This window comes from Billgrantia saliphila (genome assembly GCF_002930105.1).
GTDB lineage: Bacteria > Pseudomonadota > Gammaproteobacteria > Pseudomonadales > Halomonadaceae > Halomonas > Halomonas saliphila.
Map to the genome: position 1 here is coordinate 168,510 of NZ_PJRN01000005.1, position 56,623 is coordinate 225,132.

Consider the following 56,623-nt stretch of genomic DNA (forward strand, 5'->3'; position numbering starts at 1 on the left):
AAGAGGCGGAATGGCCCATCTCGGCGGTGCCGGCAGCCACCGCGTCGAACACCTCGAGTGGCGGCACCAGTTCGCCGGCACCATGAACGCGAACGCGCATGCGGCCGTTGGAAAGCTGTTCGATACGCTGAGCGAACTCGTTGGCGCCCGTACCCAGGGCCGGAAAATTGGTCGGCCAGGAAGTGACCATGTTCCAGGTGATTGTCTCCTGCGCCTTGGCGGTAGAGACGAAGGGCGCGGCGGCGATGCCAGCGGCCCCCAGGCCGGCGGTCTTGAGGGTGTTCTTGAGAAAGTGTCGGCGTTGCATGGCGAGCATGACTCCGGTGTGAATTGTTCTGAGCCGCGTCGTGTCACGCGGTGTGTCGCTCGTGAGTATGCGGCAAGGACGATTTAACCGGCAAGCCGACCAATTGACGTAGAGGTCAACGTGCCCAGGGCCGCATATCGAATAATGTGCCGCAGCGCGTTCGAACGAAGCTCACAGCGGGGTGAGCTTGGCAAAGCCCAGCACCAGCCACTTGTCGCCCTCGCCTTCGAAGCTGACCTGAACCCGGGCGCGTTCCCCTTCTCCCTCGGCATTGAGAATCACGCCTTCGCCGAAAACCGGGTGATGCACGCGCTGGCCAAGGTTCAGGCTGGGCAGGTCGCCCCCGGGATCGACGCTGGTCTGGCGTGACAGCCCCACCGCCGGCCGGGCGGTCGTCACCGGGCGCGAGATCTGGCCGCGCAGGCGCACCTCCTCCAGGTACTCGGCCGGAATCTCGCGCAGAAAACGCGACGCCCGCTGAAAGGTCTCCTTGCCGTGCAGCCGGCGTATCTCGGCGTAGGTGAGGTAGAGCTTGCGCATGGCCCGGGTCAGGCCCACATAGCAGAGACGACGCTCCTCCTCGAGGCGGCCGGGTTCCTCCAGCGACATCTTGTGCGGGAACAGCCCCTCCTCGACACCGGCGATGAACACCACCGGGAACTCCAGCCCCTTGGCCGAGTGCAGCGTCATCAGCTGTACGCTGTCCTCGAACTCGTCGGCCTCATGCTCGCCGGCGTTGAGCGCCGCCTCGGCCAGGAAGCCCTCCAGCGCTACCGCCCCCTCGCCCGCCTCGGGCGGATCGAAGGACTCGCCCTGGGTGAAGGCGCGTGCGGCGTTGATCAGCTCTTCCAGGTTCTCGACCCGCGCCTGGCCCTTCTCGCCCTTCTCGCTCTGGTGATGTTCGACGAGACCTGAAGCCTCGTTCACATGGGCGATGATCTCGTGGAGCGACAAGCCGGCGGTATCGTTGTCGAGACGTTCGATCAGGTCGGCGAAGGCCTGCAGCGCCGCTCCGGCACGCCCCTTCAGCGCACCGTCGCTGAGGCCGTCGTGGAGCGCCTGCCATAGCGACACGCCGGCTAGTCGGGCGCGCTCGCGCAGCTGCTCCACCGTGCGCGTGCCGATTCCGCGGGGCGGCACGTTGACGATGCGCTCCAGCGAGGCGTCGTCGTCGCGGTTGAGCAACAGGCGCAGATAAGCCAGGGCGTTCTTGATCTCGAGACGCTCGTAGAAGCGTTGGCCGCCATAAATGCGGTAGGGCATGCCCTGGCGAATCAATGTTTCCTCGAGCACCCGCGACTGGGCATTGGAGCGGTAGAGGATGGCCACGTCGCGGCGGCGATGGCCCTCGTCGACCTTCTCCTTGATGGAGTCGACGATAAAGCGCGCCTCGTCCAGGTCATTGAAGCCGGCATAGACCGAGATCGGCTCGCCGCGCGCCCCGGCCGTCCACAGCTCCTTGCCCATGCGCTCGGCGTTGTGGCTGATCAGGGCGTTGGCGGCGTCGAGGATCGCGCTGGTGGAACGGTAGTTCTGTTCCAGCCGCACGGTGCGCGTCTTGGCGAATTCTTGCTCGAAGCGGCGAATGTTCTCGATGCGCGCCCCACGCCAGCCGTAGATCGATTGGTCGTCGTCCCCGACCACGGTCATCGGCGTTCTCATCCCGGTGAGCAGCTTGAGCCAGGCGTACTGCAGGGTGTTGGTATCCTGAAACTCGTCGACCAGCACGTGGGCGAAGCGCTCCTGATAATGGGCCAGCAGTGCCGGTGTGTCGCGCAAGAGTTCCAGACTCCGAAGCAGCAGCTCGCCGAAGTCGACCAGCCCGCCGCGCTCGCAGGTGAGCTGGTAGCGCTCGTAGAGTTCGACCATCTGGGCCAGATAGGCATCACCGTCGGTGTCGACCTGATGCGGCCGCAGCCCCTCCTCCTTGCAGCCGGAGATGAAGTACTGCACCTGCCGCGGCGGAAAGCGTTCGTCGTCGACCTGGTACTCCTTGAGCAGCCGCTTGATCAGCCGAAGCTGATCGTCGCTGTCGATGATCTGGAAGTGCTGCGGCAGCCGCGCATCCTGCCAGTGGGTGCGCAGCAGGCGATGGGCAATGGAGTGGAAGGTACCGACCCAGACATTGCGCAGCGACAGCCCCAGCAGCGCCTCGAGGCGAGTGCGCATTTCGCGCGCCGCCTTGTTGGTAAAGGTCACCGCCAGCACCGCGTAGGGCGACAGCCCTTCGGCCTGCATCAGCCAGGCGATGCGGTGCACCAGCACTCGGGTCTTGCCCGAGCCGGCTCCGGCCAGCACCAGCATGTTGCCCTGGGGCGCGCTTACCGCTTCGCGCTGAGCCGGATTCAACTGATCGAGAATCGCCGTGACGTCATCCATGGGAAGGGTACTGCCGCTGGAAGATTGATCGCCCAGCTTAGCATATTGTGCTCAGCTGATCCGGGCTGCGAGCAGCGTTACACGACGGCGGTTATAGTTCGCGGTTGTTCTGTCGGCGCCCCTTCGATCTATAAACAATTGATTTATCTAAAAAAGAGCTGATTTATGTCGCGAGCGATGAGAGGCTGGTCGCCGCCGGAGCGCAGCTCCCGGAGTGTAGCCTGCTACATGAGGAGAGCGAGCACCGCCGGCGGCCAGGATATCGAGCGCAGCAATAAATCAGCCTTTCCTCAAGGCTTGCCTTCCTGTTCCGGAAACCGCAACGGCGTCAGGCTCTTCTTTACCGCCTTTAGCTGCTCGGCGAGCTTCGGCCCGCGGGTCTTGGCCACACCCACGGCGAGCACGTCGACCAGTACCAGATGGGCGATGCGCGAGCTCATAGGCGTGTAGATCTCGGTGTCCTCGTGCACGTCGATGTACAGCGGCAGCGTCACTTCCTCGGACAGCGGCGACCCACTGGGACACAGGCCGATCACCGTGGCGCCGGCCTCGCGCGCCAGTCGCACGCTGGCGACCAGTGCTCGGGTACGCCCGGTCTGGGAAATCGCCACGACCACGTCACCCTCCTTGAGCGTCACTGCCGACATGTTCTGCATGTGCGGGTCGGCATAGGCCGCGGTGGAGATCTGCAGGCGGAAGAACTTGTGCTGGGCGTCGAAGGCCACCGCGCCGGAAGCGCCGAAGCCGTAGAACTCTACCCGATTGGCCATGGCCAGCGCCTGGATCGCCCGACTCAAGGCATCGTTGTCGAGCCGATCGCGCACCGACAGCAGGGTCCCCACCGTGGAATCGAAGATGCTCTGGGAGAATTCCGCGACTGAGTCGTCGTCGTTCATCGAGAACTGGGCGAACTGACTGCCCGACGCCAGCATCTGCGCCAGCTTGAGCTTGAAATCCTGGAAGCCGTTGCAACCCAGCGCCCGGCAGAAGCGCACCACAGTCGGTTCGCTGACCTTGGCTTCGGTGGCCAGGTCGACGATACGCATGTGGATCACTTCATCGGGATTACGCAGCACGAAGCGCGCCACCTTCTGCTCGGAGCGTCGAAAGTGCTCCATACGGCGTCTCATTTCATCGAACAGGGCGCGACTCACGCTGAACTCCTTGGTTAACGAAGCTGAAACTCAGTATGCCTCATACCGCCTCGCATGGGGAATTTCACCCGTAAAGCGTGGAAAGACCGCTTCGTCACGATTTTGTCAAGTGAGGTATAGTAAAGATGCTGTGAATGCATCTTGCTGTGTAAGAAGAACAGGCACAGAAGAAGGAGTCGATCATGCGTAAGGTCGAACGGGTCACTTCCGTCAAGAACGAACTTCTCGATATCTTCATGAGCATCAACGTTGCCGAGCACGAAAAACGCTCCCGCAGCGCCGCCCAGCGCAACCTTCGCGCCCGCCGCGGCATCGAGCTGCACAACGAGTTCAAACAGCTGGAACGGAATATTGCCGATCTGACCGAGGACGAAAGGCACTGAACGGCCGCCCGCAGGCGGCCGTTAGCGACAAGCGCAGGCCCCGGTAGCCGGGGCCTGGCGGGTGCCCTACCCCAGCAATGAGTGCAGGAATACCGCGACCACGCCCAGCGGTGCCACGTAGCGCGCCACCACGAGCCACAGCGACTCGCCGCCGCCGGAGAGGTTGAGTTCGGCGGCTACGCTCTGGCGATCCAGGCACCAGGCGACGAACAGAATCGCACCGAGGCCCGTCAGGGGCAGCAGAATCTTGCTGGTGAAGGTGTCCAGCAGGTCGAACACGTTGAGTCCGAAAATCAGGACATCTCCCAGCACGTTGAACGAGAGCAGGGCGAGAATGCCCAGTGCCCACACCGCGACCCCGCTAATCAACGTCGCCACGACGCGCGAAAGCGGCGTGCGCTCCTCGACGAATTCCACCACCGGTTCCAGCAGTGAAATGGCCGAGGTCAGGGCGGCAAACGTCAGCAGCAGGAAGAACATCAGGCCGAGCAGGGTACCGCCGGCCATGTTGCCAAAGGCCAGCGGCAGCGTGACGAAGATCAGCCCGGGGCCGGAAGCGAGGTCGAGGCCGTTGGCGAACACGATGGGAAAAATCGCCAGACCTGCCAGCAGCGCGATGCCGGTATCGAGAAGGATGACCGTCCGCGCGGTACTGAGCAGGTTGACCTCCTCGCCCAGGTAGGAGCCGTAAGCCATCATGATGCCCATGCCCAGCGAGAGGGTGAAAAAGGCCTGTCCCATGGCCGCCAGCACCACCTCACCGTTGATCGCGCCCCAATCGGGACGGAACATGAAGGAGAGCGCCTCGCCGAAGTGACCGGTGGTCATGCCGTAGCCCACCAGGATCAGCATCAGGATCACCAGTGCCGGCATCATGGTGCGTACCGCCCCTTCGAGCCCCTTGGTCACGCCGCGCGCCACGATACCGATCACCAGCACCATAAAGAGGGTGTGCCACAGCAGCAGTACCCCGGGGCTGGCCAGCATGCCGGTGAAGACGCCACCGACGCCCTCGGCATCCTGACCACTGAACGTCCCGGTGATCGAGCCCAACGTATAGGAGAGCGACCAGCCGCCGATCACGCTATAGAAGGAAAGGATAAGGAAGGCGCCGACCACGCCACTGACACCCACCAGTATCCAGACCGGCAGGTGACCGCCACGTCGAGCGAGATCGGACATGGCATTGATCGGATTCTCTTGCCCGCGCCGGCCGATCAGCCATTCCGCCACCAGGATAGGCAAGCCGATAACCGCGATGCAGAGCAGGTAGACCAGGACGAAGGCTGCCCCCCCGCTCTCACCCACCATGTAGGGAAACTTCCAGATATTGCCCAGCCCTACCGCCGAGCCAGCGGCCGCGAGCACGAAGGTCATCTTCGATGACCATTGTGCATGTACGAGTTTCGACATGAAATCACCTATTGTTGTGTAACTGGTCGTTGATCTCTCTCAAGGTGGAAAACACAGCAGATCGCGTGGTTTTCCACCCGAATGTCGGCAAATCTATCCGATCAAACGCTAGAAGACCAGCGATGCGGCTCAGAAGAGCGGGGCCTGGCGCTCGCCGGCGAAATCATCGAGTGGTGGCAAGCCAACTTCCTGGGACAGTGCCTCGTACAGGCATCTGGCCAGCTCCGGCGCCTTTCGGTTATTCGCGGTATGCACAAATAAAAAAGGGGTTTTCCCCTGAGTTATCCACAGTTTTAGCCGTGCTATCCAAGGCTGAAAGTAGTGCCGATTGATCGATTCATCGAGGTGGCCGATGAAACGAACCAGCGGCTGATCTGCCGTGGAAATCACGTGTAATGGGCATCTCGGTTTTTCTTGCTGGGCTTGAGCCAGGTCCGGCAGGCCAATGGCGGGGGTCGAGAAAAGCGGCCTGACGTCGAGCATCGCGCGATTGACACCGTGAGTTATCAACAGCCGGTTCAGTGCCGTCTCGGCCACCCCTTTGTGGAAAAATTCGGGGTGACGCACTTCGACCGCACAGGGCAAGCCAGAGGGCCAACGTTCTAGCAACGCCTCGAGCCGGGGCAGCCCGTCGGGGCCGAAATCCCGCGGCAACTGTACGAGCATAGGGCCCAGTCGATCGTGGAGTGGTGCCAGCGCCTCGAGAAAGGCATCCAGGGGAGCTTGGATCTCGCGCAAACGCCGAACATGAGTGAGTTCGGCAGGCAGTTTGAAACAGAAGCGGAAGTTCGGCGGCGCCTGACGTGACCAGGCGGTTACGGTCTGCGGCTTGGGCGCACCGCTATAGAAAGTGGTATTTCCCTCCACGGCCGAGAATACGCGGGCATAGTCGGCCAACCAGCCCTCCTGGCCGGCATAGGGCGGGTAGAGCGAGCCGCACCACTCGGGGTTGGCCCACATGGGCAGGCCCAGAAACAATCGAGACATGATTGTCACGTCGCTGTCGAAAAGTTGCCAAAGCGCCGCCTGGCTGGCGCTGCCGTTCCATTATCGCCTAGCGCACCCCCTGCAGCGGCAGTTCGCGTCCGCCCGATGCGCCAGGCCTACCTTCCGCTCAGAACAGGGACAGTAGCCAATCGGCCGGTTCGCCGTTCAGCAGGAGTGCACCGCTCTGCCATTTTGCATGCATGCTGTAGTGATCGTCCCCTTCACGACGAACGATGCCATGCTCCAGCATCTCCTGCAGTTGACCGGTCACCATCTCCTTGGCCAGCGTGTCGAGTTCGCTTCCTGTGACCTGGCCACTGTATTGCTGGCGAATCGACTCGCGCGCCACCTTGTGCAGCAACGAGGCGGAAACGTTTGCGCTCAGTTCCAACCGATTCTCCGGCAGAAGCAGCGCCCGCTTACCCAACTCGGCGAACGCATGAGGCGCGAGTTCGGCGTCCAGCTCCAGGTCGGCACCGGCCTCGCCCATGCTGAACGACACCGGCCTGAGGCTGAGAGCGGAGCGATCCCCCATCAGCATTCCTCCGGTCTGCTCCATGCGCCCGAAGATTGCCAGCAGCGCTTCCGGATCGTCGACTCCGGCGTTCTCTATCGCCTCGTAGACCAGATCCCAGAGCGTGTCATAGCCGGCGCGGCGCAACTGCCCGTAGCTGGTCTCGACGTGAAAGCTCAGCCCCTCCTCCATGCCATGAACGAGGAGATCGTTCGATGCCGTCAGCGTCACCATCTTGAAGGTCTCTTCACTCTCCGGCTGCACTCCCACTTGGAAGTGCATCGTCTGAGCCGATATCCTCGGTCCTCTCCCCTGTCGCATCGCCAGGCCGTCGATATCAAAGCCCAATTCGCCATACCAGGTATTGCCATGCTGACGAGTGGCGGCAAGGTCGAATCCCATAGCATCCGTCGTCATATGGAAATCGGGCTCCGTCGCTTCGAAACCCTCCATCCCCACATGAGAAGCGAGACGTTCGAAACGCCCCTCGGGATCGAAGTGAAGGGCGATATCAACGGTTTGCCCTTCGACACGCGACTCGCCCGTTGGCTCCGGTTCGCGACTCTCCGACACCATGGCGCTTTCCTGCGAGTGAAACTTGAGCTCACGCAGCACGCCATCGGGGAAACGGGCGGTGAAATTCCCGGTCGAGCCCGTAAAGGTATGCACGGCGGTGGGCTCCACCAACCGGGACGGTCCCATGCGGGTGCTGCTGCGGTACTCGCCCGTGCCGGGGTCGTAACGGAAATCGCCGCCTCGGTAATCGGCGACGTAGCGCAAATCGATGCCGGCATCGCTGAGCATAGGCCCGGCACTCAGCGTCATTTCGAAAGGCCGCCATTCGCCTCGAATCACCCGATCGAAACCGATGCTGGCGTCGTAATGAGAGGACGGCCGCTCTTCTTCGAGGATCATCAGTTGTTCGAACGTCCAACCCGAAGTTTCGAGACGTCCCTCCACGTTGGCCAGGCTGCCCGTAAAAGGACCATGCGAGATGCGATCAGTCACGCCGATTCGCAGCGGCTCTCCCGCGATCTCTTGCGTCATGAGGGAGCCGAGCATCTGCGCATACGCACGTTCAAGCTCTTGGTCCATGACCAGCTCGTAGCTAGCCCGTGCCGATAGCCAGCCGCGCTCGTACGCGACATTCTCTACCCGAAGATAGCCAAACGCCTCGAGTTGCCTCAGGTAGTCGGCATATCGCTTCTCGACCTGTTGCCCAACCCAGTAGGGCGTTCCCAGCGCTATCGCAACGACCAGCGCCACCAGAACGGGAATCACCGATTTCCATCGGCCCCGTTTCAATTCCTTCCCTTTCCCCACGTCGAAGCCCTTTTTTTGGTATCTGTCCAAACGAAATCGGCAGCAGCATGCCGTGCACGCTGCTGCCGAAAAATCGAGCCGGGCAAATGCGGAATTGCCTCAGCTCAGCCTTACACCGCTTATAATCGGCCGAAATGGCTCATTGAGCGCTCACAAGTTTCGTCTTTTACCCGATTTCCGTCCTGCCTGGCTATCGTCCGGCACTCTTTTCAGAAATCACCTACAGACAGTATCGACGAAGTCTTCACTCCACCGTCACCGACTTGGCCAGATTGCGCGGCTGATCCACGTCGGTGCCCTTGAGCACCGCCACATGGTAGCTCAGCAGTTGCAGGGGCACTGTATACAGGATCGGCGCCAGGGCGTCGTGCACATGGGGCAGAAACAGGACGTGAACCCCCTCTTGCGCCTCGATACCCACCCGCTCGTCGGCGAATACAAACAGCTCTCCGCCGCGGGCTCGCACTTCCTGCAGGTTGGATTTCAGTTTGTCCAGCAGCTCGTCGTTGGGCGCTACCGAGATCACCGGCATCTCGCTGTCGACCAGCGCCAGCGGACCGTGCTTGAGTTCGCCGGCGGGGTACGCCTCGGCATGGATGTAGGAGATTTCCTTGAGCTTGAGTGCTCCCTCCAATGCGATGGGGAAGTGCGCACCGCGACCGAGGAACAGTGCATGGTGCTTTTCGGCGAAAGCCGTCGACAGCGCCTCGATCTCGCCGTCCAGACCAAGTACCTGGGAAACCCGCTTCGGCAGCTCGCGCAGGGCGGCGACCAGCTCTGCCTGGGTTCCGCTATCGAGTCCCTTGACCCGCCCCAATGCCAGCGTCAGCAGCATCAGCGCGGTGAGCTGCGTGGTGAAGGCCTTGGTCGAGGCGACGCCGATTTCCGGCCCGGCCTGAGTCATCAAGGTCAGGTCGGATTCACGCACCAACGAGCTGCCCGGCACGTTGCAGATCGCCACGCTGCCGAGATAGCCCTGTTCGCGCGCGAAGCGAAGCGCCGCCAGGGTATCGGCCGTCTCGCCCGACTGCGACAGGGTCACGAACAGGGTATCTTCGGGAACCACTACCGTGCGGTAGCGATACTCGGAGGCGACTTCCACCTGTACCGGTACGCCGGCGTAGCGCTCGAGCCAGTAGCGCGCCACCAGCCCGGCGTGAAAGCTCGTGCCGCAGGCGACGATATGGATCTGCTTCGCTCGCTCGAACAGCGCCTCGGCGTCGGGTCCGAAAGTCTCCGCCGGCACCGAACGCTCGCCCAGTCGCCCCTCGAGCGTGGCAGCGATCACCTCGGGCTGCTCGAAGATTTCCTTAAGCATGAAGTGGCGATAGTCGCCCTTGCTGGCCGCCCCGTCGCCGTGCTCGAAAGTCTGTACCGGACGATTCATCGTCTCGCCGCGAGCGTCGAAGACATCGATGCGTCCACCGCCTGAGAGACGCACCACGTCACCCTCCTGCAGGTAGACGAAACGATCGGTGACCTGCAGCAGCGCCAGCGGGTCCGAGCCGAGGAAAGCCTCATCGATGCCGACCCCCACCACCAGCGGGCTGCCCTTGCGCGCGCCGACGATGGTGTCGGGTTCGTCGGCATGCAGCACCGCCAGGGCATAGGCACCCTCGAGTCGCGCCAGCACGCGCTGCACCGCGGCCAATAGGCCGCCGCCACGGCGAAACTCCTGATCGATCAGGTGCGCCACGACCTCGGTATCGGTCTCTGAAGCGAAGCCGTAGCCCGCCGTCTGCAGCTCGCGACGCAGCGACTCATGATTTTCGATGATGCCGTTGTGCACCAGGGCCAGCCGGTCGCCTGACTGGTGCGGATGCGCATTTTCCTCGCTGGGCCGGCCATGGGTGGCCCAACGGGTGTGGGCGATGCCGCATCGACCCGGCAAGGGTTCGCTCTCAAGCCGAGTCTCCAGCGCGGCCACCTTGCCCATCGCCCGGCTGCGCTGCAGCGCTCCCTGAGGTGACAGAACCGCCATGCCGGCCGAATCGTAGCCGCGGTATTCGAGCCGCCGCAGTCCCTCGAGCAGGATACCTTCCACATTGCGCCCAGTGACGGCGCCGACGATTCCACACATGACGATTCCTCGCGCTGCTTGGGTTCAGTGATCCCGGGTCTTGGTCGGACGCGGCCAGTCGGGCTTGCTGACCTGACGTCCACGAGAGACGGCCAGGGCATTGTCGGCCACGTCCTTGCTGATGGTCGAACCGGCACCGACGGTGGCGCCACGACCGACACTGACCGGCGCCACCAGGGCGGTGTTGGAGCCGATGAAGGCTCCATCGCCGATGTCGGTACGGTGCTTGTTGGCACCGTCGTAGTTGCAAGTGATGGTACCGGCGCCGACGTTGACGTCGCGCCCCAGCCGCGCATCGCCCACATAGCTGAGGTGATTGATCTTGCTCCCCTCGCCGACCTCCGCGTTCTTGGTCTCGACGAAGTTGCCCACCCGGGCGCTCGGCGCCAACCGCGTCCCTGGGCGCAGCCGGGCGAAGGGGCCGATGCGGTTGAGGCCGGCCGCCACGGTCCCCTCGATCACGCTGTGGGCCTCTATCACGGTTTCCGCGCCGATTCGGCTGTCGCGAATCACGCAGTGGGGACCGATGCGCACCCCCTCGCCGAGCTCCACCTCGCCTTCGAACACGCAGCCCACGTCGATCTCGACGTCGTGGCCGCAAGTCAGACGCCCGCGCACGTCTAGGCGTGCCGGATCGAGCAACGCCACCCCTTCTCTCATCAGCGCCTCGGCGATGCGCGCCTGGTACGCACGTTCGAGCCGGGCCATCTGCTGTCGGTTGTTGATCCCCTCCACCTCGAGCGGATCGGCCGGCTGTGCCGTGGCGATTGCCACCCCATCGGCGGCAGCCATGGCGATCACGTCGGTGAGGTAATACTCACCCTGGGCATTGTCGGCGGAGAGCCGCGGCAGCCAACGGCGCAGCTGCTTCGCCGTCATGGCCATGATACCGGTATTGCACTCGTGAATCGCCAGCTCTTCCGCGCCGGCGTCCTTCTGCTCGACGATCGCCACCGCTTCTCCCGCTGCGTCGCGCACGATGCGTCCGTAGCCGGTGGGGTCGTCGAGCATCACGGTGAGCAGTCCCATACGCGACTCGTCGACTTGGGCGAGCAGCGTCGCCAAGGTGTCGCGCCGGATCAACGGGACGTCGCCATACAGCACCAGCACCTTGCCGTCGCCCAGCCCTTCCAGAGCCTGGGCCACCGCATGGCCGGTACCCTTCTGTTCGGCCTGCAGAGCGAAGCGTACCGGAGTGTCGTCGAGCGCCTCTCGCACCCGCTCGGCGCCGTGGCCGACCACCACGTGCAACCGATCCGCCTCGAGCTGCCGGGCAGTGTCGAGCACGTGACGAACCATCGGCTTGCCGGCCAGACGATGCAGTACCTTGGGCAGTGTCGAGCGCATTCGCGTGCCCTGCCCGGCCGCCAGAATCACCACATCGAGGGTCATCGAAGCCTCCTTGTCCATTCGCTTGGGTCCAACACAGGGAGCGCGACGGCTCGCCCGTTTCGTCATGATGGTGTCGCACGCGGCGTTTCGACGCGACGCTCAGCGCACCTCCAGCTCCATCTCCTCGGCGAGCGACTCACCGAAATACTCGACGAAGGCGGGGCTCGCCATACTGTTCCAGCCATTATCTTCGCGCACCAGCATCAACACTCGAAGATCCTGCCCTCGCGCCAGCGCCAACCCCTCTTCTTCTCCCAACACCATCATCGCCGTGGCCCAGGCGTCGGCCCAGGCGTTGGAGGGGTGTGCCACGGTCACCGAAGCCACGCGATGCTCGATCGGGCGACCCGTGCGCGGATCGATGGTATGCGAGTAACGCTTGCCGTCTTCCTCGAAATAGTTGCGGTAATCGCCCGAGGTAGCCACCGAAATGTCGTGCAGCGGCACGATATGGGTCGCCTCCTGGCGGTCGTCGAGCGGCGCCTCGATGCCGATGCGCCAAGACTGCCGTTCGCCGTCGCGAAAGCCGCGGACGATCAGATCGCCCCCCAGGTTGACCAGGTAGTGCTCGATTGCCTGGGCGTCGAGATAGGCAGCCACGCGATCGGTGGCATGGCCCTTGGCCACGCCGCCGAGATTGACGAAGACATCGCGAACCCGTCGCGCCTGCAGCTCGTCGACATCGATCTCGATGCTGTCGGGGCCGACCTGGGCCAGTCGTTGACGCAATGTCTCGTCGTCGGGAATCTCCCGCGGACGCGCCTCGGAGCCAAAACTCCACAGGTTGACCAGACCGCCCACGGTGACGTCGAAGGCCCCACCGCTGGCCTCGGCCACCGCCTGACTGATCGCCAACACTTCGATCAGCTCATTGGAGAGAGGCTGCCATTCGCCAATCGGTGCCTGGTTGAAGGCCATCAGTTCCGAGTCATCGCGGTAGACCGACATGGCGACATCCACCTGCTCCAGCACCTCGAGCAGCCCCGCTTCCAACTCTTGGGCTCGCCCTTGTGTCAAAGGGTCGGCAATGGTGACCTGATAGAAGGAACCGAAAATGTCGCCCTCGAGGCGTACCGGCGAATCCAGCGGGCGCTCGCTCTCGGAACAGCCAGCGAACAGCCCCAGGCACAGCATGGCGATGACGGCGAGACGCAGGACGAAACTCATGGTAGCAGGCTCCAGACTCCGTGTGGCATGACTAGGCGAAGATCCACAGCAGCCACAGCCCGAGAACGACACGGTAGAAGACGAAGGGTTGCATGCCGATCCGCTTGATGAAGGCAATGAAGTAGTGAATGCAGAGATAGGCGCTGACTCCCGACAGCAGCACCCCGACGCCCATCGCCGGCCAGTCGATAGCCTGCGGGACCTGCATCAGCCCGACGATCTCAAGCCCGGCCGCCAGCGCGGTGACCGGGATCGAGAGCAGAAACGAGAAGCGCGCCGCCCCCTCGCGGCTCATGCCCAGCAGCAGCGCTGCGGTGATGGTGATGCCGGAGCGTGACGTGCCCGGAATCAGCGCCAGTGCCTGGGCAAGGCCGATGATCATGGCATCGCGCAGCATGAGCTGGTATTCATCGCGCCCCGCTCGCTTGCGCCAGTCGGCGTAGCCTAGCAGCAGGCCGAAGCCGATCAGGCTGACGCCGATCAGCACCGGTGAACGCATGCCGAATTCGATCACATCGTGAAAGGCGAGGCCGGCCACGCATACCGGAATAGTTGCCAGCAATACCCACCAAGCGAGGCGGGCATCGGGATCTTTTACCTGGAGACGCAGCGCTCCTCCCAGCGAACCGGCCCAACTGACCGCCATGCGCTGCAGGTCGTCACGGAAGTAGATCACCACGGCCATCAGGCTGCCCAGGTGCATGGCGACATCGAAGATCAGTCCCTGGTCGGTCCAGTCAGTGAGAACCGGTACCAGAATCAGGTGGGCGGAGCTGGAAATCGGCAGGAACTCGGTCAACCCCTGGATCACGGACAGCACGACGACCTGAAGCCAATCCATATGGCATTTCTCCTGACGGCAAGCATCTCGCGCCGCGCCAAAGCGGCGCGCACGGAAAGGAACGCAGAGAGGATACACGGACCATCGCCGCTTGTCCGCCGTCTCACGATGACGACAGTGGCTCGTTCAACGGCTTCGCGGCCTGTCGCCGTTCGACGTCAACGTGCGGTCCCATGCCGGTCGAGCGGCACTCACCGCAGAGCTGGACGCGAGCTTCAGCAGGCGCAAGCGTGACGCGAGGACTATGCCCCGGTCAGCACCGCCGTGGCGATGGTGAAATAGATCAGCACGCCACTGGCATCGATGAGGGTCGTTACCAATGGAGCCGACGCCGTGGCCGGGTCCCAGCCGACGCGGTTGAGAACGAACGGCAGGCACATGCCCAGCAGGCTACCGAACAGCACGATGACGACCATGCTGGCGGCGACCACCATGGCCACCGCCTCGCCGCCGCGCATCACGCCGATGGGCGCCACCGCCAGCGCCATGGTCAGGCCCAGCGAGCCCGCCACCAACAGCTCGCGACCGAGCAGCTTGCCCCAGTCCTTGACGCCCACGTCGCCGGTGGCCATGCCGCGCACCATCAGCGTCGCCGCCTGGGCGCCGGCATTGCCGCCGCTGCCGATCAGCAGCGGCAGGAAGAACACCAGCGCCACCTGGGCGGCGATGGTGTCCTCGAAGTAGGCGATGCCGGCGCCGGAAAAGAGATTGGCGAACACCAGCAGCACCAGCCAGGTCACGCGCTTGCGGTAGAGGCTCCAGAGCGGCACCCGGCTGACGCCGTCCTCGAGCTGGCCGATGGACATGCCCTTGTGGAAATCCTCGGTAGCTTCGGATTCGACCACGTCCATGGCATCGTCATGGGTGACGATCCCCACCAGCCTTTCGTCAGGATCGATCACCGGCATGGCCAGCAGGTCGTAGCGCGCCACCAGGCGGGCCACCTCCTCCTGCGCCTCGTCGACCGGAATGCTGATCACGTCCTTGATCATCAAGTCGTCGACCCTGGCCCCGGGGCGCGCCACCATCAGCTGGCGCAGCGACATGGTGCCGGCCAGTTTGCCCTCGGCGTCGATCACGTAGAGTTGGTAAACCGTCTCGGCGTCCGGTGCCGTCTGCCGCACCCGCATCATGGCCTGGGAGACGGTCATCCCGCTGGGAATGGCCACGTAATCCGAGGTCATGATCGCCCCTGCGGTTCCCTCCTCGTAGCTCGCCAGCCGCTTGAGGTCCTCGCGCTCCTGGCGCGCCATGCGACGCAGCAATACCTCCTGGCGATCCTCGTCGAGCAGGTTGAACAGGTCGGCGCGTTCGTCCGAGCCCATCTCCTCCAGCACCGAGAGCAGCAGTTCGTCGGACATCGACTGGGCGACTTCGAGCTGCACCTCACCGGGTAGATAGCCGAGCACGTTGGCCCGCCGCTCCAGCGGCAGGCAGTCGAGCAGGCGCAGCACACTGGCCAGGTCATCATCTTCCTCGACCAGCTCCTCGAGGATTTCGGAGAGATCCGCGGCGCGCAGCTCAGGGAGCAGTTCGTCAAGACGCTCGCGCTGTTCCTGCTCGAGGGCGGTCAGCAGCGTTTCCTTGTGCTCCTGCAGCGGTTCGCTCAGCGACATGGGCTCTCTCCTGGCTCTCCCTCACCGCTAGCCGCTCCTGGCACGACGAGGTGGCGTGTATGGCTCGGGCACTCCGAGGCCGATGGCTGCATGATAACAGAGACGAAAACGCCCCCCGAAGTGGCTTCGGGGGGCGCTGTCGCAGCAGGCGACGGTGGGATCAGCCCCTGCCGCCCTTCTTGCGCAATTGCTGGATCGTCCGCAGCTGAGCCACGGCTTCCGCGAGATCGGCGGCGGCGCGGGTATAGTCCATTTCCGCCGATTTCTCGTTGAAGGCTCGCAGCGCATGCTGGCGGGCCTCCTCGGCAGCGGCCTCGTCGAGATCGCTCGCCCGCGCTGCCGAATCGGCCAGCACGGTCACCACGTCCGGCTGCACTTCGAGGAAGCCGCCTGACACGTAGTAGTTCTCTTCCTGCCCGCCATCGTGAATCACGCGAACGGGGCCCGGCTGCAGCTCGGTCAGCAGCGGAGCGTGCCCGGGCAGGATGCCCAGGTCGCCCATGATGCCCGAAGCCACGATCTGCTCGACTTCACCGGAGAAGATCGAGGCCTCGGCGCTGACGATATTGCATGTGAAGCTTTTCGCCATAGCGAAGTCCCCCAGTGGACGGGATTACTTCATCTGGTTGGCTTTCTCGACGGCTTCGTCGATGCTGCCCACCATGTAGAAGGCCTGCTCGGGCAGGTTGTCGTACTCGCCGTCTAGGATGCCCTGGAAACCGCGGATGGTCTCCTTCAGCGGCACGTACTTGCCCGGAGAGCCGGTGAAGACTTCGGCGACGAAGAACGGCTGCGACAGGAAGCGCTGGATCTTACGCGCCCGTGACACGGCGAGCTTGTCCTCGTCGGACAGTTCGTCCATGCCCAGGATCGCGATGATGTCCTTGAGCTCCTTGTAGCGCTGCAGCACGTTCTGTACACCGCGTGCGGTGTTGTAGTGCTCCTCGCCGACGACCAGCGGGTCGAGCTGACGCGAGGTGGAGTCCAGCGGATCGATGGCCGGATAGATACCCAGCTCGGCGATGGAGCGCGCCAGTACCACGGTGGCATCCAGGTGCGAGAAGGTAGTGGCCGGCGACGGGTCGGTCAGGTCGTCCGCGGGAACGTAGACCGCCTGCACTGAAGTGATCGAGCCGGTCTTGGTGGAAGTGATGCGCTCCTGCAGGACGCCCATCTCCTCGGCCAGGGTCGGCTGGTAGCCCACCGCGGAGGGCATGCGGCCCAGCAGTGCGGATACCTCGGTACCGGCCAGGGTATAACGGTAGATGTTGTCGACGAACAGCAGCACGTCGCGGCCCTCATCGCGGAACTTCTCGGCGATGGTCAGGCCGGTCAGAGCGACGCGCAGACGGTTGCCCGGCGGCTCGTTCATCTGGCCGTAGACCAGCGACACCTTGTCGATGACGTTGGACTCGGTCATCTCGTGATAGAAGTCGTTACCTTCACGCGTCCGCTCACCCACACCGGCGAACACGGAGTAACCGCTGTGCTCGGTGGCGATGTTGCGGATCAGCTCCATCATGTTGACCGTTTTGCCCACGCCGGCGCCGCCGAACAGGCCGACCTTGCCGCCCTTGGCGAACGGGCAGACCAGATCGATCACCTTGATGCCGGTCTCGAGCAGCTCGTTGGAAGCCGCCTGCTCGGCATAGGTCGGGGGCTTGCGGTGGATCGGCATACGCTCCTGCTCACCGATGTCGCCAGCCTCGTCGATCGGCTCACCGAGCACGTTCATGATGCGACCCAGGGTCTCCTTGCCAACGGGCACGGAAATGGCGGCACCGGTATTGGCGACCTGCATGCCACGCTTGAGCCCCTCGGTAGAGCCCATGGCGATGGTGCGCACCACGCCGTCACCCAACTGCTGCTGGGTTTCAAGCACGGTCTCGACTTCCGAGACTTTCAGCGCGTCGTAGACCTTGGGAACATCGTCCCGCGGAAACTCTACGTCAATCACCGCGCCGATGATTTGTACGATACGTCCGCTCATCTTGGTTCCTCTCAAAAACCTGCAAATGAAACCTGTGTGCCGGGAGCGCTCGCGGCGCTCCCGAGGCGCTATACGGCAGCGGCGCCGCCAACGATCTCGGAAATCTCCTGGGTGATGGCGGCCTGACGGGCCTTGTTGTACACCATCTCCAGATCGTCGATCAGTCCGCCGGCGTTGTCGGTGGCGTTCTTCATGGCGATCATCCGGGCCGCCTGTTCGCAGGCCCCGTTCTCGACCACCGCCTGATACACCTGGGATTCGATGAAACGAACCAGCAGGCTATCCAACAGCGCCTTGGCATCCGGCTCATACAGGTAGTCCCAGCTACCGGGACGCTTGTTGTCCTCGTCATCCGCATCGGCTCCCATGTCGGGATCCAGCGGCAGCAACTGTCGAACCACCGGCCTTTGCGTCATGGTGTTGACGAACTCGTTGTACACCACGAAGAGGCGATCCAACTCCCCCTCGTCGTAGGCATCGAGCATCACCTTGACGCTACCGATCAGGTCCTCCATTTCAGGCGCTTCGCCCAGGCCGCTCTTGGCCGCGACCAGGTTACCGCCGTAGTTGCGGAAGAAGCCGCCGGCCTTGCTGCCCAGGGCACAGAAGTCGAGCTCCGCGCCCGCCTTGCGCCACTCCACAGCACTCCTGACTACGGCCTTGAACAGGTTGACGTTCAGGCCGCCGCACAGGCCGCGGTCGGTGGAAACCACGATGTAACCGACCCGCTTCACCTCGTCGCGCTCGACCAGATAGTCGTGTTTGTACTCGGGATTGGCGTCGGCAAGGTGGCTGGCCACGTTGCGGATCTGCCGGGCATAAGGCTGGCTGGCCTTCATCAGATCTTGCGCTTTACGCATCTTCGACGCAGCGACCATTTCCATGGCGCTGGTGATCTTCTGCGTATTCTTGATGCTCCCGATCTGGGTGCGTATCTCTTTTGCAGCTGCCATAGCGATCTACCTCGTTCGTGGCCCTCAGAAGATGTCCATGGCCCGCCCTGGCGGGCGGGCCGGCGGCATTTACCAGCTCTGAGTGGCCTTGAACTGCTCGAGACCCTGCTTCAGCCCTTGCTGGATCTCGTCGTTGTAGTCGCCGGTCTGGTTGATCTTGTCGAGCAGCTCGACATGCTCGGACTTCATGTAGTCGTGCAGGGCACGTTCGAAGTCCAGCACCTTGCTTACCTCGACGTCATCCAGGAACCCTTCGTTGGCCGCGTAGAGCGAGAGGCTCATTTCGGCCACGGAGAGCGGCGAGTATTGCTTCTGCTTCATCAGCTCGGTGACGCGCTGACCGTGCTCGAGCTGCTTGCGGGTGGCTTCGTCCAGGTCGGAGGCGAACTGGGAGAAGGCCGCCAGCTCGCGGTACTGGGCAAGTGCCAGGCGCACGCCGCCGCCAAGCTTCTTGATGATCTTGGTCTGGGCCGAACCGCCCACGCGCGATACCGACAGACCGGCGTTGATGGCCGGACGGATACCCGCGTTGAACTGGTCGGTCTCGAGGAAGATCTGGCCGTCGGTGATCGAGATCACGTTGGTCGGAACGAATGCCGATACGTCGCCGCCCTGGGTCTCGATCAGCGGCAATGCCGTCAGCGAGCCAGTCTTGCCCTTGACTTCGCCGTTGGTGAACTTCTCGACGTAATCGGTATTGACGCGAGCGGCACGTTCGAGCAGACGCGAGTGGAGATAAAAGACGTCACCCGGGTAGGCTTCGCGACCCGGCGGGCGGCGCAGCAGCAGCGACACCTGACGGTAGGCCCAGGCCTGCTTGGTGAGATCGTCATAGACGATCAGGGCGTCCTGGCCGCGGTCGCGGAAATATTCGCCCATGGTGCAGCCAGCGTAGGGAGCCAGGAACTGCATCGGGGCCGGGTCGGCGGCACCGGCGGCGACGACGATGGTGTGCTCCATCGCGCCGTGCTCCTCGAGCTTGCGCACCACGTTGGCGATGGTCGACTGCTTCTGACCAATGGCCACATAGATACAGGTGACGCCCTTCCCCTTCTGGTTGATGATCGCGTCGATCGCGATCGCCGACTTGCCGATCTGGCGGTCGCCGATGATCAGCTCGCGCTGGCCGCGGCCGATCGGCACCATGGCGTCGATCGCCTTGAGGCCGGTCTGGATCGGCTGGTCCACCGACTGACGGGTGATGACGCCCGGGGCGACCTTTTCCACCGCATCGGTCAGCTTGGCGCCGATCTCGCCCTTGGCGTCGATGGGGTTGCCCAGCGCATCGACCACGCGGCCGATCAGCTCGGGACCCACCGGCACCTCGAGGATACGACCGGTACAGCTGGCGGTCATGCCCTCTTCGAGCTGGAGGAAGTCGCCCAGCACCACCGCACCCACGGAGTCGCGCTCGAGGTTGAGCACCATGCCGAAAATGCTGCCGGGAAATTCGATCATTTCACCGAACATCGCGTCTTCGAGGCCGTGAATACGCACGATGCCGTCGGATACGCTGACGATGGTGCCCTGGTTACGAGCTTCGGATGCGACATCCAGCTTTTCGATACGCTGCTTGATGATGTCGCTGATCTCGGAAGGATTCAGTTGCTGCATGCCATGTCCCTCAGACTCAGGCGGTAAGAGCTTCGGAGAGCCGGTTCAATCGACCGCGCACCGATCCGTCGATGACGGTATCGCCGGCACGCAGGATGACGCCCCCGATAAGCTTCGGATCCACCTGAGTGATAATGGAGATTTCGCGATTCAGCCGCTTCTTGAGCGCGCCGGCGAGCTTGTTCTGCTGATTGTCATCGAGCTCGTAGGCCGAGACGACGGTGACCTCGATGCGCTGGTCATGCTCGGCGCGCAGGTACGCGAACCGCTCCGCGATCGCGGGAAGCGCCGTCAGTCGACCTTTCTCGCCCAACATGTCGAGGAAAGCCTTCGCCGAGTCGTCGAGCTTGACCTCGGTGAGCTCAATGAGCATGGCCACCTTGCGCTCGGGTGAGAAACGCGGGCTGGACAGAAGCTTCTGCACGTCACGTACGGCAACGGCCTGACCCATTTTGTCGAGCCATTCGGACCAGTCGTCCAGCGCCTGGTGTTCGCGTGCGTGCTCGAACGCCGCTCTAGCATAGGGTCGCGCGACGGTAGACAGTTCCGCCATGGGTCACCTCCTCACAGTTCGGCGGCAAGCTGGTCGAGCAGCTTGCGATGCGCCTTCTCGTCGACGGAGGCTTCCAGGACGCGTTCGGCACCGGCCACGGCGAGGCTGGACACCTGGGCTCGCAGCTCGTCCTTGGCACGCTGGATTTCCTGATCGATTTCGGCACGCGCGCCGGCGATCAGACGCTCGCCCTCGGCGCGAGCCTGCTCGCGGGCTTCCTCGACGATCTGCGCCGAGCGCTTGTTGGCCTGCTCAAGAATCTGCGAAGCCTGCTCCTTGCTCTCGCGCAGCGTCTGGGACGCCTGCTCCTGGGCGAGCTCGAGGTCACGTGACGCCCGGCTGGCCGCATCGAGACCTTCGGCGATCCTCTTCTGGCGCTCGTGAAGCGCGGTGCTGATCGGCGGCCACACATACTTGATACAGAACCAGACAAAAATCGCGAAGGCGATCGTTTGTCCGATAAGCGTCATGTTGATATTCACGGGTATGTACCTCTGACAGGTTCGTGGCGACCGGAAACGAGCAAACCGAGCGCTTCAGCGCTCGGCAGCTTCGTTAACCGGCGACGACGAAGATCAGGTACATCGCGATACCCACGCCGATCATCGGCACGGCGTCGAGCAGACCGGCCATCAGGAAGGTCTTGGTCTGCAGCTGGTCGCCCAGCTCGGGCTGGCGAGCGGTGGACTCCAGCAGCTTACCGCCCAGCAGGGCGAAGCCGATGCCGGTACCCAGAGCGCCCAGACCGATCATGAGAGAGGCGGCGAGGTAGATGTAATCCATGATGTGCTCCTAGTTTTCGAGTTGACTTTCAAGCGTTAAGGGTTAGGGGAACTGCAAGTTGCTCGTTTCAGTGATGCTCGTGCGCGGCGCTGAGATAGACCACGGTGAGCATGGTGAAGATGAAGGCCTGGAGGGTAATAACCAGGATGTGGAAGATGGCCCACGGCACGTCGAGCAGCCAGATGGCCCAGAACGGCAGCAGGGCGATCAGAATGAAGATGACCTCACCGGCGAACATGTTGCCGAACAGTCGCATCGCCAGACTGAAGGGCTTGACGACCAGGCCCACGATTTCGAGAACCAGATTGAAAGGAACCAGCAGCCAGACGTTGAACGGCGTCAGCGAGAGTTCGCGGGCGAAACCGCCGACCCCCTTGACCTTGAAGCTGTAGTAGAGAATCAGGATGAAGACGCCCAGCGCCATGCCCAGAGTGGCGTTGACGTCGGTAGTGGGCACGATTTTCATGTACTCGACGCCGAGGCGCGCGAAGAGCTCCGGTAGGTAGTCGACCGGGATGATCTTCAACGTGTTCATCAGCAGGATCCACACGAACAGCGTCAGCGCCAGCGGCGCGATGATGGGGTTCCTGCCGTGGAAAGCGGAGCGCACCAGGCTCTCAATGAACTCGATGACCATCTCGACGGCGTTCTGCAGCCCGCCGGGCACGCCGGTGGTGGCGATCTTGCCGGCCTTGCGGAACAGCCAGATGAACAGCAGGCCCATGGCGATGGACCAACCCATGGTATCGAGATGGATGGCCCAGAAGCCCATTTCGCGGGCCTCTTCGGCAGAATGAGCGATCGACCAGCCGTTCTCGGGATGACGACCGAAGGTCAGGTTCTGGAGGTGATGCTGTATATAGGACGCTGCCGTAACTTCGTTACCTGCTGCCATGCTGTCATTACCTCGATTCAGGAGCCGGTCTTCCACGCTTGAACCAGGGCGCGAGCCAATGCGTGAACAGGACCGCCACGTATGCGACGAAGAAGAAAATTGGGTTTGAGGGGGGCGCTGCCACGAACACCATGGCCAACAGCGCCACCGTCAAACCGAACTTTCCTGCCTCGGCTCGGTACAGAGTCAAGACAAAGCGTCTAGCCCGCTTTCCTCCACGAACCGAGCCGATACGCCAAGCGAAGTAGAGGGAGGGAATCAGACCGGCCAACCCTCCCAGCAGCGCCGACAGAGCGCCTCCACTCCCCGAAACCAGTGCGCCGATGCCCGTCAGTACCAGCGTTACGACGCCTTGCAGGCGGAGCAATCGGACGACGTCGAGGCGACCGCGTCTTTCGGCAGCGTGTCTCTGCATCTGTCGACATTCCTGCCCTGCCAGGCAGGGATCGAGCGCCGGCCAGTCCGAGCCTATCGCTCAGGCAAACAACGGCGGATTATAGGGAAGCACCCCAGCCTGTTCAACCAGACAAGGCGCTTTTGACGGCGAATGGCGCGGCTTTGCGACCAAAGATGGAACCCATTGTCGACATTGCTCGGCGACTAGCGAATGTGTTCGAGGATGCCATCCAGCTCGTCCAGGCTCGAGTAGCGAATTGTCAAGCGCCCTTTGCCGCCACGACCGTGCTGAATCCTGACCGGAGCGCCGAGCAGCTCGCCGAGCCGCGTCTCGAGTCTCGCAACGTCAGGGCTCGGCGCCGTTGCGGCCGGTTTCGGCTCCCCCTGAGTCAGGCGCTTCACCAACGCCTCGGTATCGCGCACGGTGAGGTCCTTGTTGACCACTTCGTGGGCCGCGCGGCGCTGCTTGGCACCCGACAGGGCGAGCAGGGCTCGGGCATGGCCCATGTCCAGATCGCCGCGCTCGAGCAGTGTCTGTACCTCGGGGTCGAGCGCGAGCAGGCGCAGCAGATTGGCGACCTGAGCGCGCGACTTCCCCACGGCGTCGGCGACCTGCTGCTGGGTGAGCTCGAACTCCTCGAGCAGCCGCTTGAGCGCCATCGCCTCCTCCACCGGGTTGAGGTTCTCGCGCTGGATGTTCTCGATCAACGCCAGCGCCAGGGCGACCTCGTCGCTGACCTCGCGTATTACCGCCGGGATGGTGTCGAGTTCGGCGAGCTGGGCGGCACGCCAGCGGCGCTCGCCGGCAACGATCTCGTAGCGCGACTCGCCGATGGGCCGCACCACAATGGGCTGCATCACACCCTGGGCTCGGATCGAGTCGGCCAGTTCCTCCAGCGCTTCCGGCTGGATATCGCGGCGCGGCTGATACTTGCCGCGGCAGAGCTGGCCCAGCGGCAGGCGCTCGAGCCGCTCCTCGGCGGCGGCGGGAGCGACGGCGGTTTCGCCGTCCTCGGCAGGGGGGATTTCCACCTCGGGCAGCTCGAGGTTCTCGCGGCGGCGGGCGCCGGCACCGATCAGGGCATCCAGGCCACGGCCCAGGGCGCGTTTTCGCGTCATCAGCATTCCCTCATCACAACGAGCGTATCACACGGGCAGAACGTGCCGGTCACCTAGAGCGACAGACGACGAATCAGTTCTTTGGCCAGCACCCGGTGGGCCTGACTGCCCCGCGAGAAGCGAGCGTACTTGGTCACCGGCAAACCATGGCTCGGCGCCTCGGCCACCCGGACGTTGCGCGGAATGGTGGTCTTCAGCAGCGTTTCGCCGAAGTAGTCGCGCAGCTGCTTGCTGACGTCCCGGGTCAAGCTGTTGCGACCGTCGAACATGGTGCGCAGGATGCCATAGATTGCCAGGTCGGGGTTCACGCTATCCTTGATCTGTTCCACGGTATCGAGCAGTGCCGAGAGCCCTTCGAGGGCGTAGAACTCGCACTGCAGCGGTATCAATACACCGTTGGCGGCGGTCAAGGCGTTGACGGTGAGCATGTTCAGCGACGGTGGACAGTCGATCAGCACCACGTCGTACTCACCCGCGACGCTGGCCAAGGCCTCGGTCAGGCTGCGTTCACGCCCTTCGGCACGGTCGAGCAGTTCGACCTCTGCGGCGGTGAGATCGCCGTTGCCGGGCAGCAGGGTATACCCCGCGGTGGGACAGTCGAGCATCACCTCGGTGGCACGCTTCTCGCCCAGCAGCAGGTCAAGCACGCTGCCGTCGAGCGAGTGCTTGTCGATGCCGCTGCCCATGGTGGCATGCCCCTGGGGATCCAGATCGACCAGCAGCACGCGTCGATCCAGCGCCGCCAGGCTAGCGGCCAGGTTGACGGCGGTGGTGGTCTTGCCCACGCCGCCCTTCTGGTTGGTCAAGGCGATAATCTGGGTCACGGACGATTTCCCCTGCATCGACGGCGCTCAGTGGCGGCCTGGATTGGAATCGGTTCGCTCGATGATCAACAACGCACGCTCGCCTGCCGTGAACGGGACCGTCAGCGCATGGCGTTCACGAATCGTCATCCCCGGGTCCAGATCGGCCAGCTCATCGTCGACGGCCGGTCCCTTCATGGCGAGCCAGCGACCGTCGATCGCTACCAGGTGTTCGGTCAGGCTCGTGAAGTCCGCGAGGCTGGCGAAGGCACGGGAGATCACCTGGGCGAAACCGCCCGGGGGTGCGTCGAAGGCCTCGACGCGAGCCTGTACCGGCGTGACGTTGTCCAGCCCGAGCTCCATCACCGCCTGGCGCTGGAAGCGAACTTTCTTGCCGTTGCTGTCGAGCAGCGTGACCCCAAGCGCGGGCTCGAGAATCGCCAGCACCAGACCCGGGAGCCCCGGGCCGGCGCCCACGTCGAGCAGCGGCGCGCGGCTCACGAAGGGCAGCACGGCCGCGCTGTCGAGCAGGTGACGGGCCACCATTTCCTCGGGCGAGCGTATCGCGGTGAGGTTATAGGCGCGATTCCACTTGTGCAACAGCCCGACCAGTCGTAGCAGACGCTCGCGCTGGTCGACGTCCACGACGATATCCAGTTCGGCCAGGCCCGCATCGAGCCGCGTCGCCACCTGCGGGGTCAAGGCATCGCTCATCCGTTGGCCACCCGGTGTTCGTCGAGCAGGCGACGCTTCTTGAGGTGAATCAATAGGATAGATACCGCCGCCGGAGTCACGCCGGAGATGCGGGCAGCCTGGGCCAGGGTCTGCGGGCGCGCCTCGGCGAGCTTCTGGCGGATCTCGTGGGAAAGCCCCTCGACTCGGGCATAGTCGAGGTCGGCCGGCAGCGGTGTCGCCTCGTGACGCTTGAGCTTGTCGATCTCGTCCTGCTGCCGGTCGATGTAACCCTGATACTTGGCCTGGATCTGCACCTGTTCGGCCACCGTCTCGTCGCCCACCGGCTCACCGACGAGCCCGGCGACGTCAGCGTAGCCGAGCTCGGGGCGCTTGAGCAGGTCGAGCAGGCTGTATTCGCGGGTAAGCGGCTTGCCGGTCTTCGCCTCGACGGCGGCGGCGGCGGCACTGCCGGGCTGGACCCAGCCGGACCTGAGCCGTGCGCTCTCACGCTCGATCGCCTCGCGCTTTTGGCTGAACGCAGCCCAGCGAGTATCGTCGATCAGACCCAGATCTCGACCGGCTTCGGTCAGGCGCAGGTCGGCGTTGTCCTCGCGCAGTAGCAGCCGGTACTCGGCGCGAGAGGTGAACATGCGGTAGGGCTCCTTCGTGCCCAAGGTGATCAGATCGTCGACCAACACTCCGAGATAGGCCTCGTCGCGCCGCGGCCACCAGGCCTCGAGACCGCGTGCGCGCCGCGCCGCGTTGAGCCCTGCCAGCAATCCCTGGGCACCGGCTTCCTCGTAGCCGGTGGTGCCGTTGATTTGCCCGGCGAAGAACAGATTGTGGATAAATTTGGTCTCCAGCGAGTGCTTCAGGTCGCGTGGGTCGAAGAAATCGTACTCGATGGCGTAGCCGGGCCGGGTGATATGGGCGTTTTCCAGCCCCTTGATCGAGCGCACCACCTGGAGCTGCACGTCGAAGGGCAGCGAGGTGGAGATGCCGTTGGGGTAGAGCTCGTGGGTATCGAGTCCTTCCGGTTCGACGAACACCTGATGGCTCGCCTTGTCGGCGAAACGGTGCACCTTGTCCTCGATCGACGGGCAGTAACGCGGCCCGACGCCTCCGATCACGCCGGAGTACATGGGCGAGCGGTCGAGGTTGGCGAAAATGATCTCGTGGGTGCGCTCGTTGGTGTGGGCAATGTGGCAGCTCACCTGGCGCGGATGCATGTCGCGCCGGCCCAGATAGGACATCACCGGCGTCGGCGTGTCGCCGGGCTGCTCCTCGAGCACCGAGAAATCGACGCTCTTGGCATCCAGCCGCGGCGGGGTGCCGGTCTTGAGCCGGTCGACCCGAAACGGCAGCGCGCGCAGGCGGGTCGCCAGAGCGTTCGAGGGCGGGTCGCCGGCGCGGCCGCCGCGACTCTGCTCAAGACCGATATGAATCACTCCACCGAGGAAGGTGCCGGTGCACAGCACCACCGTTTCGGCACGCAAGCGAATGCCGGCTTCGGTTACCACGCCGCGGACCGTGTCGCCGTCGACGATCAGGTCGCCCGCAGCCTGCTGGAACAGCGTCAGATTGGGCTGGCTTTCCAGCATACCGCGTATGGCCGCCTTGTAGCGTACGCGGTCGGCCTGAGCGCGGGTGGCGCGTACCGCCGGCCCCTTGCGGGCGTTGAGCACACGGAACTGAATACCGCCGAGATCGGTGGCCAGCCCCATGGCGCCGCCCAACGCATCGATCTCCTTGACCAGATGGCTCTTGCCGATCCCGCCGATGGCGGGGTTGCAGGACATCTGGCCGAGAGTCTCGATGTTGTGGGTCAACAACAGGGTCTGACAGCCCATGCGGGCGGAGGCCAGAGCGGCTTCGGTACCCGCATGGCCGCCGCCGATGACGATGACGTCAAAGCGGTCGGGATACTCCAAGTTACACCTCGTTGCGCTTGCGCGCGGATATTTCCATAGGGGGTGAAAAACAGCCTGGCAGTATAAACCGCCTGTGGGTAAGCGTCAGGGGTTTTCCACATTCGGTTCGCCGGCGAGCTTTCAATCTCACCAGACTAAACAAAACAGAATGATTAAAAGAGAGAAGTTCTGTTGTGGTTGTAACTACTGGTGTGGACAAAAACGGTGGATAACCTTAAAAATCACTTATGCAACATTAGGATGCATTGTTGACGGCTGCGGGGGAAAGCGGCTGACGCCCTGAGGGTGAACGGTGTCGAGCCTGTGGATGAATGGAGCGGTTGCCCACAGGCGAGACGCTACACGCTTTTTCCACCGCCGGCTACCGGGGTTGTCACCGCAACTGTGAACAACCGGATGTTGCAGTCGGCAATGGCGCAACCGTGCGGCTGCGAGAGCAAAACAGGGCAATAAGCGTGAAAAGATATCCACAGGCATGAACAGGCATAAAAAAGGCCCTGTCGATCGCGACAGGGCCTGCACGGCAATTTCCGCAAGCGCTTGCGAATAGAGTTATCAGTGCTTGAGCACCCGCGACAGGAAGTTCTGGGTACGCTCGTGCTGTGGTGAATCGAAGAGGATGTCGGGAGCCGCCTGCTCGACGATTTCGCCCTTGTGAATAAAGACCACCCGATCGGCGACCTCGCGGGCGAAGCCCATCTCGTGTGTGACCACGACCATGGTCATGCCCTCTCGTGCCAGCTCGCGCATGGCGTCGAGGACCTCGCCGATCATCTCCGGGTCGAGCGCCGAGGTGGGCTCGTCGAACAGCATCAGGCGTGGCTCCATGGCGAGTGCCCGCGCCAGAGCGACGCGCTGCTGCTGGCCGCCCGAGAGCTGGCTGGGGTATTTGCTTGCCTGATCGGCGATACCGACCCGCTCGAGCAGACGTTCGGCGGTCTCGACCGCGTCGGCGCGGCTCCAGCCGCGCACTTTCATCGGCGCCAGCGACACGTTGTCGAGTACGCTGAGGTGGGGAAAGAGATTGAACTGCTGAAACACCATGCCGACTTCGGTGCGGATCCGCTGCAGTGCCCGGTTGCTCTTGCCGTTGGGCAGCAGCTCGTTGCCGTCGACCTCGATGTGCCCATGCTGGAACTCCTCGAGGCCGTTGATGCAGCGAATCAAGGTGGATTTGCCGGAACCGCTGGCGCCGATCACCACGACCACTTCGCCGGGTTGGATCGCGAGGTCGATGTCCTTGAGCACGTGCAGGTCGCCGAAGTACTTGTTGACCTTCGCCATGTGCACGATGGGTTCGGCGCTGGAAGGGGAGTTGTCTTGGGTCATGTCGCGCTCCTTATTGTCCGACCAGGCCCTTGCGCTCGAGCAGGCGCAATGCGAAAGACAGGCTCAGCGTTATCGCCAAGTAGAGGAGGGCGACCATCAGGTAGACTTCCAGGGCGTTGAAGGTGGTGGCGATGTAGACCTGCCCCTGGCGCACCAGCTCGCCCACGCCGATCACCGAAAACAGCGAGGTGTCCTTGATGCTGATAATGCCCTGGTTACCGAGCGATGGGATCATGCGGCGAAACGCCTGGGGCCAGATGATGTAGCGGAACGCCTGGGTTCGCGAAAGGCCCAGCGACAGACTGGCCTCGCGCTGGCCGCGGTCGATCGACTGGACGCCACCGCGCACGATCTCGGAAATATAGGCGCCGGAATTCACCGCGATCGCCGCGATACCCGCCACCAGCGCGTTGATGGGCCCGCCGAGAAGTTGCGGCAGGCCGTAGAAGATGAACAGTACCTGCACCAGCACCGGCGTGCCGCGGAAGATCTCGATGTAGGCCACGGCCGGAATTCGCAGCCAGGCGATGGGGCTGATGCGCAGCAGGCCGAAGAGAATGCCGATGAGAAAGCCGATGGCCAGGCCACCGAAGGAGATCAGCAAGGTATAGGGTATCCCCTTCAGCAGGAAGGGAATGGAGGCGAAAGCGGCCTCCCAGTCGAATTGGAAGGTGACGTCCACGTGGGTTCTCCCGTCAGGATGCGTCTCGGGGAAGATGGGGGTGACAACGCAGCGGGGTCGGGTCCATGACCCGACCCCGCGATCAGGATGCTCGGGGCATCACTCGTCGCTGGCGCTGCCGAACCACTTCTCGTGGATCTCGTCGTAAGTGCCGTCCTCGCGCATCTCGGCCAGGGCCTCGTTGGTGGGTTCGACCCACTCGCTGCCCTTGACGAACACGATGCCGTACTGCTGGCCTTCGTAGAGCGGGCCGACCACCTTGACCCGGCCTTCGCCGCGGGTCTGGGAGAAGTAGCCGACGTTGGGCGCATCGTAGAAGACCGCATCGACGCTGCCGCCGAGCAGGGCCATGTACATGTCGCTGCTGCCCGGGTAGGGAGTGATGTCGGCTTCGTCGCCGAGATTCTCCTCGAGGAAGTCATAGCTGGTGGAACCGACCTTGGTGCCGATCTTCTTGCCCTTGAGGTCGTCGATCTCCTCGACGCCTTCCTCATCGGCGCGTACCAGAATCCTCAGGCCGCTGTCGTAGTAGGGGTCGGAAAAGTCGACGATCTCGGCACGCTCGTCGGTGATGGTGATGCCGGCGATGGCGATATCCACATTGCCGGTCTGTACCGCGGGAATGATGCCATTGAAATCCATCGTCTCGATTTCGTATTCGAAACCTGCCCGCTCGGCCACCTCGGCAAGGATGTCCATGTCGAAGCCGACCATCTCGCCGGATTCCTGGTCCATCATCTCGAAGGGGACGAAGCTCGGGTCGGTGACCACGTCGAGCGTTTCGTTGGCGGTGACCATGCCGGAGAGACCGAACCCGAAGGCAATGGCGGAGACCAGGGTGGCCGTCTTCACTTGTCGTTTCATACGTTTCCCCATGGTGAATTGTTGTGGCGTTAGCCTTTCAACCATGGCGAGTTCACGGGGAAGCGTCAAGTCAAGGGGTTACACCATGAAGGAGGCGCCGCAGCCGCAGGTCGTGGTGGCGTTGGGGTTCTGTACCAGGAAGCGGGCACCGGCCAGCCCCTCCTCGTAATCCACGGTGGAGCCAACCAGGTACTGGTAGGAAAGTTCGTCGACCACCAGCGCGACATCGCCGAAATCGATGAGCGTATCGTCCTCGCCGACCGTATCGGCGAAGTCGAAACCGTATTGGAAACCCGAACAGCCGCCGCCCGTCACATAGACGCGAAGCTTGAGACCGGGGTTGCCTTGTTCCTCGATGAGCGCTCGCAGCCGCTTCCTGGCGGCATGGGAGAGCAACATGGGAGTAGGCACGAAAGATTCTGCACCGCTCATGGGCATCCTCCCCTGAGCTTGATGAATGGTAACGGACGATTATCCGCATTCCCCAGCAAAAGGGTCAACTATTTGCCGGAGTAGTGTGCCTGGCTCTCATGGCAGCAGGGCCGGCGCGGCGAGACCCGCGTTCTCGTCGAAGCCGAACATCAGGTTGAGGTTCTGTATGGCTTGTCCCGAAGCGCCCTTGACCAGGTTGTCGATCACCGACAGCACGACCACGGTGTCGCCGTTACCGGGGCGGTGCACCGCCAGGCGGCAGACGTTGGCACCCTTGACGCTGCGAGTTTCCGGATGGCTGCCGGCGGGCATCACGTCGACGAAAGGCTCGTCGGCAAAGCGCTGTTCGAACAGTGTCTGCAAGTCGCCCGGCTCGCCTGTCAGGCGCCCGTAGAGCGTGGCATGGATACCGCGAATCATCGGGGTCAGGTGAGGGACGAAGGTCAATCCGACCGGTCCGCCGGCGGCATCGGCTAGGCCCTGGCGGATCTCCGGCAGGTGGCGGTGGCCGGCGGCGCCATAGGCCTTCATCGATTCGCTCGCCTCGGCCAGCAGCGAGGCAACCTTGGCGCCGCGCCCGGCACCGGTCACTCCCGACTTGCAGTCGGCGATGATGTGATCGGCATCGATCAGCCCCGCCTCGAGCAGCGGCAGCAGGCCCAGTTGAACCGCCGTCGGATAGCAGCCGGGCACGGCGATCAGACGCGCTTCGCGTATCGCTTCGCGGTGCAGCTCGGGCAGGCCGTAGACGGCACGCTCGAGAAGCTCGGGGGCACCGTGGGATTGGCCGTACCACGTGGCCCACTCGCCGGCATCGCGTAGCCGGAAGTCGGCGGAGAGATCGATCACCCGGGTGCCCTGGGCGAGCAGCTCGCCGGCCAGCGCGTGAGCGACGCCATGGGGAGTGGCGAAGAATACCGCATCGCAAGCGCCCAGGCGGCGGGCATCCGGCTCGCTGAAGGCAAGCGTATCGTAATGACCGCGCAGGTTGGGATACATATCGCTGACGCGTACGCCGGCCTCGGAGCGCGAGGTGATGGCCTCGACCTGGACCGCGGGGTGCTGGGCCAGCAGCCTGAGCAGTTCGACGCCGGTATAACCGGTGCCGCCGACGATTCCGACCTTGATCACAACGGGACTCCTCGAATGATTGCCTGGCGAAGCGATCGCTCACGGGACCGCCCTGTCTGGATATGATACACAAGAGAGGGGGTGGCCACCCAGCCGCTCGAGACATGTCCGTACAGGAACGTTGCCGTGTTGCGCCTCTCGTTTCCCGCCTTCAACCTGGAAAGTTTTCGTCGCAAGCTGGCGAGCGTCGACGCTCTGCCGCAGCTGTGCGTCCTTGGGGTCGTCTCGGGCCTGTTGACCGGTGCCGTGATGGTCGGTTTCCGTCTGCTGCTGGAACTGGGTGGCTTCATCCTCATGCCCGGTAACGATCCCGAAGCTTTCGAGGCGCTGTCGCCACTGCTGCGCACGGCTCTGCCGCTGCTCGCGGTGGTCCTCATCGGGGTTTTCCTGTGGCGTCAGCCTGCGGCGGCGCGCAAGCTCGGCGTGGGGCACGTCATCGAACGCCTTACCCATCACCAGGGACGTTTCCCGATGCGCAACTGGCTCAACCAGTGGTGGGTCGGCGTGGCGTCGGTGCTGGGCGGACTGTCGGCCGGACGCGAGGGGCCGGCGATCCATCTCGGTGCCGCAGCCGCCAGCGGACTCGGCCAGTGGTTGCGCTTGCCGCACAACAGCCTGCGGGTGCTGGTGGCCTGCGGTACGGCGGCGGGTATCTCGGCGTCGTTCAATACTCCCATTGCGGGCGTCATCTTCGCCATGGAAGTGGTGATGATGGAGTACACCATCGCCGGTTTCATGCCGGTGATCCTGGCCTCCACCGTGGGCGCGCTGGTCGCCATGCTGGTATTCGGCTCCGAGCCGGCCTTCGAGGTGCTCAGCGTCAGTCTCGGCTCGCTGATGAACCTGCCCTGGATCGTCGTCTCGGCGCTGTTCATCGGGCTGCTGGCGGGGCTCTTCATCCGTGTGGCGAGAAGCGAGCGCATCGCCGCGCTGCCGGTCGCGATCAGGCTGGCGATGGTGGGGGTCGCCACGGCCACGGTGGCGTGGTGGTATCCCGACGTGCAGGGGATCGGCTACGACAGCCTGGCCGCCTCCCTGGCAGGCAGCGTGACGCTGGACGTACTGCTGGCATTGGTAGTGGCCAAGCTGCTGCTGACGGCACTGACGGTGGCCAGCGGCATTCCCATCGGCATCATCGGGCCGATGCTGGTGGTAGGGGCCGCCGCCGGTGCGCTGGCGGGGCTGACCGGCGCCTGGCTTACACCTGGTTTTGCCGCCGAGCCGGGCTTCTATGCCATGCTCGGCATGGCGGCGATGATGGGAGCCGTGCTGCAGGCGCCGCTGGCGGCGCTGATGGCGCTGCTGGAGCTGACCCAGAATCCCCACATCATCCTGCCGGGGATGCTGGCGGTGGTGGTGTCCGGCCTCACGGCGCGTCAGCTGTGTCGCTGCGACGGTTTCTTCATCAGCGTTACCCGCCACGGCCTGCATCCGTTGCAGCAGCCGCTGATGCAGGCGCTCTCGCGCATCTCGGTACCGGCCGTGATGGAGCGCAGCCTGGCGACCACCCCGCGCATGGTGACCCGCGAGCAGGCGCGAGTGCTGCTCGATGCCAAGCCGCAATGGATCCTGATTCTGCGCTCAACCGGCGACAAGCCGACCCTGGCGCTCAAGGCTGCCGATCTGGCACGGGCGCTGATGGACGAACAGATTGCCGAGGAAGCCGAGACCGAAGATGCGCTGATCGACCTGCTCGAGGTGCCGGGGCAACGCCTGGAAATGGCACCGATCCATCTACAGGCCACCCTGTCGGAAGCGTTCGAGCGACTCAACGACCAGTCGGTCGATGCGCTCTACGTGGAACACGGGCGGCGACCGAAGCATCAGCGGATTTCGGGTATCATCACCCGCGAGGCCATCGAGCGTTACTATTCGCTTCGGTAGGGCAGCGGTGACATGGAATGATGCGGATTGCCCGCGCAGGGCATCGTTGCCATGCTCCCGGCGTGGTCGCCGGCTTCATCCGTCTTGGGAGAACGCATGTACCTCTGGATCAAGGCTCTGCATATCGTGGCCGTGGTGACCTGGTTCGCCGCGCTGTTCTACCTGCCAAGGCTCTACGTCTACCATGCCATGGCACGCGACAAGGGCGAACGGCAGCTCATCGAGACCTTCGGCGTCATGGAGCGCAAGCTCTATCGCGGCATCATGACCCCCTCGATGATCGCGGTGATCGCGCTGGGCCTGTGGATGCTCTACCTCAATCCCGGATGGCTCGGCATGGGCTGGATGCATGTCAAGCTGGCGCTGGTGCTGCTGCTGGTGATCTACCATCATGTCTGCTTGGTTTATCTCAAGCAGTTCGCCGCGGGGCGCTGTCATCGCAGCCATAAGTTTTTCCGCGCGTTCAACGAGCTACCGGTGTTGGCACTGCTGGGTATCGTCATTCTGGTCGTGCTGAAGCCGTTCTGACATGCGCAACGAGAGACAGGAACCGAATCCGCCGGTGGTGCTGGTGCTGGCAGGACACGACCCCACCGGTGGGGCGGGACTCGTGGCCGACAGCGAAGCGATCGCCGCCTGCGGCGGCTGGGCCATGACGATACCGACGGCGCTCACGGTGCAGGATTGTTGCGACGTTCACCGCGTCGTCCCCGTCGATGCCGATCTGATCCGCGACATGGCAGCTGCCCTGTCATCGACACCGATCGCGGCGATCAAGGTGGGGCTGGTGGCCAGCAGCGACACACTCGACGCCGTGGTGGCCATCGTGCGTGACCGTCCCGGCGTCCCGGTGGTCGTCGATCCGGTGCTCAAGGCGGGCGGTGGCGCAGAGTTATCCACAACCGAGCTGGTCGAGGCGTTCCGTACTCGACTGCTGCCGCTGGTGGATGTTCTGACCCCCAATCGTCTGGAGCTGGAGCGGTTCACGGATGGCGCCGGTCAGGACGATAGGGCGCGCGCCGAGCGGCTGCTGACGTCGGGCTGCGACGCCGTACTGGTGACCGGAACCGACGATCCCGAGGCGGACGTGCCGGCCGGCGAAGTGCAGCAGGTGCTCTACTGTGCCGAAGGACGCTTCGCCTGGCGCTGGCCGCGGCTGGCGGGGCGATACCATGGGTCCGGCTGTACCCTGGCAGCGGCGTTGGCGGCTCGCCTGGCGCTCGGCGAGTCGCTGCATGAGGCTTGCGAGCGGGCCCAGGCCTTCGCTTGGCGCGCTCTGGCACGAGCCTGGCAGCCTTCCGTCGGGCAAGCGCTGCCTCGTCGGCTGGCAGGCTTGGAAGCGGCGAGCGGGCACAATGCCGGAACGCACCAGTCGAATACGCCCGACATGGGCGAAGATCACCGCTATTTCACCGGGCATGCCAAGGTTATCCAGAAAACTATCCACAGCCCGTCTTCAACACTTCGTGACTTCAAAGAGGCTCACATGACCACATCCGCCACGCTCTTCGAACAGGCTTGTCGTCACATTCCCGGTGGGGTCAACTCTCCGGTGCGCGCCTTCAAGGGGCTGCATCGCCCCCCGGTGTTCATCGAGCGGGCCCAGGGCGCCTACCTCTACGACGTGGAGGGCAATCGCTATGTCGACTATGTCGGCTCCTGGGGGCCGATGATCACCGGTCACGCCGACCCGGACGTGCTGGGCGCCGTGCGTGAACGGCTCGACAATGGGCTCTCCTTCGGCACGCCGACGGCCATCGAGACCACCATGGCCGATCTGATCTGCGAAATGATCCCGTCGATCGACCTGGTGCGCATGGTCAATTCGGGTACCGAAGCCACCATGTCGGCCATCCGACTGGCGCGAGGCTTCACCGGACGCGACAAGATCGTCAAGTTCGAGGGCAACTACCATGGCCACTCCGACTCGCTGCTGGTCAAGGCCGGTTCCGGTGCCCTGACCCATGGCGAACCCAGTTCGCCGGGGGTGCCGGCATCGTTGGCCGAACACACCATAACCCTGTCCTACAACGATCTCGACGCCGTCGATGCGTGCTTCGAGGAGATCGGCAGCGAGATCGCCTGCATCATTGTCGAGCCGGTAGCCGGCAACATGAATTGCATTCCGCCCTTGCCCGGATTTCTCGAAACCCTGCGTCGGGTTTGCACCGAGTACGGCAGTGTGCTGATCTTCGATGAGGTAATGACCGGCTTTCGCGTCGCCATGGGTGGCGCCCAGGCGCACTTCGGCATCGAGCCCGACCTGACCTGTCTGGGCAAGATCGTCGGCGGCGGTATGCCGGTGGGAGCGTTCGGCGGCAAGCGCGACATCATGGAGCGAATTTCGCCGCTGGGGCCGGTCTACCAGGCCGGTACGCTCTCCGGCAATCCGCTGGCCATGGCCGCCGGCATCGCACTGCTGACCAAGCTGCGCGAGCCCGGCTTCCACGATGCGCTGGCGCAGCGTGTCGATACGCTGTGTCATGGACTGCAGGAGCGTGCCGATGCGGCCGGTATCGACATGATCACCCAAGGGGTGGGCGGCATGTTCGGGTTGTTCTTCACCGCGCAGTCGCGGGTCGACAACTTCGCCCAGGCGACGGCCTGCGACGCCGAGGCTTTTCGGCGCTTCTTCGCCGCGATGCTGGACGAGGGAGTCTATTTGGCACCCTCGGCGTATGAGGCGGGCTTCATGTCCAGTGCGCATACGCCGGAAGACATTCAACTGACGCTGGACGCCGCCGAGAGGGCCTTTGCCCAGCTGCGCCAGCCCTGACGAGGCAGGAACGCCACGAGGAGGAGTGAACATGGAGGCTACATCGGCGAGCTGTTCCCCGGCAGCATCCACTGCGCTCAGCTTGGATGAGCTGGTCGATTCGCTGGTGGAATCTCATCGTTCGCTTGTCGGCGACCTGCCCTACGTGTCGTCGACCAGTTGCCTCGCGGCGACCCGAGCTCTGATCGAGGAGGAACTGGGCACGCTCGAGCGACATCTTGTCGGAGAGGAGGATGCGGCCCGGCTCGCTGGACTGAGGGAGTGGCTGGCGCAGGAGCTGGTGCGCCTCGAGCCGCAATTTCTCGAACGCGAGGAGCCGCAGCCGAGCTGGGTGGTGGGACGTCGCGTCATGTCGCTGTGCGATCATCAGCGGTTGATCATGACCAATGCGCTGGATCTCGACCCCACGGATTCGCTGGCCAGGCGCTGCCTGGATCCCGGCTTCGATCTGGTATCGCTACTAGTGGGGTTGTACATACGCGACGAGACGCGGCTGGCGCATTATGCCTTGGATCGCTACCTACGCCTCTCCGGCGACTACGCCCTGGCCCGGCTGCTATCGGTCTACGGAGTGTGTCGAGCGCTGGCGGGTGCGCGCAGGGCACTGCAGCGGCGAGAGGCGGAGCATTCCCGGTCGTTTCATCTGGCCGAGATCATGACGGAGGTGCGTCGCTATCTGGCCTTGGCCGAATGGGTCTCCCAGTTCCGCTTTCCGCCCCTGATCCTCGGGGTCGGTGTCTCGGGCAGCGGGAAGAGTCGGTTCATGGCCGAGATGGTTGAACGACTGGGGGCGGTACGGCTCTGCTCGGATGCCGAGCGACGGCGACTCTATGGAATCGCTCCACAGGCGGTGGGTCGGGAACCGCCTGTGGATATCTTTTCTGCCGAAGCTACCACACGTACCTATCAACGCCTGGCGAGTCTCGCCGGTATTCTGCTCAACGCCGGTATTCCCACCTGTGTCGATGCGACCTGCCTGACCCGGGAGCAGCGTGGCTGTCTTCGTCAGCAGGGCGAGGCAAGAGGCCTGCCGGTATTGATCGTCAGTTTCGAGGCTGACGACGAAACCCTGAAGGCCCGCATCGCCAAGCGCGCCCGGCGACAGGGCGCCAATCCTGCGACCAGTCTCGCAGTGCTGCAGCGCCAGCAAGCCACTTTCGAGGACTTCAGCGACGAGGAGCGGCAGCATCTGCTGCGACTCGACACCACTGCCGAAAATGCAGGCGATACGCTGGCGGCGCTCGTCGACAAACGTATCAGGCTGAACTACAGCTGAGGCTAGCATGACAAGATCGCTTACCCTCCTGATGATTGTCCTGTTCGGGATGAACGTGTTCGCAGCGGGAGACAATGCCATGTCCAAGGTTGTAATGCCGGAGAATGGGAATTCCGACAACCTGATTGAAATCCTCTTCCATGGTGAGCCAGGCACACGTTTCGTGGCGACGCTAAAAATCCATCTCAATGGGGAAACCACTACCCATGAGCTGGAGGAAAGCGTCCCTAGCGAGCATCGCTATTACGGAGAGGCGTTGGAAGCCAGCGTGCGCCAGACGAGCTCCGAGGGAGGCCTGACGGTAGAGGTTCGCAAGGGCGGGAATGTCAGTCGCTCAAGCTCAAGCGGAGAACATAGCCAGCTTAGCCTGCAAGTTCGATAGAGGTGGCTAAGGGCATGCGAGGCATGGGTCGACCTCAGGCTGCCGAACCTCGTCTCATACTATAGCCAGCCTTTCGCCATGCTGGCGATAAAGTTTCTGGATACTCTGACTGGCGAACTGATTGCTTTCCTCACATGCCTTGTTCTATATCTCAAAATTGCATCGCTGGGAAGGCGATATCCCATACCCTCTTCTATTGTGTAAATGCAAGGGTTGCATATACCACATGGTTTATCGGCTTTGGGGTTGAAGCAAAACCATGACTTCTCTAATTCCTCCCTGAAGCCAAGGTTCTTGGCCTGCTCTCGCATTTCAGCTTTTGATAATTCCAAGAGAGGAAAGGAAAAGCACGAAAAGATCTTTATGTCTCCTTCGGCATTACCTCTCAACTTCCAGCGGCCACAGGTTCCTTTTTCTACATTTCCTTGTAAAAAAAGATAAGCTTTATCGTCGACATGAACGCTAAGCTCGAGGTCATTAATTTTTTTCGACCTGGCATACCTTGAAAGCCAATCATATTGTTTGCCAAGGTGAGATTTTTCCTTTAGTTTTAGATAAGAGGTTGTTATTTCTTCTATTGGCTCGATTTCGGTAATTAAAGTTATGTTAAGAGCTCCTATTCTTGCGGCGGCATCTCTGTTATTCTTCTTAAATTCATTTCTTATCTCAGATATTGCCTTGAGTTCATGAAGGCTGGATTTTCTGTTTAAATCAATAATGTAATGAGGTTTTACTTCATTTTTATCAACCAGAGTGGAAAATAACACTCGAAAAGTGGAATCCCACCCACCAGTCCAAAGGACATTAATAGTCTTGCACATGCCATTCACTCCCTTCTCAAGCCTGAGGCCGGCTCCTGCCGCCATTACAAAGAGAAGGGGGAATGTAGCAGAGCCACCGTCCCCCTTATATATTAACTCATTTTAACTTGAGGCTTTTCGAGCACCGCTTTCCGAATAACATGTGCCCAAATGTTATTAGTGTTGATAGACGTGAGCCGTGTTGCCGCCGCCCACTTGAGTGGTAATGGCAGCGTTGTTGACGCCCATTTGTACATGGGTTGCACTGTTGCTGGCCAAGCTTGCCAGGCCACCAAAGAACCCCGGCAACGCCGACTGGGTGATGGAAGAGTAATGTTCATACCCAGACTGAGAGGAGTATGCTACATCGTTGTAGCCGCTCTGGGTAACTTCTGACTGGTGATAACGACCATCCTGAACGATGGAAGCGTCATTATTGACTCCACTCTGATCCACCATCGCGATATTCAGTTTACCATCCTGGTGGATGTCAGAGGTGTTTTTCAGTCCGCTTTGGAGCACTTCTGCCTTGTTCTGAGTGCCGTTCTGGTCAATTGAAGAATCATTGAAACTGCCGCTTTGATCAACGTCGGCAAAATTGTAATCGCCCGATTGAGTGATATCGGAGGAGAGCTTGGTGCCGTCCTGGTTTACCTGCGCGACGTTCAAATAACCTTCTTGATCCACGTCAGAGTTGTTGAAGCTTCCACTTTGACTGATGTCGGCATAGTTTCTCCAGCCGCTCTGATAAGTGGTAGCATTGTTCTTTACGCCTTCCTGCTCGACTCGAAGGGCATTCCCAGTTCCGAGTTGCTGACTGTCGGAGTTATTGAACATCCCCGATTGGGTCAAATCAAAGCTGTTTTTCGTACCGTGCTGTAACGCATCGGCATTGTTTCCCATGCCTTCTTGGTCGATGTCCGATACGTTGCGGCCACGCCATCCTTGCTGAAGAACGGTTGCACCGTTGTTGACGCCAACTTGGGTGACATCAGAGTTGTTGTTGCCCCAACCCTGTGTAAGTTGCGTTACACTTACGTCGTTGCCGAATCCCGTCTGGGCGATGTTCGACTCGTTTTCGTTCGCCAAGGCTGTGCTAGAGACGGCGATAGCGGCTGCCATGACTGTCATTTTAAGTTTCATTTTGGTTCCCCTTCATGAAGCCCTGGTTCAGCTTTTTTGCTCGCCAGGGTGGATTAAAGGAAACGACAGAGACCTGCCGTTTCCGCGTACCATCTTCAGTGATTTTTACGCATACTTAATTTCTTAGAAAGCAGCAGGCACGAAACCCAAGCCTTAATATTGGTAGACCTGGACCGCTGCCCTTCCACGCGAAAATTGGGTAACTGTAATCGGACTTCCTTGACCATTACCGAGTTGATGAATTCCTGCGCTGCCGTAACTACCGTGCTGGATGATGGCCGCTTCCTTGCCGTAGCCAGCCTGCACAATGCTGGCGTCATGCCCATATCCTTCCTGCATTATCGAGGCCTCCAGCTGGGCTCCACTCTGTATCACTCTTGCCTCATGGCCTTGTCCTATCTGGCTGACAACGGCATGATTGTCGATGCCATATTGAGCAACGAGAGCATTGTTGTGGCTGCCTTGTTGGAGAATCGTGGCGTCGTTGCCGTAACCTTCTTGATGTATCGAGGCAACCTGCTGCGGTAGTGCCTTTGTCAGTTCGAGTTCTAATTCAGAACCTTCGATGAGGTCTGCAGCGATGGCGGAATGGGTTAGTAGCGCTGCCCCTATCAAAAGTGTAACAATTCCGTATGTTTTCATGGCAACGTGCCTGCTTCGATTTACTTTAAGTTACATAGTCGTCGTTCATGAAGCGCCTTGCCATAATGAATAAAGGTTAATTTGAGTATTAAAAATAAAGTGATCGGCGAGGATTTTTACATTAATAAGATCATTGACGATGATGAGAAATACCATGCTACACGATAAAAAAGGCGCCGAATCGGCGCCTTGAGAGAGCATGTCTATTTACAACATGGGCGATGATGCATCACGGTAGGCCATGAGAACGGGATGATTGCTATCGCCAGGATCGGCCAAATTCCATAAATTCCTGTCCACCCCCTGAGTAACGAGGTGTATCACAGCAGACTCGATGGCAGACATGACTGCCATCTGTACAGGCTCATTGTGCGTATAGCCTGCCTCTGCTTCCAGGAGACGACGGAAACTGACAAAACGATAAACGCCCGCGCGAACTTCATACGAATAGACTGTCTTGCTGGTAGTGACATTACCGAGGACTTCTCCAGTAGCGATGTCCACGGCGCGCAGGTTCACGGTGACCTGGTCCACCTGATACTGCCCCGATGAGCCAATTCCGAAGTATTCGGCACCCACTCCCCCCGTCTTCATATTGGAATCGTAAGCAATGATGCCTCCTTCCATCAGGATGCGGGCGGCATTGAGGGACCCCAGCTCCTGCTCGCGGCCGTTGCGTTCCAGATTGGCACGGATGATGCGCCGTTCCGTGAGAAGGTTTTGTAGCCCGACCCGCTCGAGCGGTATGAACCAGCCGGAGTCAGCCAGGGCAGAACTCAGCATGGCGGCTCCGCCCTGGGTAACCGCCGTGGAAAACGTGCTGGCAGGCTGGGGGCGGTACTGGCCGGTTTGATCTCTGAAGTCATAGACGGCGGTATAGATCGGTGCGGCGGGACGCGGCAGGCTGGTCAGGTCGACATAGGTACCGGATCGAGGGGCCAGGGTTGCCGGTGCTCCTTCCAGACCTTCCGGTGAGGTGACCATACCGACGCATCCCCCCAGGAATATCAGACCGGACATCAGAACAACTCTTAAGATTTTCATGGTCTGGCTCTCTCAGAAAGGTGTTCCGAAGTCGATCCGTGTGACTTCATTCGTTGTTTTATCGGTAATGACCATTTGAAAAGCACCACCACCCACGTTGACGAACCTGACGTTCAGCGACGAATTATCGATAACGCTCTCGTTGCCCCCGGGATTGTCGGGATCGAGAGCATCATCAATGGCGCGGTTGATCAGGTCGGCACGTAGATCCTGTAAAAAGAAATCGACTTCCGAGAAGCTTCCAAAGTCGGGAGCATTCGGGTCCTTGTGCGTATCCTGCGCCTGGGCTTTGTTGAGGAGGTGGTTGCCCAGAAGCGGATCCCCTCCAAACGAAGGATTGATTGGGCGATAGATCAGCTCTCCTGCCTGTGCCGCTCCAGCACAAGCCAATAGGCTGCCCAAGCATAGAGCTGTCACGCAGCGTAGGGTATTCATGACTTCCCCTCCTGTTTGTGTTCCCTTAGTACTAGATTTCTTCGTCTGCCAGGTCCGGATCACTCTCCAGGGCCTCCATGATGGAGCGCTGGACCAGCAACTGCTCCACTTGCTCGACGGCTGCCTCGGCATAGCGGTCGATATCGCTGAGCCGGGGTGGCAGCGTGGCCTGGAAGAGAATCCGATTGTTTTCAGCTACCCAGACCTGGCTGCCCCAGCGAGCGTCGGGGCGTTCATTGATTGATAGCGTGGTGCGGGTCAGGATGTGACTGTCTGCACTTAACTGGCTGAAGCGGCGGTAGAAGGTCTTGCCCATCATGGTAATTGTCCGGTCGACCACGACGCCCGCGAGACCCGGCTCGCCCAGGCGAAACTGACGCGAAAGCTCTTCGGCCGCCTCTCCTTCTTCCAGAACTTCATCCTCCTCGAGCGAGTCTTCGGAAACCGATGTCTCAGGTGGTACGGCAGGTTGGCTCGGAGCGGGTGCGTGAGTTTCCGCCCAAGCCAGCGAGCCACAGGAGATCAGCAGGACGACAGCCACAACCATTGCTAGCTCACGTAGACAAACCATTCCGCTCTCGATTGGATGTTTGATGGGTTTTTCCGCAGCGCCGAGGTATCTCGGAGAGAGGCGGGCCCAAGGCCCGTCCCCTGAAGCGACAGCCGTGCGGCCGTCCCTTGGCCGCTACGACATGCCGGGCACACCGTCGCCAGAGATGACCTCTCGGGGGCCATCCATGAAGGTGCCTGCCCCCGGTGCGCCGGCAACGGCTACCTTTCGCTTGGTCAATGCCTCGCTTCCCGCTTGTGATTGGGCGGTACGCTGAACAGGTTGCGTCGTGCCCAGTTCATCGCCTGCAGGCGATTGTGTACCTTGATCTTGCGGAAGATGTTGTAAAGATGGGATTTGACGGTGTGTTCGCTGACGAACAGCTTCTCGGCGATCTCCGAGTTGGTCGAGCCAGTGCCTAGCAGTCCGATGATCTCGAGTTCACGCTGTGTCAGACCGCACGCGGGCCTGTAGGAGTTCATCTGCTGGCGCCGCAGCAGTTGGATCATGCGTGACATGAGTGCTCGCGACATCCACAGGTTACCGAGGCGCAATGCCTCCAGCCCCTTGCAGATCAGCTCGACGCTGTCGTTGCGATAGAAGATTCCCTGCAGATTGAGCGATGAAAGTAGCTCGACGGCATGATCTTCACTGCGAACATTGAAGGCAGCGAGACTGATCTCTTCCCTTCCCCCGGCGACGGACTGCCATTTCTGCATGCTCGCTTCGCTCAGGTGATCAAGGTCGAGTATGACCAGTACCACTTGACCCTCCTCAAGGGTCGGTACTTCCTCGGTACTGACGGCCGTGACGGCATGGCCGATATGCTCCTGCAAATGTTCGATGAACAGCTTCGACTGAGGGTTGATATCCGTGACCAGCATGATCCGATAAGGCGTATTTTCCATGGGACCCCTCCGTCCGTTTATGCGTCAATTGTCATGTAAAGAAATGTAAAGTAATGCTACCCCTTCGATTCTCGGCTAAAAAACGCAAGAATGTTAAGACATTTTAGAAATAAAAAGATTACTTTTTATTTCTTTTAGTGGATATTCACCAATATAAGCCTTATCCGCTGCTATTCAGAAGAAACATATATCACTTCGTCTTAGCTGAAGAGAACCCATAAAATTCAATAGGATAAATTGCAGAGGGAGTGCTTACCAAGATTTAATGTAACATTAAGTTATCACTTGTTTAGTTTGCACAGCTCACCGCGCCTCATCGATGGGTACGACCCTATTGAAGTGTTTTGCACAGCGTGCGGGAAAGGTTTGTTTCTAAAACCATACACTTTACCGTCGCGGCTTCTTTAAACTTGGATTTCGACACGTTTCGTCATGAATTTTTTCTCATGCTGCCAGCCATCCAAAGAACGAGGCGCAAGAAGAGGCTCGTTAGCAACCGCAAGGTGTCAGTTAGAGATCAGTACGAGAGGAGGCAGTGCGGAGGAGGGAAGGGCAATGCAGGCAAGCCGCTTCCCTGCCCGACGAGCAGGGAGGGCGGCATCAGGTGTCAGGCCGAAGTGAGCGATGACGAGCCTTCGCTCTTGCGCTCGAGGTTGTGCTTCTCCATTAGCCGATAGAGGGTGACCCGCGACACGCCCAGCTCATCGGCCGCTTTTTTCACCTTGTGTTTATTGCGATTGAGGGCGCTGAGCAGCGCCTCCTTTTCGGCGCTGTTACGCGCTTCTTCCAAGGTGATCGCGTTGCGGTTCGCGGTGCGCCGCTCCAGGCCCAGGTCCGCCGGTTTGATCAGGCGCTGATCGCACATCACCAGCGCCCGACGCACGCGATTGATCAATTCGCGTATATTTCCCGGCCAGTGGTAATGTCGCATGAGCACCAGGGCTTCCTGGCTGAAACCCCGTACGTTCATCGACTTCTCTTCGATGAATCTGTCGAAGAAAAACCTGGCGAGTATCTCGATGTCTTCCTGGCGCTCACGCAGCGGGGGTATGTCGACCTGGAGCACGTTGAGGCGATGATACAGGTCCTCGCGAAAGCGCCCCTCCGCCACGGCCTTCTCTAGATCGACGTGCGTCGCCGAAAGCACGCGAACGTCGACCTCAATTTCATCGAGAGCGCCGATACGCTGGATGGTCTTCTCTTCGAGGAAACGCAGCAGGTTGACCTGAAGCTCCAAGGGTAGGTCGCCGATCTCGTCGAGGAACAGCGTGCCGCCGGAGGCGGCTTCGATCTGGCCGATCTTCTGCTGGTTGGCACCGGTAAAGGCCCCCTTCTCGTGACCGAATAGCTCGGATTGAATCATGTTGCTCGGCAGCGCACCGCAATTTACCGGGACGAAGGGGGCCGAGGCGCGCTGGGAGCGCTCGTGGATAGCACGCGCGGCGAGCTCCTTGCCCGTGCCGGATTCGCCGCTGATGAACACCGGGGCATCGACACTGGCGACGCGTCGGATGGTGTCGAAAACCTTCTTCATGGCCGGAACGGTGCCCACCATCTCGAACTCGGAATCGCCCTCGGCCAGGGGAGGCTCGCTCTCCTCGAGCCGGAGTCGCTTCATGGCTACTGCATGGTGCATCAGGCAATCGATCTGTTCGATATCGATTGGCTCGACCTGGTAGGCCATGAAGAGGTTCGCCAGTGCCTTGCACAGTGCGGGCTTTCGCAGCTCGTGATCCTTGGTCAGCGCCATCCACTCCATGCGTGAGCGCGTGATGAGGTGGTCCAGCTCCTTCAATTCATGTTCGGCCGGCCCATGCATACAGCACAGCCCTGCATCGTAGTCTTCCCGGGCCAGGAGGGTAGCCGCTCGCGACAGATCGACGACTGCGTCGATCGACCAGCCCTTGGCTTCCATGGCCCGCAGGAAGTTTTGCTGGTTTGCGCCAAGCGAGCCCACCATCAAGAGTCTTGCCTTGTTTTCCATTATCGCTCGTCCCTTTTTCATTCCTTCGATTTCAAGCAGGCCTGATCAAGTCCCTTGCCTTCTCGGCGTGCCTTGAGTCGATTTTCTCTGTGTGTTTTTCTTCCTTCGCGTTACGCAATCAAGGGCCTTTACGATAGCGATACGACGTATGCATTTCGTAAGCTCTAATGTAAATGAGGTTTATTCTCTAATGATTTTCGTTTCGTCATGGCCTGTCTTGTCCATCTCTTGGGCGATATGGGCATCGAGAGACGAGCTGTAAAGATAGGTTACTGCTTGGTTCGCAACAAGTTCATCTCGCCATAACCCTATGCGCATTCAAGCTTCTAAGCTAAGCGGGAAGTGGGAGACTTCTCGTTCGGAAATGGTTCAGCATGAGGGTGAGCCTCAGGTACCATGGCGCTACCGAACGAAGATACGAAGAGGAAACGCAGTGTCTGCCACCCAACCATTGGTCCTGGCCAGCGGTAACGCCGGTAAGCTCAGGGAGTTCGGTCAGCTGCTGGAATCGCTGTGGCTCGAGGTTCGTCCGCAGGCCGAGTTCGGGGTCGGTGACGTCGAGGAAACCGGGCTCACCTTCGTCGAGAATGCATTGCTCAAGGCTCGCGAGGCGAGCCGGGTCAGTGGTCTGCCCGCCCTGGCCGACGATTCGGGGCTCGAGGTCGATGCCCTGGCAGGACAGCCGGGCATCTACTCGGCGCGTTATGCCGGTGAGCCGAAGAGCGACGCGCGCAACAACGCCAAGCTGCTCGAGGCACTGGCCGGCGTGCCACGCGAAGCGCGCAGCGCTCGCTATTGGTGTGTTCTGGTCTATCTTCGCCATGCCGACGATCCGGTGCCGATCATCGTGCAACGTAACTGGGAGGGAGAGATTCTCGAGCAGCCTCATGGCGAAGGCGGATTCGGTTACGATCCGCTTTTCTGGTTGCCCGAGCAGGGTCGCAGCGTTGCCGAACTCGGCGCCGATGAGAAGAATCGGCTGAGCCACCGCGGCCGCGCCCTAGAAGCCTTGGTCGCGACCCTGGGCGAGGCACGGCAACGCTGATGGCGAGAATGGTGGAGGGCGATACGGTACTACCGCCCCTGGCGCTCTACGTACACGTGCCGTGGTGTGTGCGCAAATGCCCATATTGCGACTTCAACTCCCATGGCGTAGGGCGGGATAGCGAGCTGCCGGAAGCCGCGTATCTCGCGGCGCTGCTCGAGGACCTCGACGCAGACCTGCCCCTGGCACGTGGTCGCGAGCTGACCAGCATCTTCATCGGCGGCGGCACGCCGAGCCTGATGTCGGCCGGTTTCTATGCCAGCCTGCTCGAGGGAGTGGCCCATCGCCTGCCTTTGGCCGACGACATCGAGATCACGCTTGAGGCCAACCCCGGCACGCTCGAGCGTGGCCGCTTTCGCGGCTATCGCGAGGCGGGGATCAATCGGCTGTCGCTGGGGGTGCAAAGCTTCCAGTCGGCTCAGCTCGCGGTCCTGGGGCGAATCCACAGTGGTGAAGACGCCGTCGCGGCGGTGCAGGAGGCGCGCGCGGCCGGTTTCGACAACCTCAATCTTGACCTGATGCACGGTCTGCCGGGTCAGACGCCCGAGCTGGCCTTGGCTGACCTGGAGCGTGCCCTGGAACTCGCCCCGGAGCATTTGTCCTGGTATCAGCTGACCCTGGAGCCCAACACCGAGTTTCATTCGCGCCCGCCGATTTTGCCCGAAGAAGAAATGCTCTGGGACATCCAGGATCTGGGCCACGAGCGACTCGAGATCGAGGGGCTCGCGCGCTATGAGATTTCCGCCTATGCTCGGCCGGGGCGACGTTCACGGCACAATCTCAACTATTGGCGTTTCGGCGACTACCTGGGAATCGGGGCCGGCAGCCACGCCAAGCTGAGTGCACCGGCGGAGGGAGGCCGGCTGTACATCGAGCGCCGCTGGAAAACGCGCCAACCCGAGGCCTACCTGCGACGTCGCCAGGATCCACGTGGCTTCGTCGCGGGACGCGACGAGGTCGGTGAAGACGAGTTGCCGCTGGAATTCGCCATGAATGCCCTGCGCCTGGTCGAAGGGGTGGCTCTCGATGATTGGGCGGATCATACCGGGCGCCCCCTGAAGGTGCTGGAAGCGCGGCTCGGTGCGGCGCGAAAAAAAGGACTTCTCGAGGAAAGTGTGCCGCGTCTGCAGGCTTCGCCCCGAGGTCTATTATTCTTGAACGAATTGCTGGCCCTTATCGGGGAAACCGGCACGGAATGAACTTGCGATCCTAACTGGAGAGACTAATGCTCAAAGCATCACGATTCGTGGCTCCCATGGCGGCTGCACTTCTGCTCGTCGGCTGCGCTTCGAACGATCCCTATTCCGGCCAGACCCAGCGCTCCGGCACCCTGTCCGGGGCCGGGATCGGCGCGGCAGTGGGTGCGGCGGCTGGCGCCCTGTCAGGTGATGGCAGCACCAGCCGCCGTGATCGTGCGGCGATCGGTGCCGTCGTGGGCGCCGCTGCAGGTGCCGGCATCGGCGCCTACATGGACCGCCAGGAGCAGCAGCTACGCGAAAGCATGCGCGGTACCGGCGTCGATGTGGAGCGCCGCGGCGACGACATCGTGCTCAACATGCCGAGCAGCGTGACCTTCGGCTTCGATTCCAGCGAGCTGACTCCGAATGCGCGTACGGCTCTCAACGACGTGGCCTCGGTGCTGACCCAATACACCGATACGCGCGTCAATATTGCCGGCCACACCGACAGCACGGGCGACGACGCCTACAATCAGCGCCTCTCCGAGCGCCGTGCCGAGGCCGTGGGCAGCTACCTGGCTCAGGCGGGCGTATCCCGCAACCGTCTCTCCATGACCGGCCATGGCGAGAGCCAGCCGGTCGCGAGCAATAACACCGAAGAGGGTCGGGCCCAGAACCGTCGCGTCGAGATCACGCTGACCCCGATCGAATCCCAGTTCCAACAGCAGTAAACGACGAACGCGCTAGCGTTGCCTTGCGGGCCCGCCACTGGCAGAGTGGCGGGCCTGTTCGCTTTGCCGCTTCCGTTCCGCGTGAGGTTCCGCCCATGCTCTCCTACCAGCATGCTTACCACGCCGGCAATTTCGCCGACGTGCACAAGCACCTCGTGCTTCACGCCGTTCTCGACCACTTGCTGCGCAAAAGCTCACCGATCACCTTCGCCGATACCCACGCCGGGCGTGGCGTCTACCCGCTGGACGCGCCCGAGACCCAACGCCTTGGCGAGTATCGTCATGGCGCGCTGCCGCTGTGGCAGGCGCGGGATCGCCTGGCCGACGAGCCGCTGCTTGCGTCCTGGCTCGATGCCGTCGCCAGCCTGCAGCACGATGGGTCTCGGCTCGAGCGCTATCCCGGTTCGCCCTGGTGGCTGGCCCAACGGCTGCGCAGCGGCGATCGGCTGCGTCTCTACGAGCTGCACCCGGGCGAGCACGATCACCTGTCGCAGCAGGCGTTGCCGCCGAATGCCCAGCGCATTCACGGCGATGGCCTGGCGGGCCTGATCCAGGCCTTGCCGGTATCGACGCCACGGCTCTGCGTGCTGATCGATCCCAGCTTCGAGCGCAAGGAGGAGTACAGCGAGGTCGCCGTCACGCTGCTTGCGGCGATGCGCAAGGCGCGCCATGGCGTGGCGCTGGTGTGGTACCCCCTGCTGCCGGCAGGGCGCCACCACGAGCTGCTGGAGCGGTTGCGTGAGGGCGGGCTGCGCAAGATCTGGCGCAGCGAACTGACGCTGCACGCACCGGGCGAGGAGCGCGGCATGTACGGCAGCGGCATGCTGGTCGTCAATCCCCCATGGGGACTCGATGAACGCCTGGCCGCGGCAATGGCGCGAGCGGCGCCGCTGTTCGGCGAGGCGTGCCGCTACCGCGCAGATTGGTGGGTGGAAGAGTAGGCGGGACTACTTGCCGATACAGAAGCTGCCGAAGATCTCCCCCAGCAGGTCGTCGGCGCTGAACTCCCCGGTGATCTCGCCCAGCGCCTGCTGGGCGTCGCGCAGATCCTCCGCCAGCAGCTCACCGGCACCGTAGCCCGACAGCTGCTCTTCGCCGTGAGTGAGCGCTCGCTGCGCGCGGTCGAGCGCGTCCAGGTGACGGCGCCTCGCCGAGAAGCGGCCCTCCGTGGTCGCCGAATAGCCCATCACGGCCTTCAGATGCTCCTTCAGATGCGCCACGCCCGCTCCGGTCAGGGCGGAGAGGCGCACGATCGGTGTGGCGGCGGTCAGGTCGAGCCCCGGTGTCTCGTGGCTGCTGTCGATCTTGTTGCGCACCAGCGTCAGCCGCCCGGGCTCGGGCAGCCGAGCGACGAATTCGGGCCAGATGACCATGGGATCCACCGCTTCGGTGGTCGCGGCGTCCACCAGCAGCAGCACGCGGTCGGCCTTCTCGATCTCGGCCCAGGCCCGGGCCACGCCGATCCGTTCGACCGCGTCGGGGGTGTCTCGCAGCCCGGCGGTGTCGATCACGTGAAGCGGCATGCCATCAAGATGGATATACTCGCGAAGCACGTCGCGGGTCGTGCCCTCGATGTCGGTGACGATGGCAGTCTCCTGCTCGGTCAGGGCATTGAGCAGGCTCGACTTGCCGGCGTTGGGTCGCCCGGCGATCACCACGTTCATGCCTTCGCGCAGCAGCGCCCCCTGACCGGCGGCGGCGCGCACTTCGGCCAGTTCGGTCTTTACGCCGGCGAGCATCTCGGCGACCTTGCCGTCAGCGAGAAAATCGATCTCCTCCTCGGGAAAGTCGATGGCCGCTTCCACATACATGCGCAGCTCGATCAAGCGGGCGACGAGTGCCTCGACGCGGCGGGAGAATTCTCCCTGCAAAGAGCGGACGGCATTCTCGGCGGCGGCCCGCGAGCTGGCCTCGATCAGGTCGGCGATGGCCTCGGCCTGGGCCAGGTCGAGCTTGTCATTGAGAAAGGCGCGCTCGGAGAACTCGCCGGGGCGGGCCAGACGAGCGCCGAGCCGCACACAGCGCTCGAGCAGCATGTCCATGATCACCGGTCCGCCGTGTCCCTGCAGTTCGAGGACGTCCTCGCCAGTGAAGGAGTGAGGGCCGGCAAAGAACAGCGCGATCCCCTCGTCGATCACCGCGTCCTTGCCGCGGAAAGGGCCGTAGTGGGCATGACGCGGTGAGGGGCAGCACCCAGCCACGGCCTCGGCGATCGCGGCGCTCAGCGGCCCCGAGACGCGGATGATGCCCACTCCGCCGCGCCCCGGCGGGGTGGCCAACGCGGCAATGGTGTCCTGGTGGTAGAGCGGATCCGACATTGACTAGCCCTGTTGGTGGCGACGTCTCTCGAAGCATTGTCCCGTCGAGGGCCCTGAAACGCCAGACCCCCGCCAGGGCGGGGGTCCGGGTGACGCGAGGTGGGTCAACGCTTGCTCTTGACCGCCTTGCCCACACTGGGATCGTTCTCGATCTTGCGCGTGATCACGTACTGCTGCGCGATCGAGATGACGTTGTTGACCACCCAGTAGATGACCAGGCCGGCCGGGAACCACAGGAAGAAGAAGGTGAAGACGATCGGCAGCATTCGCATGATCTTCGCCTGCATGGGATCCGGTGGCGTGGGGTTGAGCAGCTGCTGGACGAACATCGAGGCGCCCATCAGGATCGGCAGGATGAAGTATGGATCCTTCATCGACAGATCCTGGATCCAGAACATGAAGGGCGCATGGCGCAGCTCGACGGATTCCAGCAGCATCCAGTAGAGGGCGATGAAGACGGGCATCTGCACCAGAATCGGCAGACAGCCGCCCAGAGGATTGATCTTCTCCTTCTGGTAGAACTTCATCATCTCCTGGGACATTTTCTGGCGATCGTCGCCGTACTGCTCCTTGAGGCGCTGCATTTCCGGGCCCAGCTTGCGCATGCGAGCCATGGACTTGTAGGCCTTGGCGGAAAGCGGCCACATGGCCAGCTTGACCAGGACGGTCAGCAGGACGATAGACCAGCCCCAGTTGCCGATGATGTTCTGGATATGGTCAAGCAACCAGAACAGCGGGTTGGCGATGAACCACAGCCAACCGAAGTCGACGGTCAGGCGCAGGTTGGGGGCCACCTCCTCGAGATAGCTCTGCACCTTGGGCCCCATGTACAGAGTGGCTCCCAGGCGTGTCTCGCCGTCGGCCGCTACCGTGGTGACGGGGCCGGCAAAGGCCGCCACGTTGCGGTTGCGGGCATCGGTGGTGGCGTACTGCAGGTTCTGCTGATTCTGCGGCGGCACCCAGGCCGAGACGAAGTAGTGCTGGATGATCGCCACCCAGCCGCCCTGGACGTCACGGTTGTTGAAATTGCCTTCCTGGATATCGTCGAAATCGACCTTCTGGTAGCGATCCTCCGGCGACGAGTAGGCGGCGCCCAGATAGGATTTCATGCCCATCGAGACGCCGCTGGAGGGATCGGGGCTGTTGTCTCGTGCCAACTGGCCGATGAAGCGTGCCGTGACCGGCTCCTCGGTGTTATTGGCCAGAAAATAATCGACGGCGACAGCATAGCTGCCGCGCTCGAACGTGAAGCGCTTGATGACCTCGACGCCGTTGACTTCGGCGGTGAGGTCGACCTCGAGACGATTGTCATCGTCGGACAGGCGGTAGCGTGTCTGCTCGGGGGTGAAGCCGAGCCGCCCGGCATGGCCGTCCACTTGCAGGCCCGAGCGGGCCACGTAGCTGCGGGTCTCGTTGTCGGAGAGCAGCACGTAAGGCCGTTCGGAGTTCAGCGTCATGCGATGCTGGGGCAGTGCGGCATAGACGATGTCGCCGCCCTGAGGATCGATGCGCACATCGAGCACGTCGGTGGCCACGGCAACCAGGTCGCGCGTACCGGAGGATTGCTCCGTCTCGCTCGGCATGTCGCCCGTCACTTCGCTATCCGCTCGGGGGGAGGCGGGAACGGCCAACCCGTCCTCGTCCGGAACCGTCGCTTCGTCGCCTGGGGCCGGAGCGGTGAAAGAAGGTGCTTCAGGTTCAGGAGCAACCTGACCGTAGTCCTGATTCCACTGCACGACCAGCAGGTAAGCGAGTACGGCCAGTGGAATCAGCAATAGGAGTCGTTTTACGTCCATGAGGGATCTGCCCGGTGGGTAGTGAACATGTCGCTGGAACGATATCCGCTGCCATGTGGAAAGGGCGATAGCCTGCTCGAGGCAGGCTATCGTGGCGGCGGCAGGCACCACATCCGGTCAGGATGCCATCGACTTGCGTACGTCACGCTCCAAGCGACGCCACATGCCGAACAGCTGGCGATGAAGCGTGGCGTTGTCCAGCCCGTCCGCGCCGCGCCGCGCCAGGAGCACGATATCGACGGCGGGGAGCGAGTGTTGCTGAAGACGAATGGATTCGCGCGTCAGTCGCTTGAGACGATTGCGATCCACAGCCTTGCGGACGTTTTTCTTGCTGATGACCAGGCCAAGGCGGGGGTGGTCCAGTCCGTTGGGGCACGCCAGGGCCATTAGCCCTTTGCCATGTACCTTGAATGCAGCGTGATCGAAGACGTATCGATAATCCCCGGCCGACAGCAGTCGTAGTCGCTTGGGGAAGTCATGACCGGACACGCGCGATCCGCGATCAGGCGCTCAGGCGCTTGCGGCCCTTGGCACGACGGCGAGCCAGCACGGCGCGACCGTTCTTGGTGGCCATGCGCGCACGGAAGCCATGCACACGTTTGCGCTTGAGAACGCTGGGTTGAAAAGTGCGTTTCATAACTCTTGATTCCCACGTAATGAGTTGGACGGAACGTTGACAGGAACGCCCTGACTCGTACGGGGAGCCAGGGGGAGATTCGATTCAAGACCGGAAATTGTAGAGACTTCGGCAGCGCGACGCAATCGTTCCGCTCCTGCCCTTGGTTTTCGGCTAGCCGTGCGCCGGGAACGGTCGCTGGCACGAGTGAGTGTTAACCTTTCGATACTGTGATTAAGGTTGGGGACGTTGCCTGTTGATAAGATTTAATTTTTCCTATTCACCAATAAGTTGAAGTAATGTTCCTATTGTGGAAAAGCGGTTAGAAGCCGGTGATCAGCCTGTGGGAGGATCAAGAATGTGAGCCTGATGATTCGCGGTGCCTCGCTGAGCCTTGGTCACGGACGAGCTCTCCAAAGCGAACGGGTGGGCTTTTCCACAACCTTTTCCCGGGGCGTGCCGCATGTGGATAACCCGGCGGGCGAAGGATACAATGACCGGTCATGCATCAACGGGGATGGTGAGGTCGAGTGTCACTTGCTCTCTGGCAACAATGTCTGGATTACCTGCAGGACGAGTTGAACGCTCAGCAGTTCAATACCTGGATTCGCCCGCTTCAGGCCGAGGAAGGGGAGGGGAACGAGCTGCGTCTGCTGGCGCCCAATCGCTTCGTGCGCGACTGGGTGGGTGACAAGTATGCCAAGCGCATCAATGAACTGCTCAGAGATCTGGCGCCAGCCAAGCCGCCCCGGGTGATGCTGACCGTCGGCAGCCGCCAGTCGGCTGCGCCCAAGCCGCAGCCGCGTGAACTCGGCGCGCCGGTGTCGGCCAGCCCCCACTCCCCGCTGGCACCGGCCGTGCAGGTGCCGCCCAGGGGCGACATCGGCGACGAGCGCGAGATCGATCAGCTGCGCGAAGAGGGCGCTTCCGCACGCCGGCCCGGAGAGCGTGAAGTTCAGGTAGAAGGCAGTCTCAAGCACAACAGCGGACTCAATCCCAACTTCACCTTTGAAACCTTCGTCGAGGGCAAGTCCAACCAGCTCGCCCGGGCGGCCTCGCGACAGGTATCGGAGAACCCGGGCGGCGCCTACAATCCATTGTTTCTATATGGCGGAGTGGGCCTGGGCAAGACTCACCTGATGCATGCGGTGGGCAATGCACTGGCCATACGGCGCGAGAACGCGCGAGTCGTCTATCTCCACTCCGAGCGCTTCGTGGCCGATATGGTCAAGGCGCTGCAGTTGAACGCCATCAACGACTTCAAGCGTTTCTATCGCAGCGTCGACGCGCTGCTGATCGACGATATCCAGTTCTTCGCCGGAAAGGAACGCTCACAGGAAGAATTCTTCCATACTTTCAATGCCTTGCTGGAAGGCGGCCAGCAGATGATTCTGACGTCGGATCGCTATCCCAAGGAGATCAGCGGTGTCGAGGAGCGTCTGAAGTCGCGCTTCGGCTGGGGCCTGACGGTGGCCATCGAGCCGCCGGAGCTGGAAACCCGGGTCGCCATCCTGATGAAGAAGGCCGACCAGGCCAAGGTCGACCTGCCTCATGATGCTGCCTTCTTCATTGCTCAGAAGATCCGCTCCAATGTGCGCGAGCTGGAAGGGGCGCTGAAGAAAGTGATCGCCGATTCCCACTTCATGGGCAAGCCCATCACCCAGGACTTCATCCGCGAGTCGCTCAAGGACCTGCTTGCACTGCAGGACAAGCAGGTGGGGGTCGACAATATTCAGCGCACGGTCGCCGAGTACTACAAGATCAAACTGGCCGACCTGCTCTCAAAGCGTCGCTCGCGCTCGGTGGCCCGGCCGCGGCAGGTGGCCATGGCATTGGCCAAGGAGCTGACCAACCACAGCTTGCCCGAGATCGGCGACGCCTTTGGGGGCCGCGATCACACCACGGTGCTGCATGCCTGCCGCAAGGTACAGGCGCTGCAGGAAGAGAGCGCGGACATCCGCGAAGATTACAAGAATCTGCTGCGACTGCTGACCAGTTAGCGGCGGGTTTCGCTACGCAGCATTGCCCGACACCCATCTACAGGACGAGACGTGGAGCCGACATGAGATTTTCCATTACCCGCGAGGCGCTGCTCCGGCCGCTGGCTCTGGTGGCCGGCGTGGTGGAGCGCCGCCAGACCCTGCCCGTGCTGTCCAATGTGCTGATCCAGGTGGACCAGGATCAAGTGGCGTTGACCGGCACCGATCTTGAAGTGGAGCTGATCGGCCGTACGGCGGCCTCGCAGGTCGATGTGCCGGGTGGCGTGACCGTGCCCGCCCGCAAGCTGATGGATATCTGCAAGTCTCTGCCCGATCAGGCGGAGCTCCATTTCAGCCTGGAAGAGGGGCGGGCCGTGCTGCGCAGCGGGCGTTCGCGTTTCACCCTGTCGACGCTGCCGGTGGCGGAGTTCCCCAACATCGAAGATTCCGCCGGCGACCTGGAGCTGAGCCTGCCGCGTGGCACGCTCAAGCACCTCATCGATGCCACCTCCTTCGCCATGGCGCAGCAGGACGTCCGCTACTACCTCAACGGCATGCTGCTGGAGCTGCGTTCCAACCTGGTGCGCACCGTGGCGACCGACGGTCATCGGCTAGCAGTCTGCTCGCGCCCGTCCGAGGTTCAGGTGGAGCCGGCACGCAAGCTGATCGTTCCACGCAAGGGGGTGCTGGAACTGGTGCGCCTGCTCGATGACAGCGACGAACCGGTGACGCTGACCCTCAGTGCCAGTCACGTACGGGCGCATACCGGCGATTTTACGTTCACCTCCAAGCTGGTCGACGGTAAGTTCCCCGACTATGAACGGGTGGTACCCCGCGGGGGCGACAAGGTCTTCATCGCCGAGCGCGCCGAGCTGCGCCAAGTGCTGTCGCGTACTTCGATTCTCTCCAACGAGAAATACCGTGGCGTTCGCCTTCACCTTCAGGAGGGCAACCTGCAGGTGATGGCCAATAACCCCGAGCAGGAGGAGGCCGAGGAGAACGTGGCGGTGGAGTACGGCGGTGATTCGCTGGAGATTGGCTTCAACGTCGGCTATCTCATCGACGTGCTCAACGTTCTCGGCGAAGACAGAGTTCAGATGACCCTGGCCGACTCGAGCAGCAGCGCCTTAATGGAAGAGCCGGGTGGCGGCGATGCCCTTTATGTCGTCATGCCGATGCGTCTCTAAGGCGCCGGTCATTTGTAGACTCCGCTGCGCATCCGTCCGCGATGGCGCAGCGGAGCGTACCCTGCCGAGTATCCCGCATGTTGGTTGAGCGCCTGGCTTTCAGCGGATTGCGCAACCTGGGTGCGCTCGATTTTTCCCCGAGCCCCGGAATAAACTTGATCGTGGGACCCAACGGCAGCGGCAAGACCAGCCTGCTCGAAGGCATCCACGTGCTGGGCATGGGGCGTTCCTTCCGTACGCGCC

Annotated in this window: 54 protein-coding genes and 1 pseudogene (2 of these 55 only partly in view); 14 read left to right on the forward strand and 41 right to left on the reverse strand. The window is 62.2% G+C overall.

The genetic code is table 11. The features are described 5' to 3' along the window. The 3 genes from CYJ07_RS07750 to hexR all read right to left on the reverse strand — a co-directional run. Positions 1-307: the 5' portion of a TRAP transporter substrate-binding protein gene (locus tag CYJ07_RS07750; RefSeq protein ID WP_104203194.1), read on the reverse strand. The gene continues 794 nt to the left of window position 1, outside the view; 307 of the gene's 1,101 nt are visible here — the first part of the coding sequence; its start codon is at positions 305-307; its stop codon lies beyond the left edge, outside the window. Positions 308-478: 171 nt separating this feature from the next. Beyond that, on the reverse strand, positions 479-2,686 hold the full coding sequence (uvrD, locus tag CYJ07_RS07755; RefSeq protein ID WP_104203106.1) for a DNA helicase II: 2,208 nt from the start codon (positions 2,684-2,686) through the stop codon (positions 479-481). Between the two features lie 290 nt (positions 2,687-2,976). After that, positions 2,977-3,840, reverse strand: a complete 864-nt coding sequence (gene hexR / locus CYJ07_RS07760) for a transcriptional regulator HexR (RefSeq protein ID WP_104203107.1) — start codon at positions 3,838-3,840, stop codon at positions 2,977-2,979. 182 nt (positions 3,841-4,022) lie between these two features. On the opposite strand from hexR, the gene CYJ07_RS07765 reads away from it, so the two are divergent. Beyond that, positions 4,023-4,223 (forward strand): PA3496 family putative envelope integrity protein, encoded by a 201-nt coding sequence (locus tag CYJ07_RS07765; RefSeq protein WP_104203108.1) that lies wholly within the window; start codon positions 4,023-4,025, stop codon positions 4,221-4,223. Between the two features lie 66 nt (positions 4,224-4,289). On the opposite strand, the gene CYJ07_RS07770 is transcribed toward CYJ07_RS07765, so the two are convergent. The 26 genes from CYJ07_RS07770 to argC form a co-directional block, all read right to left on the reverse strand. Beyond that, entirely contained in the window at positions 4,290-5,636 is a 1,347-nt protein-coding gene (locus tag CYJ07_RS07770; protein WP_104203109.1) for a sodium-dependent transporter, read from the reverse strand. Between the two features lie 129 nt (positions 5,637-5,765). Next, positions 5,766-6,623, reverse strand: a complete 858-nt coding sequence (locus tag CYJ07_RS07775; protein WP_422666951.1) for a DUF72 domain-containing protein — start codon at positions 6,621-6,623, stop codon at positions 5,766-5,768. Positions 6,624-6,750: 127 nt separating this feature from the next. Continuing rightward, a complete protein-coding gene (locus CYJ07_RS07780) occupies positions 6,751-8,418 on the reverse strand; it encodes a DUF945 family protein (RefSeq protein ID WP_197038288.1) in 1,668 nt (555 codons plus the stop codon). A 286-nt stretch (positions 8,419-8,704) separates the two neighbouring features. Further along, on the reverse strand, positions 8,705-10,540 hold the full coding sequence (glmS, locus tag CYJ07_RS07785; protein ID WP_104203111.1) for a glutamine--fructose-6-phosphate transaminase (isomerizing): 1,836 nt from the start codon (positions 10,538-10,540) through the stop codon (positions 8,705-8,707). A 24-nt stretch (positions 10,541-10,564) separates the two neighbouring features. Beyond that, complete coding sequence (gene glmU / locus CYJ07_RS07790; protein ID WP_104203112.1) at positions 10,565-11,932, reverse strand: bifunctional UDP-N-acetylglucosamine diphosphorylase/glucosamine-1-phosphate N-acetyltransferase GlmU; 1,368 nt, start codon at positions 11,930-11,932, stop codon at positions 10,565-10,567. Between the two features lie 99 nt (positions 11,933-12,031). Then, on the reverse strand, positions 12,032-13,099 hold the full coding sequence (locus tag CYJ07_RS07795) for an FAD:protein FMN transferase (protein ID WP_104203113.1): 1,068 nt from the start codon (positions 13,097-13,099) through the stop codon (positions 12,032-12,034). A gap of 31 nt (positions 13,100-13,130) precedes the next feature. Beyond that, a complete protein-coding gene (locus CYJ07_RS07800) occupies positions 13,131-13,940 on the reverse strand; it encodes an undecaprenyl-diphosphate phosphatase (RefSeq protein ID WP_104203114.1) in 810 nt (269 codons plus the stop codon). A 242-nt stretch (positions 13,941-14,182) separates the two neighbouring features. Then, positions 14,183-15,556, reverse strand: a complete 1,374-nt coding sequence (mgtE, locus tag CYJ07_RS07805; protein WP_104203115.1) for a magnesium transporter — start codon at positions 15,554-15,556, stop codon at positions 14,183-14,185. 160 nt (positions 15,557-15,716) lie between these two features. Next, positions 15,717-16,145, reverse strand: coding sequence for a F0F1 ATP synthase subunit epsilon (locus CYJ07_RS07810; protein WP_104203116.1), 429 nt, complete (start codon positions 16,143-16,145; stop codon positions 15,717-15,719). Positions 16,146-16,169: 24 nt separating this feature from the next. After that, complete coding sequence (atpD, locus tag CYJ07_RS07815; protein WP_104203117.1) at positions 16,170-17,546, reverse strand: F0F1 ATP synthase subunit beta; 1,377 nt, start codon at positions 17,544-17,546, stop codon at positions 16,170-16,172. A gap of 68 nt (positions 17,547-17,614) precedes the next feature. Continuing rightward, entirely contained in the window at positions 17,615-18,499 is an 885-nt protein-coding gene (gene atpG, locus CYJ07_RS07820) for a F0F1 ATP synthase subunit gamma (RefSeq protein ID WP_104203118.1), read from the reverse strand. 69 nt (positions 18,500-18,568) lie between these two features. Continuing rightward, positions 18,569-20,113, reverse strand: a complete 1,545-nt coding sequence (gene atpA, locus CYJ07_RS07825) for a F0F1 ATP synthase subunit alpha (RefSeq protein WP_104203119.1) — start codon at positions 20,111-20,113, stop codon at positions 18,569-18,571. Positions 20,114-20,129: 16 nt separating this feature from the next. Continuing rightward, positions 20,130-20,666 (reverse strand): F0F1 ATP synthase subunit delta, encoded by a 537-nt coding sequence (locus CYJ07_RS07830; RefSeq protein WP_104203120.1) that lies wholly within the window; start codon positions 20,664-20,666, stop codon positions 20,130-20,132. Between the two features lie 11 nt (positions 20,667-20,677). Further along, positions 20,678-21,148, reverse strand: a complete 471-nt coding sequence (locus CYJ07_RS07835; RefSeq protein ID WP_104203121.1) for a F0F1 ATP synthase subunit B — start codon at positions 21,146-21,148, stop codon at positions 20,678-20,680. A gap of 73 nt (positions 21,149-21,221) precedes the next feature. Further along, positions 21,222-21,449, reverse strand: coding sequence for a F0F1 ATP synthase subunit C (gene atpE, locus CYJ07_RS07840; protein ID WP_104203122.1), 228 nt, complete (start codon positions 21,447-21,449; stop codon positions 21,222-21,224). 67 nt (positions 21,450-21,516) lie between these two features. Further along, the gene (gene atpB, locus CYJ07_RS07845) at positions 21,517-22,344 is read right to left on the reverse strand and encodes a F0F1 ATP synthase subunit A (RefSeq protein WP_104203123.1); all 828 of its coding nucleotides are present in this window, start codon (positions 22,342-22,344) and stop codon (positions 21,517-21,519) included. A 7-nt stretch (positions 22,345-22,351) separates the two neighbouring features. Then, on the reverse strand, positions 22,352-22,759 hold the full coding sequence (locus CYJ07_RS07850; protein WP_104203124.1) for an ATP synthase subunit I: 408 nt from the start codon (positions 22,757-22,759) through the stop codon (positions 22,352-22,354). 185 nt (positions 22,760-22,944) lie between these two features. Further along, positions 22,945-23,859 (reverse strand): ParB/RepB/Spo0J family partition protein, encoded by a 915-nt coding sequence (locus CYJ07_RS07855; protein ID WP_104203125.1) that lies wholly within the window; start codon positions 23,857-23,859, stop codon positions 22,945-22,947. A 53-nt stretch (positions 23,860-23,912) separates the two neighbouring features. Further along, complete coding sequence (locus CYJ07_RS07860) at positions 23,913-24,683, reverse strand: ParA family protein (protein WP_104203126.1); 771 nt, start codon at positions 24,681-24,683, stop codon at positions 23,913-23,915. A gap of 27 nt (positions 24,684-24,710) precedes the next feature. Beyond that, positions 24,711-25,376 (reverse strand): 16S rRNA (guanine(527)-N(7))-methyltransferase RsmG, encoded by a 666-nt coding sequence (rsmG, locus tag CYJ07_RS07865; RefSeq protein WP_104203127.1) that lies wholly within the window; start codon positions 25,374-25,376, stop codon positions 24,711-24,713. Beyond that, a complete protein-coding gene (gene mnmG, locus CYJ07_RS07870; protein WP_104203128.1) occupies positions 25,373-27,268 on the reverse strand; it encodes a tRNA uridine-5-carboxymethylaminomethyl(34) synthesis enzyme MnmG in 1,896 nt (631 codons plus the stop codon). The genes rsmG and mnmG overlap by 4 nt, the downstream gene beginning before the upstream one ends. A gap of 555 nt (positions 27,269-27,823) precedes the next feature. Next, complete coding sequence (locus CYJ07_RS07875) at positions 27,824-28,597, reverse strand: amino acid ABC transporter ATP-binding protein (protein WP_104203129.1); 774 nt, start codon at positions 28,595-28,597, stop codon at positions 27,824-27,826. Between the two features lie 10 nt (positions 28,598-28,607). Then, entirely contained in the window at positions 28,608-29,279 is a 672-nt protein-coding gene (locus CYJ07_RS07880) for an amino acid ABC transporter permease (RefSeq protein WP_104203130.1), read from the reverse strand. A 99-nt stretch (positions 29,280-29,378) separates the two neighbouring features. Beyond that, positions 29,379-30,143 (reverse strand): transporter substrate-binding domain-containing protein, encoded by a 765-nt coding sequence (locus CYJ07_RS07885; RefSeq protein WP_104203131.1) that lies wholly within the window; start codon positions 30,141-30,143, stop codon positions 29,379-29,381. Positions 30,144-30,221: 78 nt separating this feature from the next. Then, a complete protein-coding gene (erpA, locus tag CYJ07_RS07890; protein WP_104203132.1) occupies positions 30,222-30,575 on the reverse strand; it encodes an iron-sulfur cluster insertion protein ErpA in 354 nt (117 codons plus the stop codon). 96 nt (positions 30,576-30,671) lie between these two features. Beyond that, positions 30,672-31,706, reverse strand: coding sequence for an N-acetyl-gamma-glutamyl-phosphate reductase (gene argC / locus CYJ07_RS07895; RefSeq protein ID WP_104203133.1), 1,035 nt, complete (start codon positions 31,704-31,706; stop codon positions 30,672-30,674). A 126-nt stretch (positions 31,707-31,832) separates the two neighbouring features. Between argC and CYJ07_RS07900 the strand changes: the two genes are divergently transcribed. The 6 genes and pseudogenes from CYJ07_RS07900 to CYJ07_RS07920 all read left to right on the forward strand — a co-directional run bounded on the left by CYJ07_RS07900 (position 31,833) and on the right by CYJ07_RS07920 (position 38,024). After that, positions 31,833-33,590: a chloride channel protein gene (locus tag CYJ07_RS07900; protein WP_104203134.1), complete on the forward strand. Its 1,758-nt coding sequence runs from the start codon at positions 31,833-31,835 to the stop codon at positions 33,588-33,590. Between the two features lie 96 nt (positions 33,591-33,686). After that, positions 33,687-34,118: a protoporphyrinogen oxidase HemJ gene (hemJ, locus tag CYJ07_RS07905; RefSeq protein WP_104203135.1), complete on the forward strand. Its 432-nt coding sequence runs from the start codon at positions 33,687-33,689 to the stop codon at positions 34,116-34,118. Between the two features lies 1 nt (position 34,119). Beyond that, positions 34,120-34,920, forward strand: a pseudogene (gene thiD, locus CYJ07_RS20435) (bifunctional hydroxymethylpyrimidine kinase/phosphomethylpyrimidine kinase); the annotation flags it as partial. A gap of 156 nt (positions 34,921-35,076) precedes the next feature. Beyond that, on the forward strand, positions 35,077-36,366 hold the full coding sequence (gene hemL, locus CYJ07_RS20440; RefSeq protein ID WP_197038294.1) for a glutamate-1-semialdehyde 2,1-aminomutase: 1,290 nt from the start codon (positions 35,077-35,079) through the stop codon (positions 36,364-36,366). Positions 36,367-36,397: 31 nt separating this feature from the next. Further along, positions 36,398-37,642, forward strand: a complete 1,245-nt coding sequence (locus tag CYJ07_RS07915; protein WP_104203137.1) for a P-loop nucleotide/nucleoside kinase family protein — start codon at positions 36,398-36,400, stop codon at positions 37,640-37,642. A gap of 7 nt (positions 37,643-37,649) precedes the next feature. Continuing rightward, positions 37,650-38,024, forward strand: a complete 375-nt coding sequence (locus tag CYJ07_RS07920) for a hypothetical protein (RefSeq protein ID WP_104203138.1) — start codon at positions 37,650-37,652, stop codon at positions 38,022-38,024. A gap of 59 nt (positions 38,025-38,083) precedes the next feature. Here CYJ07_RS07920 and CYJ07_RS07925 read toward each other — a convergent pair whose 3' ends face one another. From CYJ07_RS07925 to CYJ07_RS07960, 8 genes are all read right to left on the reverse strand, one after another. Next, positions 38,084-38,845, reverse strand: coding sequence for a 7-cyano-7-deazaguanine synthase (locus CYJ07_RS07925; protein WP_197038289.1), 762 nt, complete (start codon positions 38,843-38,845; stop codon positions 38,084-38,086). A gap of 156 nt (positions 38,846-39,001) precedes the next feature. Continuing rightward, entirely contained in the window at positions 39,002-39,967 is a 966-nt protein-coding gene (locus CYJ07_RS07930; RefSeq protein ID WP_104203140.1) for a hypothetical protein, read from the reverse strand. A gap of 153 nt (positions 39,968-40,120) precedes the next feature. Further along, positions 40,121-40,609 (reverse strand): hypothetical protein, encoded by a 489-nt coding sequence (locus CYJ07_RS07935; RefSeq protein ID WP_104203141.1) that lies wholly within the window; start codon positions 40,607-40,609, stop codon positions 40,121-40,123. A gap of 207 nt (positions 40,610-40,816) precedes the next feature. Further along, the gene (locus tag CYJ07_RS07940) at positions 40,817-41,653 is read right to left on the reverse strand and encodes a CsgG/HfaB family protein (protein WP_104203142.1); all 837 of its coding nucleotides are present in this window, start codon (positions 41,651-41,653) and stop codon (positions 40,817-40,819) included. 12 nt (positions 41,654-41,665) lie between these two features. Next, positions 41,666-42,088 carry a curli assembly protein CsgF gene (locus CYJ07_RS07945; RefSeq protein ID WP_104203143.1) on the reverse strand — a complete coding sequence of 141 codons (423 nt, stop codon included), beginning with the start codon at positions 42,086-42,088 and terminating at the stop codon, positions 41,666-41,668. A 31-nt stretch (positions 42,089-42,119) separates the two neighbouring features. Beyond that, positions 42,120-42,635 (reverse strand): CsgE family curli-type amyloid fiber assembly protein, encoded by a 516-nt coding sequence (locus tag CYJ07_RS07950; protein ID WP_104203144.1) that lies wholly within the window; start codon positions 42,633-42,635, stop codon positions 42,120-42,122. A 239-nt stretch (positions 42,636-42,874) separates the two neighbouring features. After that, on the reverse strand, positions 42,875-43,546 hold the full coding sequence (locus tag CYJ07_RS07955; protein ID WP_104203145.1) for a response regulator transcription factor: 672 nt from the start codon (positions 43,544-43,546) through the stop codon (positions 42,875-42,877). Between the two features lie 607 nt (positions 43,547-44,153). Further along, complete coding sequence (locus CYJ07_RS07960; RefSeq protein ID WP_104203146.1) at positions 44,154-45,530, reverse strand: sigma-54 dependent transcriptional regulator; 1,377 nt, start codon at positions 45,528-45,530, stop codon at positions 44,154-44,156. Between the two features lie 433 nt (positions 45,531-45,963). On the opposite strand from CYJ07_RS07960, the gene rdgB reads away from it, so the two are divergent. The 4 genes from rdgB to CYJ07_RS07980 all read left to right on the forward strand — a co-directional run bounded on the left by rdgB (position 45,964) and on the right by CYJ07_RS07980 (position 49,425). Next, the gene (gene rdgB, locus CYJ07_RS07965; RefSeq protein ID WP_104203147.1) at positions 45,964-46,575 is read left to right on the forward strand and encodes an RdgB/HAM1 family non-canonical purine NTP pyrophosphatase; all 612 of its coding nucleotides are present in this window, start codon (positions 45,964-45,966) and stop codon (positions 46,573-46,575) included. Next, positions 46,575-47,774, forward strand: coding sequence for a radical SAM family heme chaperone HemW (gene hemW / locus CYJ07_RS07970; RefSeq protein WP_422666953.1), 1,200 nt, complete (start codon positions 46,575-46,577; stop codon positions 47,772-47,774). The genes rdgB and hemW overlap by 1 nt, the downstream gene beginning before the upstream one ends. Before the next feature lie 26 nt (positions 47,775-47,800). Continuing rightward, positions 47,801-48,484 (forward strand): YiaD family glycine zipper/OmpA-like lipoprotein, encoded by a 684-nt coding sequence (locus CYJ07_RS07975; protein ID WP_104203149.1) that lies wholly within the window; start codon positions 47,801-47,803, stop codon positions 48,482-48,484. Between the two features lie 95 nt (positions 48,485-48,579). Then, positions 48,580-49,425 (forward strand): 23S rRNA (adenine(2030)-N(6))-methyltransferase RlmJ, encoded by an 846-nt coding sequence (locus tag CYJ07_RS07980; protein ID WP_104203150.1) that lies wholly within the window; start codon positions 48,580-48,582, stop codon positions 49,423-49,425. A gap of 6 nt (positions 49,426-49,431) precedes the next feature. On the opposite strand, the gene mnmE is transcribed toward CYJ07_RS07980, so the two are convergent. From mnmE to rpmH, 4 genes are all read right to left on the reverse strand, one after another. Beyond that, positions 49,432-50,802 carry a tRNA uridine-5-carboxymethylaminomethyl(34) synthesis GTPase MnmE gene (mnmE, locus tag CYJ07_RS07985; protein ID WP_104203151.1) on the reverse strand — a complete coding sequence of 457 codons (1,371 nt, stop codon included), beginning with the start codon at positions 50,800-50,802 and terminating at the stop codon, positions 49,432-49,434. Between the two features lie 104 nt (positions 50,803-50,906). Next, complete coding sequence (yidC, locus tag CYJ07_RS07990; RefSeq protein WP_104203152.1) at positions 50,907-52,598, reverse strand: membrane protein insertase YidC; 1,692 nt, start codon at positions 52,596-52,598, stop codon at positions 50,907-50,909. Between the two features lie 117 nt (positions 52,599-52,715). Further along, the gene (gene rnpA, locus CYJ07_RS07995) at positions 52,716-53,087 is read right to left on the reverse strand and encodes a ribonuclease P protein component (protein ID WP_104203153.1); all 372 of its coding nucleotides are present in this window, start codon (positions 53,085-53,087) and stop codon (positions 52,716-52,718) included. A gap of 13 nt (positions 53,088-53,100) precedes the next feature. Continuing rightward, on the reverse strand, positions 53,101-53,235 hold the full coding sequence (gene rpmH / locus CYJ07_RS08000; RefSeq protein ID WP_010626003.1) for a 50S ribosomal protein L34: 135 nt from the start codon (positions 53,233-53,235) through the stop codon (positions 53,101-53,103). Between the two features lie 509 nt (positions 53,236-53,744). On the opposite strand from rpmH, the gene dnaA reads away from it, so the two are divergent. The 3 genes from dnaA to recF form a co-directional block, all read left to right on the forward strand. Beyond that, positions 53,745-55,214, forward strand: coding sequence for a chromosomal replication initiator protein DnaA (gene dnaA / locus CYJ07_RS08005; RefSeq protein WP_104203154.1), 1,470 nt, complete (start codon positions 53,745-53,747; stop codon positions 55,212-55,214). Positions 55,215-55,276: 62 nt separating this feature from the next. Continuing rightward, positions 55,277-56,380, forward strand: coding sequence for a DNA polymerase III subunit beta (gene dnaN / locus CYJ07_RS08010; protein WP_104203155.1), 1,104 nt, complete (start codon positions 55,277-55,279; stop codon positions 56,378-56,380). Positions 56,381-56,457: 77 nt separating this feature from the next. Next, positions 56,458-56,623 carry the start of a DNA replication/repair protein RecF gene (gene recF / locus CYJ07_RS08015; RefSeq protein ID WP_104203156.1) on the forward strand. It continues 956 nt past the right edge of the window, so the window shows 166 of its 1,122 coding nt (coding positions 1-166); the start codon lies at positions 56,458-56,460; its stop codon lies beyond the right edge, outside the window.

What these genes read in the sequence shown, in the direction of transcription:
- uvrD (WP_104203106.1), bottom strand. Translation starts at nt 2,686, where the DNA reads ATGGATGACGTCACGGCGATTCTCGATCAGTTGAATCCGGCTCAGCGC.
- CYJ07_RS07765 (WP_104203108.1), top strand. Translation starts at nt 4,023, where the DNA reads ATGCGTAAGGTCGAACGGGTCACTTCCGTCAAGAACGAACTTCTCGAT.
- CYJ07_RS07770 (WP_104203109.1), bottom strand. Translation starts at nt 5,636, where the DNA reads ATGTCGAAACTCGTACATGCACAATGGTCATCGAAGATGACCTTCGTG.
- CYJ07_RS07775 (WP_422666951.1), bottom strand. Translation starts at nt 6,623, where the DNA reads ATGTCTCGATTGTTTCTGGGCCTGCCCATGTGGGCCAACCCCGAGTGG.
- glmS (WP_104203111.1), bottom strand. Translation starts at nt 10,540, where the DNA reads ATGTGTGGAATCGTCGGCGCCGTCACTGGGCGCAATGTGGAAGGTATC.
- glmU (WP_104203112.1), bottom strand. Translation starts at nt 11,932, where the DNA reads ATGACCCTCGATGTGGTGATTCTGGCGGCCGGGCAGGGCACGCGAATG.
- CYJ07_RS07795 (WP_104203113.1), bottom strand. Translation starts at nt 13,099, where the DNA reads ATGAGTTTCGTCCTGCGTCTCGCCGTCATCGCCATGCTGTGCCTGGGG.
- CYJ07_RS07800 (WP_104203114.1), bottom strand. Translation starts at nt 13,940, where the DNA reads ATGGATTGGCTTCAGGTCGTCGTGCTGTCCGTGATCCAGGGGTTGACC.
- mgtE (WP_104203115.1), bottom strand. Translation starts at nt 15,556, where the DNA reads ATGTCGCTGAGCGAACCGCTGCAGGAGCACAAGGAAACGCTGCTGACC.
- CYJ07_RS07810 (WP_104203116.1), bottom strand. Translation starts at nt 16,145, where the DNA reads ATGGCGAAAAGCTTCACATGCAATATCGTCAGCGCCGAGGCCTCGATC.
- atpD (WP_104203117.1), bottom strand. Translation starts at nt 17,546, where the DNA reads ATGAGCGGACGTATCGTACAAATCATCGGCGCGGTGATTGACGTAGAG.
- atpG (WP_104203118.1), bottom strand. Translation starts at nt 18,499, where the DNA reads ATGGCAGCTGCAAAAGAGATACGCACCCAGATCGGGAGCATCAAGAAT.
- atpA (WP_104203119.1), bottom strand. Translation starts at nt 20,113, where the DNA reads ATGCAGCAACTGAATCCTTCCGAGATCAGCGACATCATCAAGCAGCGT.
- CYJ07_RS07830 (WP_104203120.1), bottom strand. Translation starts at nt 20,666, where the DNA reads ATGGCGGAACTGTCTACCGTCGCGCGACCCTATGCTAGAGCGGCGTTC.
- atpE (WP_104203122.1), bottom strand. Translation starts at nt 21,449, where the DNA reads ATGGATTACATCTACCTCGCCGCCTCTCTCATGATCGGTCTGGGCGCT.
- atpB (WP_104203123.1), bottom strand. Translation starts at nt 22,344, where the DNA reads ATGGCAGCAGGTAACGAAGTTACGGCAGCGTCCTATATACAGCATCAC.
- CYJ07_RS07850 (WP_104203124.1), bottom strand. Translation starts at nt 22,759, where the DNA reads ATGCAGAGACACGCTGCCGAAAGACGCGGTCGCCTCGACGTCGTCCGA.
- CYJ07_RS07855 (WP_104203125.1), bottom strand. Translation starts at nt 23,859, where the DNA reads ATGACGCGAAAACGCGCCCTGGGCCGTGGCCTGGATGCCCTGATCGGT.
- rsmG (WP_104203127.1), bottom strand. Translation starts at nt 25,376, where the DNA reads ATGAGCGATGCCTTGACCCCGCAGGTGGCGACGCGGCTCGATGCGGGC.
- CYJ07_RS07875 (WP_104203129.1), bottom strand. Translation starts at nt 28,597, where the DNA reads ATGACCCAAGACAACTCCCCTTCCAGCGCCGAACCCATCGTGCACATG.
- CYJ07_RS07885 (WP_104203131.1), bottom strand. Translation starts at nt 30,143, where the DNA reads ATGAAACGACAAGTGAAGACGGCCACCCTGGTCTCCGCCATTGCCTTC.
- erpA (WP_104203132.1), bottom strand. Translation starts at nt 30,575, where the DNA reads ATGAGCGGTGCAGAATCTTTCGTGCCTACTCCCATGTTGCTCTCCCAT.
- hemJ (WP_104203135.1), top strand. Translation starts at nt 33,687, where the DNA reads ATGTACCTCTGGATCAAGGCTCTGCATATCGTGGCCGTGGTGACCTGG.
- hemL (WP_197038294.1), top strand. Translation starts at nt 35,077, where the DNA reads ATGACCACATCCGCCACGCTCTTCGAACAGGCTTGTCGTCACATTCCC.
- CYJ07_RS07915 (WP_104203137.1), top strand. Translation starts at nt 36,398, where the DNA reads ATGGAGGCTACATCGGCGAGCTGTTCCCCGGCAGCATCCACTGCGCTC.
- CYJ07_RS07920 (WP_104203138.1), top strand. Translation starts at nt 37,650, where the DNA reads ATGACAAGATCGCTTACCCTCCTGATGATTGTCCTGTTCGGGATGAAC.
- CYJ07_RS07925 (WP_197038289.1), bottom strand. Translation starts at nt 38,845, where the DNA reads ATGTGCAAGACTATTAATGTCCTTTGGACTGGTGGGTGGGATTCCACT.
- CYJ07_RS07930 (WP_104203140.1), bottom strand. Translation starts at nt 39,967, where the DNA reads ATGAAACTTAAAATGACAGTCATGGCAGCCGCTATCGCCGTCTCTAGC.
- CYJ07_RS07935 (WP_104203141.1), bottom strand. Translation starts at nt 40,609, where the DNA reads ATGAAAACATACGGAATTGTTACACTTTTGATAGGGGCAGCGCTACTA.
- CYJ07_RS07940 (WP_104203142.1), bottom strand. Translation starts at nt 41,653, where the DNA reads ATGAAAATCTTAAGAGTTGTTCTGATGTCCGGTCTGATATTCCTGGGG.
- CYJ07_RS07945 (WP_104203143.1), bottom strand. Translation starts at nt 42,088, where the DNA reads ATGAATACCCTACGCTGCGTGACAGCTCTATGCTTGGGCAGCCTATTG.
- CYJ07_RS07950 (WP_104203144.1), bottom strand. Translation starts at nt 42,635, where the DNA reads ATGGTTGTGGCTGTCGTCCTGCTGATCTCCTGTGGCTCGCTGGCTTGG.
- CYJ07_RS07955 (WP_104203145.1), bottom strand. Translation starts at nt 43,546, where the DNA reads ATGGAAAATACGCCTTATCGGATCATGCTGGTCACGGATATCAACCCT.
- CYJ07_RS07960 (WP_104203146.1), bottom strand. Translation starts at nt 45,530, where the DNA reads ATGGAAAACAAGGCAAGACTCTTGATGGTGGGCTCGCTTGGCGCAAAC.
- hemW (WP_422666953.1), top strand. Translation starts at nt 46,575, where the DNA reads ATGGCGAGAATGGTGGAGGGCGATACGGTACTACCGCCCCTGGCGCTC.
- CYJ07_RS07975 (WP_104203149.1), top strand. Translation starts at nt 47,801, where the DNA reads ATGCTCAAAGCATCACGATTCGTGGCTCCCATGGCGGCTGCACTTCTG.
- CYJ07_RS07980 (WP_104203150.1), top strand. Translation starts at nt 48,580, where the DNA reads ATGCTCTCCTACCAGCATGCTTACCACGCCGGCAATTTCGCCGACGTG.
- mnmE (WP_104203151.1), bottom strand. Translation starts at nt 50,802, where the DNA reads ATGTCGGATCCGCTCTACCACCAGGACACCATTGCCGCGTTGGCCACC.
- yidC (WP_104203152.1), bottom strand. Translation starts at nt 52,598, where the DNA reads ATGGACGTAAAACGACTCCTATTGCTGATTCCACTGGCCGTACTCGCT.
- rpmH (WP_010626003.1), bottom strand. Translation starts at nt 53,235, where the DNA reads ATGAAACGCACTTTTCAACCCAGCGTTCTCAAGCGCAAACGTGTGCAT.
- dnaN (WP_104203155.1), top strand. Translation starts at nt 55,277, where the DNA reads ATGAGATTTTCCATTACCCGCGAGGCGCTGCTCCGGCCGCTGGCTCTG.